The sequence below is a fragment of the Arthrobacter sp. 01N444 genome, assembly GCF_056399305.1.
Genome location: NZ_JBFTRB010000002.1, coordinates 393,062 through 449,709, shown reverse-complemented (window position 1 = coordinate 449,709; position 56,648 = coordinate 393,062). Strand labels below are relative to the sequence as shown.

General features: G+C 66.1%; 52 protein-coding genes (2 of these 52 running past the window's edge). 22 read left to right on the top strand and 30 right to left on the bottom strand.

Translation table 11 applies throughout. The annotated features are described in order from the left end of the window. Nucleotides 1–594 carry the 3' portion of a thiamine phosphate synthase gene (thiE, locus tag AC1DKN_RS04385; RefSeq protein WP_476850362.1) on the top strand. Its footprint begins 105 nt before the window's first position, so 594 of the gene's 699 nt are visible here — the last part of the coding sequence; the start codon falls outside the window, past its left edge; its stop codon occupies nt 592–594. 37 nt (nt 595–631) lie between these two features. Here the strand turns inward: thiE and AC1DKN_RS04380 are convergent, their stop codons facing one another. After that, nucleotides 632–1,306 carry a ferritin-like fold-containing protein gene (locus AC1DKN_RS04380; protein ID WP_476870531.1) on the bottom strand — a complete coding sequence of 225 codons (675 nt, stop codon included), beginning with the start codon at nt 1,304–1,306 and terminating at the stop codon, nt 632–634. 38 nt (nt 1,307–1,344) lie between these two features. Here AC1DKN_RS04380 and AC1DKN_RS04375 point away from each other — a divergent pair, with 38 nt between their 5' ends. The 3 genes from AC1DKN_RS04375 to AC1DKN_RS04365 all read left to right on the top strand — a co-directional run bounded on the left by AC1DKN_RS04375 (nt 1,345) and on the right by AC1DKN_RS04365 (nt 5,865). After that, complete coding sequence (locus AC1DKN_RS04375) at nt 1,345–2,838, top strand: RNB domain-containing ribonuclease (RefSeq protein ID WP_476870530.1); 1,494 nt, start codon at nt 1,345–1,347, stop codon at nt 2,836–2,838. A gap of 382 nt (nt 2,839–3,220) precedes the next feature. Next, complete coding sequence (locus AC1DKN_RS04370) at nt 3,221–4,984, top strand: DEAD/DEAH box helicase (protein WP_476855773.1); 1,764 nt, start codon at nt 3,221–3,223, stop codon at nt 4,982–4,984. Nucleotides 4,985–4,992: 8 nt separating this feature from the next. After that, nucleotides 4,993–5,865, top strand: a complete 873-nt coding sequence (locus AC1DKN_RS04365) for a DNA-methyltransferase (RefSeq protein WP_223913905.1) — start codon at nt 4,993–4,995, stop codon at nt 5,863–5,865. A 135-nt stretch (nt 5,866–6,000) separates the two neighbouring features. On the opposite strand, the gene AC1DKN_RS04360 is transcribed toward AC1DKN_RS04365, so the two are convergent. After that, entirely contained in the window at nt 6,001–6,846 is an 846-nt protein-coding gene (locus AC1DKN_RS04360) for a PHP domain-containing protein (protein ID WP_230008367.1), read from the bottom strand. 123 nt (nt 6,847–6,969) lie between these two features. Between AC1DKN_RS04360 and AC1DKN_RS04355 the strand changes: the two genes are divergently transcribed. Continuing rightward, a complete protein-coding gene (locus AC1DKN_RS04355; protein WP_476870529.1) occupies nt 6,970–8,553 on the top strand; it encodes an aminopeptidase P family protein in 1,584 nt (527 codons plus the stop codon). A 113-nt stretch (nt 8,554–8,666) separates the two neighbouring features. Here the strand turns inward: AC1DKN_RS04355 and AC1DKN_RS04350 are convergent, their stop codons facing one another. Beyond that, nucleotides 8,667–9,557, bottom strand: coding sequence for a YflT domain-containing protein (locus AC1DKN_RS04350; RefSeq protein ID WP_476870528.1), 891 nt, complete (start codon nt 9,555–9,557; stop codon nt 8,667–8,669). A gap of 77 nt (nt 9,558–9,634) precedes the next feature. Between AC1DKN_RS04350 and AC1DKN_RS04345 the strand changes: the two genes are divergently transcribed. The 3 genes from AC1DKN_RS04345 to AC1DKN_RS04335 are packed head-to-tail and all read left to right on the top strand — an operon-like array spanning nt 9,635 to nt 12,868. After that, complete coding sequence (locus AC1DKN_RS04345) at nt 9,635–10,918, top strand: magnesium transporter MgtE N-terminal domain-containing protein (RefSeq protein ID WP_028275668.1); 1,284 nt, start codon at nt 9,635–9,637, stop codon at nt 10,916–10,918. Next, nucleotides 10,899–11,729 carry a DUF1003 domain-containing protein gene (locus AC1DKN_RS04340; protein WP_476850356.1) on the top strand — a complete coding sequence of 277 codons (831 nt, stop codon included), beginning with the start codon at nt 10,899–10,901 and terminating at the stop codon, nt 11,727–11,729. The genes AC1DKN_RS04345 and AC1DKN_RS04340 overlap by 20 nt, the downstream gene beginning before the upstream one ends. A gap of 11 nt (nt 11,730–11,740) precedes the next feature. Further along, a complete protein-coding gene (locus AC1DKN_RS04335) occupies nt 11,741–12,868 on the top strand; it encodes an Mrp/NBP35 family ATP-binding protein (RefSeq protein ID WP_476850355.1) in 1,128 nt (375 codons plus the stop codon). 55 nt (nt 12,869–12,923) lie between these two features. Here the strand turns inward: AC1DKN_RS04335 and AC1DKN_RS04330 are convergent, their stop codons facing one another. The 3 genes from AC1DKN_RS04330 to sigE form a co-directional block, all read right to left on the bottom strand. Then, nucleotides 12,924–13,319, bottom strand: coding sequence for a twin-arginine translocase TatA/TatE family subunit (locus tag AC1DKN_RS04330; RefSeq protein WP_476870527.1), 396 nt, complete (start codon nt 13,317–13,319; stop codon nt 12,924–12,926). A gap of 81 nt (nt 13,320–13,400) precedes the next feature. Beyond that, a complete protein-coding gene (locus tag AC1DKN_RS04325; RefSeq protein ID WP_476870526.1) occupies nt 13,401–14,822 on the bottom strand; it encodes a hypothetical protein in 1,422 nt (473 codons plus the stop codon). A gap of 8 nt (nt 14,823–14,830) precedes the next feature. Next, on the bottom strand, nt 14,831–15,484 hold the full coding sequence (gene sigE, locus AC1DKN_RS04320; protein ID WP_079550334.1) for an RNA polymerase sigma factor SigE: 654 nt from the start codon (nt 15,482–15,484) through the stop codon (nt 14,831–14,833). 272 nt (nt 15,485–15,756) lie between these two features. On the opposite strand from sigE, the gene AC1DKN_RS04315 reads away from it, so the two are divergent. Continuing rightward, nucleotides 15,757–16,389 carry an O-methyltransferase gene (locus AC1DKN_RS04315; protein WP_018773821.1) on the top strand — a complete coding sequence of 211 codons (633 nt, stop codon included), beginning with the start codon at nt 15,757–15,759 and terminating at the stop codon, nt 16,387–16,389. A 109-nt stretch (nt 16,390–16,498) separates the two neighbouring features. Here AC1DKN_RS04315 and AC1DKN_RS04310 read toward each other — a convergent pair whose 3' ends face one another. From AC1DKN_RS04310 to AC1DKN_RS04295, 4 genes are all read right to left on the bottom strand, one after another. Continuing rightward, nucleotides 16,499–16,666 carry a DUF3117 domain-containing protein gene (locus AC1DKN_RS04310; protein WP_079550332.1) on the bottom strand — a complete coding sequence of 56 codons (168 nt, stop codon included), beginning with the start codon at nt 16,664–16,666 and terminating at the stop codon, nt 16,499–16,501. Nucleotides 16,667–16,919: 253 nt separating this feature from the next. Further along, nucleotides 16,920–18,311, bottom strand: coding sequence for a hypothetical protein (locus AC1DKN_RS04305; RefSeq protein WP_476870525.1), 1,392 nt, complete (start codon nt 18,309–18,311; stop codon nt 16,920–16,922). Then, nucleotides 18,308–18,664 carry a DivIVA domain-containing protein gene (locus tag AC1DKN_RS04300; RefSeq protein WP_476870524.1) on the bottom strand — a complete coding sequence of 119 codons (357 nt, stop codon included), beginning with the start codon at nt 18,662–18,664 and terminating at the stop codon, nt 18,308–18,310. The genes AC1DKN_RS04305 and AC1DKN_RS04300 overlap by 4 nt, the downstream gene beginning before the upstream one ends. 48 nt (nt 18,665–18,712) lie before the next feature. After that, nucleotides 18,713–19,606 (bottom strand): LOG family protein, encoded by an 894-nt coding sequence (locus AC1DKN_RS04295; RefSeq protein WP_476870523.1) that lies wholly within the window; start codon nt 19,604–19,606, stop codon nt 18,713–18,715. Between the two features lie 213 nt (nt 19,607–19,819). Here AC1DKN_RS04295 and AC1DKN_RS04290 point away from each other — a divergent pair, with 213 nt between their 5' ends. Genes AC1DKN_RS04290 through AC1DKN_RS04275 form a run of 4 tightly spaced genes read left to right on the top strand, consistent with a single transcriptional unit; the run spans nt 19,820 to nt 23,054 of the window. Next, complete coding sequence (locus AC1DKN_RS04290; RefSeq protein ID WP_028275678.1) at nt 19,820–20,575, top strand: amino acid ABC transporter ATP-binding protein; 756 nt, start codon at nt 19,820–19,822, stop codon at nt 20,573–20,575. A gap of 58 nt (nt 20,576–20,633) precedes the next feature. Then, entirely contained in the window at nt 20,634–21,518 is an 885-nt protein-coding gene (locus AC1DKN_RS04285) for a glutamate ABC transporter substrate-binding protein (RefSeq protein WP_243180934.1), read from the top strand. Between the two features lie 52 nt (nt 21,519–21,570). Next, nucleotides 21,571–22,221 carry an amino acid ABC transporter permease gene (locus AC1DKN_RS04280; RefSeq protein WP_223913898.1) on the top strand — a complete coding sequence of 217 codons (651 nt, stop codon included), beginning with the start codon at nt 21,571–21,573 and terminating at the stop codon, nt 22,219–22,221. Beyond that, complete coding sequence (locus tag AC1DKN_RS04275) at nt 22,218–23,054, top strand: amino acid ABC transporter permease (RefSeq protein ID WP_476870522.1); 837 nt, start codon at nt 22,218–22,220, stop codon at nt 23,052–23,054. Before AC1DKN_RS04280 ends, AC1DKN_RS04275 begins: the two co-directional genes overlap by 4 nt. 120 nt (nt 23,055–23,174) lie before the next feature. Here AC1DKN_RS04275 and dapE read toward each other — a convergent pair whose 3' ends face one another. Further along, nucleotides 23,175–24,272, bottom strand: coding sequence for a succinyl-diaminopimelate desuccinylase (gene dapE / locus AC1DKN_RS04270; protein WP_476859007.1), 1,098 nt, complete (start codon nt 24,270–24,272; stop codon nt 23,175–23,177). Nucleotides 24,273–24,482: 210 nt separating this feature from the next. Here dapE and dapD point away from each other — a divergent pair, with 210 nt between their 5' ends. Together dapD and AC1DKN_RS04260 are read left to right on the top strand one after the other, a co-directional pair. Beyond that, nucleotides 24,483–25,505 (top strand): 2,3,4,5-tetrahydropyridine-2,6-dicarboxylate N-succinyltransferase, encoded by a 1,023-nt coding sequence (gene dapD, locus AC1DKN_RS04265; protein ID WP_476870521.1) that lies wholly within the window; start codon nt 24,483–24,485, stop codon nt 25,503–25,505. 111 nt (nt 25,506–25,616) lie between these two features. Beyond that, nucleotides 25,617–26,468: a hypothetical protein gene (locus AC1DKN_RS04260; RefSeq protein WP_476855764.1), complete on the top strand. Its 852-nt coding sequence runs from the start codon at nt 25,617–25,619 to the stop codon at nt 26,466–26,468. Between the two features lie 94 nt (nt 26,469–26,562). On the opposite strand, the gene AC1DKN_RS04255 is transcribed toward AC1DKN_RS04260, so the two are convergent. The 5 genes from AC1DKN_RS04255 to fdxA form a co-directional block, all read right to left on the bottom strand. Then, nucleotides 26,563–27,174 carry a hypothetical protein gene (locus AC1DKN_RS04255; RefSeq protein WP_028275685.1) on the bottom strand — a complete coding sequence of 204 codons (612 nt, stop codon included), beginning with the start codon at nt 27,172–27,174 and terminating at the stop codon, nt 26,563–26,565. Between the two features lie 47 nt (nt 27,175–27,221). Beyond that, nucleotides 27,222–27,893, bottom strand: coding sequence for a TetR/AcrR family transcriptional regulator (locus AC1DKN_RS04250; RefSeq protein WP_476870520.1), 672 nt, complete (start codon nt 27,891–27,893; stop codon nt 27,222–27,224). A 180-nt stretch (nt 27,894–28,073) separates the two neighbouring features. Beyond that, nucleotides 28,074–29,357: a citrate synthase gene (locus tag AC1DKN_RS04245; RefSeq protein ID WP_028275687.1), complete on the bottom strand. Its 1,284-nt coding sequence runs from the start codon at nt 29,355–29,357 to the stop codon at nt 28,074–28,076. A 228-nt stretch (nt 29,358–29,585) separates the two neighbouring features. After that, entirely contained in the window at nt 29,586–30,734 is a 1,149-nt protein-coding gene (gene dapC, locus AC1DKN_RS04240) for a succinyldiaminopimelate transaminase (RefSeq protein ID WP_476870519.1), read from the bottom strand. 12 nt (nt 30,735–30,746) lie between these two features. Next, complete coding sequence (fdxA, locus tag AC1DKN_RS04235) at nt 30,747–31,073, bottom strand: ferredoxin (protein ID WP_028275689.1); 327 nt, start codon at nt 31,071–31,073, stop codon at nt 30,747–30,749. A gap of 150 nt (nt 31,074–31,223) precedes the next feature. On the opposite strand from fdxA, the gene AC1DKN_RS04230 reads away from it, so the two are divergent. Then, the gene (locus AC1DKN_RS04230) at nt 31,224–31,472 is read left to right on the top strand and encodes a putative acetyltransferase (protein ID WP_476858928.1); all 249 of its coding nucleotides are present in this window, start codon (nt 31,224–31,226) and stop codon (nt 31,470–31,472) included. A gap of 389 nt (nt 31,473–31,861) precedes the next feature. Here the strand turns inward: AC1DKN_RS04230 and AC1DKN_RS04225 are convergent, their stop codons facing one another. From AC1DKN_RS04225 to typA, 3 genes are all read right to left on the bottom strand, one after another. Then, a complete protein-coding gene (locus AC1DKN_RS04225; protein ID WP_476870518.1) occupies nt 31,862–32,671 on the bottom strand; it encodes a type IV toxin-antitoxin system AbiEi family antitoxin domain-containing protein in 810 nt (269 codons plus the stop codon). 229 nt (nt 32,672–32,900) lie between these two features. After that, nucleotides 32,901–33,287 carry a hypothetical protein gene (locus tag AC1DKN_RS04220; protein WP_476870517.1) on the bottom strand — a complete coding sequence of 129 codons (387 nt, stop codon included), beginning with the start codon at nt 33,285–33,287 and terminating at the stop codon, nt 32,901–32,903. 27 nt (nt 33,288–33,314) lie between these two features. Next, nucleotides 33,315–35,243, bottom strand: a complete 1,929-nt coding sequence (typA, locus tag AC1DKN_RS04215) for a translational GTPase TypA (protein WP_079550304.1) — start codon at nt 35,241–35,243, stop codon at nt 33,315–33,317. 282 nt (nt 35,244–35,525) lie between these two features. Here typA and AC1DKN_RS04210 point away from each other — a divergent pair, with 282 nt between their 5' ends. After that, nucleotides 35,526–36,458: an SGNH/GDSL hydrolase family protein gene (locus AC1DKN_RS04210; protein ID WP_476870516.1), complete on the top strand. Its 933-nt coding sequence runs from the start codon at nt 35,526–35,528 to the stop codon at nt 36,456–36,458. A 218-nt stretch (nt 36,459–36,676) separates the two neighbouring features. On the opposite strand, the gene AC1DKN_RS04205 is transcribed toward AC1DKN_RS04210, so the two are convergent. The 5 genes from AC1DKN_RS04205 to AC1DKN_RS04185 all read right to left on the bottom strand — a co-directional run bounded on the left by AC1DKN_RS04205 (nt 36,677) and on the right by AC1DKN_RS04185 (nt 44,323). Further along, the gene (locus AC1DKN_RS04205; RefSeq protein ID WP_476870515.1) at nt 36,677–38,398 is read right to left on the bottom strand and encodes an ABC transporter ATP-binding protein; all 1,722 of its coding nucleotides are present in this window, start codon (nt 38,396–38,398) and stop codon (nt 36,677–36,679) included. Between the two features lie 11 nt (nt 38,399–38,409). Continuing rightward, nucleotides 38,410–39,408: an ABC transporter permease gene (locus tag AC1DKN_RS04200; RefSeq protein ID WP_230007110.1), complete on the bottom strand. Its 999-nt coding sequence runs from the start codon at nt 39,406–39,408 to the stop codon at nt 38,410–38,412. After that, nucleotides 39,398–40,327, bottom strand: a complete 930-nt coding sequence (locus tag AC1DKN_RS04195; protein WP_230007109.1) for an ABC transporter permease — start codon at nt 40,325–40,327, stop codon at nt 39,398–39,400. The genes AC1DKN_RS04200 and AC1DKN_RS04195 overlap by 11 nt, the downstream gene beginning before the upstream one ends. 223 nt (nt 40,328–40,550) lie before the next feature. Further along, nucleotides 40,551–42,191, bottom strand: a complete 1,641-nt coding sequence (locus tag AC1DKN_RS04190; protein WP_476850340.1) for a peptide ABC transporter substrate-binding protein — start codon at nt 42,189–42,191, stop codon at nt 40,551–40,553. A 305-nt stretch (nt 42,192–42,496) separates the two neighbouring features. Beyond that, nucleotides 42,497–44,323, bottom strand: a complete 1,827-nt coding sequence (locus AC1DKN_RS04185) for an ABC transporter ATP-binding protein (protein ID WP_230007107.1) — start codon at nt 44,321–44,323, stop codon at nt 42,497–42,499. A gap of 78 nt (nt 44,324–44,401) precedes the next feature. On the opposite strand from AC1DKN_RS04185, the gene AC1DKN_RS04180 reads away from it, so the two are divergent. Beyond that, nucleotides 44,402–45,031 carry a PH domain-containing protein gene (locus AC1DKN_RS04180; protein WP_476850339.1) on the top strand — a complete coding sequence of 210 codons (630 nt, stop codon included), beginning with the start codon at nt 44,402–44,404 and terminating at the stop codon, nt 45,029–45,031. A 24-nt stretch (nt 45,032–45,055) separates the two neighbouring features. Here AC1DKN_RS04180 and AC1DKN_RS04175 read toward each other — a convergent pair whose 3' ends face one another. From AC1DKN_RS04175 to AC1DKN_RS04160, 4 genes are all read right to left on the bottom strand, one after another. Further along, nucleotides 45,056–46,174 carry an ABC transporter permease gene (locus tag AC1DKN_RS04175; RefSeq protein WP_476850371.1) on the bottom strand — a complete coding sequence of 373 codons (1,119 nt, stop codon included), beginning with the start codon at nt 46,172–46,174 and terminating at the stop codon, nt 45,056–45,058. A gap of 26 nt (nt 46,175–46,200) precedes the next feature. After that, nucleotides 46,201–47,742: an ABC transporter permease gene (locus AC1DKN_RS04170; RefSeq protein WP_476850338.1), complete on the bottom strand. Its 1,542-nt coding sequence runs from the start codon at nt 47,740–47,742 to the stop codon at nt 46,201–46,203. Nucleotides 47,743–47,921: 179 nt separating this feature from the next. Continuing rightward, nucleotides 47,922–49,703 (bottom strand): ABC transporter family substrate-binding protein, encoded by a 1,782-nt coding sequence (locus AC1DKN_RS04165; RefSeq protein ID WP_223913883.1) that lies wholly within the window; start codon nt 49,701–49,703, stop codon nt 47,922–47,924. A gap of 428 nt (nt 49,704–50,131) precedes the next feature. Then, nucleotides 50,132–50,836: a class I SAM-dependent methyltransferase gene (locus AC1DKN_RS04160; RefSeq protein WP_476870514.1), complete on the bottom strand. Its 705-nt coding sequence runs from the start codon at nt 50,834–50,836 to the stop codon at nt 50,132–50,134. A 216-nt stretch (nt 50,837–51,052) separates the two neighbouring features. Here AC1DKN_RS04160 and AC1DKN_RS04155 point away from each other — a divergent pair, with 216 nt between their 5' ends. Beyond that, a complete protein-coding gene (locus AC1DKN_RS04155; RefSeq protein ID WP_476870513.1) occupies nt 51,053–51,748 on the top strand; it encodes an alpha/beta fold hydrolase in 696 nt (231 codons plus the stop codon). Nucleotides 51,749–52,657: 909 nt separating this feature from the next. On the opposite strand, the gene AC1DKN_RS04150 is transcribed toward AC1DKN_RS04155, so the two are convergent. Beyond that, complete coding sequence (locus AC1DKN_RS04150) at nt 52,658–53,227, bottom strand: TetR/AcrR family transcriptional regulator (protein WP_476850334.1); 570 nt, start codon at nt 53,225–53,227, stop codon at nt 52,658–52,660. Between the two features lie 55 nt (nt 53,228–53,282). Between AC1DKN_RS04150 and AC1DKN_RS04145 the strand changes: the two genes are divergently transcribed. Together AC1DKN_RS04145 and AC1DKN_RS04140 are read left to right on the top strand one after the other, a co-directional pair. Continuing rightward, nucleotides 53,283–53,786 (top strand): DUF4188 domain-containing protein, encoded by a 504-nt coding sequence (locus AC1DKN_RS04145; RefSeq protein WP_476870512.1) that lies wholly within the window; start codon nt 53,283–53,285, stop codon nt 53,784–53,786. A gap of 210 nt (nt 53,787–53,996) precedes the next feature. Continuing rightward, nucleotides 53,997–54,674 (top strand): GNAT family N-acetyltransferase, encoded by a 678-nt coding sequence (locus tag AC1DKN_RS04140; protein ID WP_476850332.1) that lies wholly within the window; start codon nt 53,997–53,999, stop codon nt 54,672–54,674. A gap of 207 nt (nt 54,675–54,881) precedes the next feature. Here AC1DKN_RS04140 and ychF read toward each other — a convergent pair whose 3' ends face one another. Continuing rightward, a complete protein-coding gene (ychF, locus tag AC1DKN_RS04135) occupies nt 54,882–55,967 on the bottom strand; it encodes a redox-regulated ATPase YchF (RefSeq protein ID WP_028275710.1) in 1,086 nt (361 codons plus the stop codon). 218 nt (nt 55,968–56,185) lie between these two features. Between ychF and AC1DKN_RS04130 the strand changes: the two genes are divergently transcribed. Further along, nucleotides 56,186–56,648, top strand: the 5' end (the start) of a protein-coding gene (locus AC1DKN_RS04130; protein ID WP_230008652.1) for a DNA recombination protein RmuC. 776 nt of this gene lie beyond the right edge of the window; 463 of the gene's 1,239 nt are visible here — the first part of the coding sequence; the start codon lies at nt 56,186–56,188; the stop codon falls past the right edge of the window.

The following is a 56,648-nucleotide window of genomic DNA, read 5'->3' as shown; positions in this document are numbered from 1 at the left end:
GGCGTGGACATCATCCAGTTGCGCGACAAGTCGCTCGAGGCCTCCGAGGAGCTGGAACTGCTGGAGGTCCTGCACACCGCAGCGCAGCGCCACGGGCGGCTGTGGGCCGTCAATGACCGGGCGGACATCGCCTCCCTGTCCGGGGCTCCGGTGTTCCATGTCGGCCAGAAGGACATTTCGCTCGACGCCGCCCGCGGCTTTCTCGGCAAGGATGCCGTGATCGGCCTGTCCACCCACAGCCCGAAGCAGGTGGACGCCGCCATCGCTGCCGCGCCAGGCCGCAAAGGGCTCGATTATTTCTGTGTGGGCCCCGTGTGGGCGACGCCCACCAAGCCCGGACGCGCCGCCGTCGGCCTCGATCTGGTGCGCTACGCCGCCCAGGCGATCGGCGGGGCGGACGCGGAGGGAACCGGCAAGGTCGACGAAAGCGTGCTGCCGTGGTTCGCGATCGGCGGGATCGACCTCAGTAACGTGGAGCAGGTAGTCGATGCCGGTGCCCGGCGGATCGTCGTGGTCCGGGCGATCACCGACGCCACTGATCCGGCCCACGCCGCCGGAGCCTTGCTGGCGGCGCTGGACGCCGCCGCATCCTAAGCAGGTCCCCAGCCAGTAATGCCGGCCGGCACTGAATCTATCCGGCGAGACCCAGCTCCGTCATCCGGCGCGCGTGATTCGCTGCGAGTTCGGCTGCCAGGCCGTTGACCAGCGCCCGGGCGCCGGCGTCGTCCAGCCCTGACAGTCCGCCGAGGAACGCGTGCTCGGCGCTGACACGCTGGGCGTGGTTCAGTACTTCCCCCAGCAGACGCCTGGCCCACAACGCCAGGCGCGACGCCAGCCGCGGGTCATCGGCCAGGGCCGCCTTGATGCGCGCCTGCAGCACGGCCGTGGACTCACCGGTGGAGCGGACCTGCCCGATCAACTCACGGGTCGCGGCGTCGACGTACCGGCCCACGACGCCGTAAAAGTCCGCGGCGACCGTGTCGATCACGTAGGCCTTCATGAGGGCCTCGTACCAGTCCGACGGGCGCGTGCGTTCGTGGAAGTGGTCCACCGAGGGCTGGAACGGCAGCATGGTGGCCTCCGTATCCAGGCCCATGTGTTCGAGCCGGATTCGGACGAGTTCGTAATGCTGGAACTCGACCACCGCCATCCTGCCCAGCAACGCACGGTCATGCAGCGTGGGCGAATACCGGGCACTCGAGGACAGCCGCTCGAAGGCGGAAAGCTCGCCGTACGCCAAGACTCCCAGCAGGTCGGCAAGGAAGCTGTTGTAGAGGGCAGGATCGTCCGCAGTTGCGCTCATCATCCAAGACTAATAGCGGAAATCGGGCTACCCTGATTTTCGTGTCACATCATCGCCTGACCCCCAGTGTCCACGAGCAGCAGAACCAGCTTGCCGGGGCACTCAAGGCGTTGCGCACCACGCTGGAACTGCCCGGCCCGTTCCCCGAGGATGTGCTGCGCGACGCGGAGGCGGCGGTGGCCGAGCACAAGCTCCCGGACCTTGACCTCACGCACGTCGAGTTCGTGACTATCGATCCGGCATCGTCCACCGACCTGGACCAGGCCCTGTTTATCGAACGGAGCAACGGCGGCTACAAGGTCTTCTACGCCATCGCCGACGTCCCCTCCTTTGTCGCCCCGGGCGGGGCGCTGGACGCCGAGACCCGGCGCCGCGGCCAGACCTTCTACACCCCGGACGGCCGGATTCCGCTGCATCCGGAGATTATCAGCGAGGCCGCCGGCAGTCTGCTCGCCGGGCAGCTGTGCGCGGCGTTCGTCTGGGAGTTCGAGCTCGACGCCGCGGCAGAGGTCGCCTCGGTCCTCGTGCGCCGGGCACAGGTCCGCAGCCGCGCGAAGCTCAACTACAAAGGCGTCCAGGCCGAGCTCGACGCCGGCACCGCGGCGCCCGTGCTGCAGCTGCTGAAAGAAGTAGGCCTCAAACGGGTGGAACTGGAACGACTGCGCGGCGGCGCGAGCCTGAACATGCCGGAACAGGAGATCCAGCAACTGCCCGACGGCGGCTACCGGATCGTAGCGGCCCCGCCGCTGCCGGTGGAGGACTGGAACGCCCAGATTTCACTCATGACCGGGATGGCCGCCGCGGCGCTCATGCTCCAGGGCAAAGTCGGCATCCTCCGCACCATGCCCGCCCCGGACGAGGCATCACTGCGCCACTTCCACCGGCAGACCCACGCCCTCGGCAAGCCCTGGGACGGGGAAATGCGCTACGGCGAGTACCTGCGGACCCTTGACCCGACGGACCCCCGGCAGCTGGCCATTGTGCATTCGGCCGGGATGCTCTTCCGCGGTGCCGGATACACACCCTTCGACGGCACAGTGCCCAACGCCGCCGTCCAGTCCGCCATCGGCGCCGCGTACGCCCATTCCACGGCACCGCTGCGGCGGCTGGTCGACCGCTTCGTGCTGGTAATCTGTGAGGCCCTGAGCAACGGCACCGAAGTTCCTGCCTGGGCCCGGGAGGCGCTGCCGTCCCTCCCCGCCATCATGGGCACCTCGGACCAGTTGGCGGCAAAACTGGAGCGGCTGGCGCTGGACACCGTTGAGGCGGCCCTGCTCGTCAACCACGTCGGCCAGGAATTCGACGCTGTCGTCATCTCCGGTCCCAAGCCGGCCAAGGGCACCAACGGCACCAGCAACGGCAACGGCGGGAAGACCAACGGCAACGGAAACGGCCCGTCCGGGATCGTCCAGATCGCCGAGCCCGCCGTGACCGCACGCTGCCCCGGCGAGCTGGAACCGGGCACCAAAGTCCGGGTCCGGGTGGTGTCCTCGGACATCGTCACGCGGGAAATCCAGTTGGAGCTCGTGGGCTGACGGCCGGCTATCGGTCCGTTGACGGCCCGCTGGCCGTCCTCACGCCGTCCCCACGCCGTCGCCAGCCAGCGCTCCCGGCCGCCCTCCCGGTCACTTCCCGAGGCGCAATCACCAGCCCAGTCGAGGATCCACGCCTTGTACAGCTAGACTGAAGAGGTAGAAATGGATGCCCGGTCGTTGATTTCCATGATTTTCGAATTCAACAAGCCCGCCCCTACGCGATCTTGAGATACACCCGCTGGTCCCCAGTGCCAGCATTTAGATAGCCCGCGATCGGCTTCCACTGGAATTGCTTGCGCGCCTGAGCGTGCTCCGGAACGGCCACCACGGCCGGCCCCGTTGAGCAAGCAGCGCAGCCCAAAATGAATAAGGAAACTCCCCTGTGAGTGAATTGCACACGCACCAGCTTCTGACCGATGAGTCCGGCACGGAGACCATCGAGCCCGAAGAGACCATCATCTCGGACGAAAAGCCGCACGAGATTGCCGAGAAGACCTTTGCCGACTTCAATGTCCGTGCCGACATCGTGGAGTCCCTGGCCGACGCCGGCATCACCCACCCCTTCCCGATCCAGGCCATGACCCTGCCGGTCGCACTGGCAGGGCATGACATCATCGGCCAGGCCAAGACCGGTACTGGCAAGACCCTCGGCTTCGGCATCCCGGCGCTGCAGCGCGTCGTCGGCCGCGACGACGCCGGCTTCGACAAACTGGCCGTTCCCGGCGCCCCGCAGGCCCTGGTGATCGTGCCCACCCGCGAGCTGGCCGTCCAGGTAGCCAAAGACCTCGAAAACGCCGCCAAGAAGCGCAACGCCCGCATCGCCACCATCTACGGTGGCCGCGCTTACGAGCCGCAGGTCGAGGCGCTGCAGAACGGCGTCGAGGTTGTCGTCGGTACCCCCGGCCGCCTGATCGACCTCTTCAAGCAGAAGCACCTGAGCCTGAAGAACGTCAAGATCGTTATCCTCGACGAAGCCGACGAGATGCTGGACCTCGGGTTCCTGCCGGACGTCGAGACCCTGATCGCCGGCACGCCCGCGGTCCGCCAGACGCTCCTGTTCTCCGCCACCATGCCCGGCCCGGTCATCGCCATGGCCCGCCGCTACATGACCCAGCCGACACACATCCGCGCCGCGGACCCGGACGACGAGGGCCTGACCAAGCGCGATATCCGCCAGCTGATCTACCGTGCCCACAGCATGGACAAGGTGGAAGTGGTGGCCCGCATCCTGCAGGCCCGCGGACGCGGCCGGACCATCATCTTCACCAAGACCAAGCGCACCGCCGCGAAGGTGGCCGAGGAACTGGTGGACCGCGGTTTTGCTGCGGCCGCCATCCACGGTGACCTCGGGCAGGGCGCCCGCGAACAGGCGCTGCGCGCCTTCCGCAACAACAAGGTGGACGTCCTCGTTGCCACCGACGTCGCCGCCCGCGGCATCGACGTCGACGACGTCACCCACGTGATCAACTACCAGTGCGTCGAAGACGAGAAGATCTACCTGCACCGCGTGGGCCGCACCGGCCGTGCCGGCAACAAGGGCACCGCCGTGACGTTTGTCGACTGGGACGACATGCCGCGCTGGGGGCTCATCAACAAGGCCCTCGGCCTGAGCTACCCCGAGCCCGTGGAAACCTACTCGTCCTCGCCCCACCTGTTCGAGGAACTCGACATCCCCGCAGGCACCAAGGGCCGGCTGCCGCGCGACAAGCGTGTGCTGGCCGGGGTCGACGCGGAGGTCCTCGAAGACCTCGGCGAGACCGGCAAGAAGAACTCGCGCACCAGCGCAAAGGACGGCGCAAAGGACGGCAGCCGCACGAGCAGCCGTGACGGCGCCCGTGAAGGCAGCCGCACGAGCAGCCGTGACGGTGCCCGCGAGGGCAGCCGGACCGGCGGACGTGACTCGCGCCGCAGCGGCACCGAAGCCGGCGGACGCTCCGGCGACCGCCGTCGCCGTCCCGCCGAGGCCGATGCCGCCACGGCGTCCACTGCGAACGGACAGGGACCGGAAGCTGCTGCCGCCGCGCCGGCGAAGGCCCCCACCGAGGTGGACCGGGCGACCCGTGCCCGGCGCCGGACCCGCACCCGCCGCCGCAACGGCGAGGTAGTGGCCGGCGGCGACGCACAGCCGAGCGGCGCCGAGGCCTAATCCCCTCCATGACTGACACCGTCTGGGCGCCGGACGGCAGCAACCTGGTGGTTCACGCGGACAACGCGGAATACCTCCCCACGCTGCCGGACGGCGCCTTCACACTGATTTACGTGGACCCGCCCTTCAACACCGGCCGGGTCCAGCGGCGCCAGGAAACCAGGATGGTGCTCAACGCCGGCGGCGAGGGTGACCGCGTCGGGTTCAAGGGCCGGTCCTACGACACCATCAAGGGCGCGCTGCACAAGTACGACGACGCGTTCAGCGACTACTGGTCCTTCCTCGAGCCCCGGCTCGTGGAGGCCTGGCGGCTCCTGGCCGACGACGGCACCCTGTACCTGCACCTGGACTACCGCGAGGTGCACTACGCAAAGGTCATGCTGGACGCGATCTTCGGCCGCGAATGCTTCCTGAACGAGATCATCTGGGCGTACGACTACGGTGCACGGGCCAAGTACCGCTGGCCCACCAAGCACGACAACATCCTCGTCTACGTCAAGAACCCGGCGAAGTACCACTTCGACAGCGCCGAGGTGGACCGTGAGCCCTACATGGCGCCCGGACTGGTGACCCCCGCCAAGCGCGAGCTCGGCAAGCTGCCCACGGACGTGTGGTGGCACACGATCGTTTCGCCGACCGGCAAGGAGAAAACCGGCTACCCGACGCAGAAGCCGGAGGGGCTGATCCGCCGCGTGGTTGCGGCCTCGAGCCGGCCGGGCGACTGGTGCCTGGACTTCTTCGCAGGTTCCGGCACGCTCGGGTCCGTGGCCGCGAAACTCGACCGCAGGTTCGTGTGCGTGGACCAGAACCAGCCGGCCATCGACGTGATGGCCAAACGCCTGGCCGCGCAGGCGCAGTTCACGTCTTTCCCGACCCTCTGACCCGCCGCCCTCACCACGCCCCGCCGTTCCCGCCCGTTGCGCTAACACTTGTGGCGGCTATTCGGGTCCTGGGGGGCCTCATAGGGACGCTAAGTGATAGCTCAACACGGGTCCAGGGTCTCAGCGGACTGGGTCTCAGCGCACCACGGACGAGCCCGTGCCCAGTTCCTCGATCCGGGCAAAGACTTCTGCGGAGGTCAGATTCTCGCCCAGCAGGTTCGGCTTTCCCGCGCCGTGGTAATCGGAGGACCCTGTGATCAGCAGGCCATAGCGTTCGGCGATGCGGCGCAGGAACGTCCGGCCCTCCTCGGGGTTGTCCCGGTGGTAGATTTCCAGGCCGGCCAGGCCGGCGTCGATCATCTCCCGGTAGGTCCCCTCCCCCACGATCCGGCCGCGGGCGGATGCCACTGGGTGGGCGAACACCGGGACGCCCCCGGCTGCACGGACCAGTTCGACGGCGAGCGCCGGCTCCGGCGCATAGTGCTGGACCCAGTAGCGCGAGCGTGCTGTGAGGATGGAACCAAAAGCCTCGGCCCGGTCTTCCACCACACCGGCCGCGACGAGCGCGTCGGCGATGTGGGGGCGGCCCAGGGTGGCACCCGGCGCGACGTGATGAATCACGTCGTCCCATGTCAGCGGGTAGTCCTCCGACAAAAGGGTGACCATCTTCTGCGCCCTCGTGTGCCGGGCGTCCTTGGACTTGGTGATTTCCTCAAGCAGCCCGGGATGCGCGGGGTCGTGGAGGTAGCTGAGCAGGTGAACGCTGATGCCTTCCGCGGTGCGGCAGGAGATCTCCATCCCCGGGACCAGCGCGACCCCGGCTTTCCGGGCTGCGACGGCGGCCTCCGCCCACCCGGCAGTGGAATCGTGATCGGTCAGGGCGACGACGTCGAGGCCCGCGGCGGCGGCGGACTCCATGACGCCGGCCGGCGCCTGGGTGCCGTCGGAAACGTTGGAGTGCGCATGCAGGTCGATCCTCACCTCACCAGCCTAGTAGATGGCAGGATCCAAAGCCTCGGCCCCTTCGTGCCGGGGCCCTGCAGCGGCCCTGCACCGCGAGCGCGCCGTTGGCCTAAGCCGCGGCGCTGGTGAGACTATGGGACGGTGAACGATGCAGATAACACCCTAGTCTCCGCTTCCCAGCCCCTCGAAGAGCGCGTCAACAACCGCTCGCAGCGGCCCAGCTCCGACGCCTTCAAGGCCTTCATGGCCAGCAACTGGGCGCCGGCCTCGCAACAGCTCCCCGAGCGGGATGCCGTCGCGGGCCACGCCGCAGGCCGGCGCCGCTCCATCTCAGGCCAGTTCAAAGGTGAACGCCTGGTCATCCCCGCCGGCCCGCTGAAGGTCCGCTCGAACGACTGCGACTACCGCTTCCGGCCGCACTCCGCCTTCGCGCACCTCACCGGCCTCGGCCTGGACCACGAACCTGATGCGGTCCTGATCCTGGAACCGGTAGCGGAGGGCACCGGCGACGACGGCGGAAACCACCACGCCACGCTGTACTTCCGCCCGTTGGCCGGCCGCGACACCGAGCAGTTCTACGCCGATTCCCGCTCCGGGGAGTTCTGGATCGGCGCACGCCCGACCCTGGCCGAGTTCAAGGCCAAGCTGGGACTGGACACGGCCGACATCGCCGAACTTGAACTCGCCATCACCAAGAATGTCGGTGCGCCGGAGATCGGCGGAATATCCATCAGGCTGGTCCGCAAGGTTGACGAGAACATTGATGCCCTCGTCGACACTGCCCGCTACAACACGGCCAAGGACCCCGACAACCTCGACCTGAGTGTGCTCGACGCCCTGGACGAGAAACTCACAGAGGCCCTCTCGGAACTGCGCCTGCTCAAGGACGAGTGGGAAATCGAACAGATGAAGATCGCCGTCGCCGCCACCGTGGCCGGCTTCACCGAGGTGGTCAAGGCGATCCCGCGGGCGCTGACCCACCACCGCGGCGAGCGCGTCGTGGAAGGGGCGTTCTTCGCCCGGGCCCGCGAAGAAGGCAACGAGCTCGGCTACGACACCATCGCCGCCTCCGGCAACAACGCCACCGTGCTGCACTGGACCCGGAACACCGGCAAGATCAACGCCGGCGAACTGCTGCTCCTGGACGCCGGAGTCGAGGCCGACTCCCTCTACACCGCGGACATCACCCGCACCCTGCCGGCCAACGGCAAGTTCTCTGAGGTCCAGCGCAAGGTCTACGAGGCAGTGCTCGACGCCGCCGACGCCGGCTTTGCCGCTGCCCAGCCGGGCACGAAGTTCCGGGACATCCACACCGCAGCCACCACGGTGCTGGCCGAGCGGCTCGCCGAATGGGGCCTCCTGCCCGTCTCCGTCGAGGAAGCCGTGAGCACCGAGGGCCAGCAGCACCGCCGGTGGATGCCGCACGGCACCAGCCACCACCTCGGCCTCGACGTCCACGACTGCGCCCAGGCGAAGCGGGAACTCTACCTCGACGGCGTGCTCAGGCCCGGCATGGTGTTCACGATCGAACCCGGCCTGTACTTCAAGAACGAGGACATCGGCATCCCCGAGGAATACCGCGGCATCGGCGTCCGGATCGAGGACGACATTCTCATGACGGCCGACGGGCCGGTCAACCTCAGCGCCGCACTGCCGCGCAAGGCCGACGACGTCGAGTCCTGGATGGCGGGCATCTACCTGGAAGTGGACGGCCAGACGCCGTAGGTCAGCCAGGCAGTATATAGCAGCAAGAAAGGGAGCGTCCCCGCACCGGGGCGCTCCCTTCTTGCTGCTATTTGCTGCTATTTGCTGCTATTTGCTGCTGTTTCCTGCCTGAATCAGTGCTGCTGGCCGTCCTGGCCTGCCGCGGGCTTCTCGCTGTCCGTGACCCTGACCCCGTACTGCGGGCGGCCGTCCGGGAGATCCGGATAGCTCACCCCAGAAACCCGGCCGGCCGGGCGGGCCGCCGCCTCCTCAGCTGGGGCCGGTGCCGTCGGAGCGGGGCCTGCGGGGCCCTCCTGCTGGGGTGCACCGCCCTGGTACTGTCCGGCGGGGTCTGCGCCGGTCTCCGGCGTTCTCTGGCCGTACGGGTCGTTCCAGCCCGCGGGGCGCTGCGGCGCATGGCTCTGCTGTCCCGGCTGCTGCGGGCCCGGCTGCTGCGGTGCCTGATGGCGGTAGTCCTGCTGCGCGAAACCGCCGGCTGCGGCACCGGACGCGTCATGCGCCGTCATGGGCAGCTGGTGGAGCAGGCGCCGCGCTTCGCCGGCGGCCTCGAAGGAGACCACGACGTCGTAATTGGTCGCCACCACCTGGCTGGTTGAGGTGAAGTCACGCTTGCCGCGCTGCATGGCGTACGTGACGATGCCAAACAGCATGAAGAACGCTGCACCCATCAGCACTGACGTCACAATCGAGAAATAACCGGGGGTTGTGGAGAAGAACGACAGCATGACGCCGACGAACAGGCCGAACCACATGCCGCTGAGGGCGCCGGAGAGGGCGACGCGGGGGTAGGTAAGCCGGCCGGTCACCCGCTCGACCATCTTCAGGTCATTGCCCACGATCGACACCATCTGCACGGGGAACTGCTGGTCAGCCAGGTAGTCCACCGCCTTCTGGGCATCCAGGTAGGAGTTGTAGGAACCGACAACGTCGCCTCTCGGGACGGTGCGTGCCTCGTCCGAGCCGTTGGGGGCACCGGCCCTGGGAGCACCAAAAATGTTTGACATATGCCCATTCTCACCCATCGGGCTGGTGTGCGGCTGGAAATTCAGCTAAAAGAGAGCAGACTCGGTAGCCTGTAGGGGTGAGCACGAATCTTTCGCGAGTGTTTGTCGCGCGCCTCCTCGGACTGGACGTCTTCGACCCATTGGGTGACCGTCTGGGTCGGCTGCGCGACGTCGTGGTGCTCTCCCGCGGAACCAGGGGCGCCCCGCACGTGGTGGGCATCGTCGTCGAGGTCCCCGGCAAGAAGCGCGTCTTCGTGCCGATGACCCGGATTACGTCCATAGACCAGACCCAGGTCATCTGCACCGGGCTGGTCAATCTTCGCCGTTTCGAACAGCGCGGCGCGGAAACCCTCGTGGTGGCCGAAATGTTCGACCGCCGGGTGACCCTTGCGGACGGCAGCGGCGACGCAACCATCGAGGACATCGCCATGGACCGGCACCGCTCCGGCGACTGGTTCGTCAGCAAGCTCTTCGTCCGCCGCGGCCACTCCCTCTCGCCCCTGAGCCGGCTGCGCCGCAATGAAACCCTCATCATCGACTGGGCCGATGCCCGGCAAGGCGCCAAGACCGAGCCCCAGGCCGCCACCCAGTTCGTGGCCACGCACGAGGACCTCAAGCCCGCCGACTTCGCCGAAGCCCTGCAGGAAATGAGCGACAAGCGCCGCTTCGAGGTTGCGAGCGAACTCCAGGACGAACGGCTCGCGGACGTCCTGCAGGAGATGCGCGAAGGTGATCAGGTGGAAATCCTCTCCGCCCTGGACGTCAACCGCGCCGCCGACGTCCTCGAGGAGATGGATCCGGACGACGCCGCCGACCTCTTGGCCGAACTCCCCAGCGCCCAGGCTGAAGAACTCCTGCAGTTGATGGAACCCGAAGGCGCCGAAGACGTCCGCCGCCTGCTCGAATACGACGAGGACACCGCCGGCGGGCTCATGACGCCCGTGCCGGTGATCCTGCCCCCGGAAGCAACCGTCGCCGAGGCCCTCGCGCACGTACGCCGGGAGGAACTCTCCCCCGCCCTGGCGTCGTCGATCTTCGTCGCCCGGCCCCCGTTGGAGACGCCGACGGGACGATTCCTCGGCGTCGTCCATATCCAGCAGCTCCTGCGCTTTCCGCCGCCGGAGCCGCTGGGCAATCTGGTGGACAAAAGCCTGGAGCCGGTCTCCGACCAGGCCCACATCAGCGAGGTCGCCCGCGCGCTGGCAACGTACAACCTCAACTCGCTTCCAGTTGTCAACGATGACGGACGGCTTGTGGGGGCGGTGACTGTTGACGACGTGCTTGATCATCTGTTGCCGGACGACTGGCGCGCCCACGAGGACGATGCCCCGATAAGAAAGCTTGGAGGCCGCATTGGCTGATCCCACAGCACCACGGACCTCCAATGTCCGCCCTGGCGGCAGGACCACCGGCGGCCTTGACACGCCACTAAGCGGCCGGCAGCGTATCCTGCCCAACTTCCGTCCCGACCCGGACGCCTTCGGCCATGCCACAGAAGGCTTCGCCCGTTTCATGGGCACCCCCGCGTTCCTGATGTACATGACGGTGTTCTGCTTGTTCTGGCTGGGCTGGAACACGTGGGCGCCGGAGGAATGGCAGTTCGATTCACGGGCGCTGGGCTTCACGCTGCTGACCCTCATGCTGTCCCTGCAGGCCTCCTACGCCGCGCCCCTGCTGCTGCTGGCCCAGAACCGCCAGGACGACCGCGACAAGGTCTCGCTGCAGCAGGACCGCCAGCGGGCCGAGCGCAATCTCTCCGACACTGAATACCTGACCCGGGAACTTGCGTCCCTGCGCATCGCGCTGCGCGAGGTCGCCACCCGCGATTACGTCCGCGCCGAGCTCCGCAGCCTGCTGGAGGACATGCTGGAGGCCCAGGAGGAACTGCGCACCCACGATCCTTCCGCCGGCGCCCACGAGACCCCGCGGGAAAAGGTCAAGGAAAAGATGAAGGAGCGGCGCGACAAGCAGCGCAGCCCCCGGACCCAGCAAATCCCCCGGGTAAAAGCCGGCGGCAAGCGCGATGACCCGGCGAGGGACCGTGCCCAGGGCTCTTCGCAGGACCCGACAGGGAACCCTTCGGGGAAACTGCCGAACCCGTCGGCGAACCACTCCGGGGCCGCGGCCGATCCCACCCGCCAGCCCGCACACCGCACAATCCCCGAAAGCTGAGCATCGCCCGCATGAGCACCCCGCTGGAACAGGCAGTGCACGGCGCACTTGCCACCGTGATCGACCCTGAGCTCCGCCGCCCCATCACCGAGCTCGGCATGGTGGAGTCCGTTGAGATCGGCGACGGCGGCCGCGTGCGGATCGCGGTGCTGCTGACCATCGCGGGCTGCCCGCTGCGCGGAACCATCACGGCGGACACCGAGGCTGCCCTGTCCGCCGTCCCGGGCGTCACCGGCGTGGACGTGGACCTCAAAGTCATGACGCAGGTCCAGCGCGACGCCCTCAAGGAGCAGTTGCGGGGCGCCGGCGCCCAGCGCGGCATCCCGTTCAACGCGCCGGGCTCGCTGACCAAGGTGTACGCCGTCGCCAGCGGGAAGGGCGGCGTGGGCAAGTCCTCGGTCACTGTCAACCTGGCGTGCGCCCTGGCGGCCCAGGGGCTCCGTGTGGGGATCGTGGACGCGGATGTGTACGGTTTCTCCGTTCCGGCGCTGATGGGCATCACACAGGCCCCCACGCGGGTGGACGACATGATCCTGCCGCCCGTGGCCTACGGGGTCAAGGTCATCTCCATCGGCATGTTCGTCACCGGGAACCAGCCCGTGGCGTGGCGGGGCCCGATGCTGCACCGGGCGCTGGAGCAGTTCCTCACCGACGTCTACTTCGGCGACCTCGACGCCCTCTTCCTGGACCTGCCCCCCGGCACCGGCGACATCGCGATCTCCGTCGCCCAACTGCTGCCCAAGGCGCAGATCCTCGTCGTGACCACCCCGCAGGCGGCCGCCGCGGATGTTGCCGAGCGGGCGGGTGCGATCGCCACCCAGACGGGCCAGACCGTGGCCGGCGTCGTGGAAAACATGTCCTACCTTGAAATGCCCGACGGCGGCAGGATGGAACTGTTCGGCAGCGGCGGCGGCGCCGTGCTCGCCGGGCGCCTCTCGGCCACCGTGGGTGAGGACGTGCCGCTGTTGGGCCAGATTCCACTCGAAGTCCTGCTGCGTGAGGGTGGGGATTCCGGAGTGCCGCTGGTGCTGGGCCGTCCGGAGACGCCTGCGGCCGTGGCCTTGGCGGGGATCGCCGGCAGGCTGGCGTCGGTTCCCCGCGGCCTCAAGGGCATGCCGCTGGGTCTGCAGCCCCGCTGACAGCGCCCGGCCGCATCCCTGCGCAGGCACTGCGGCAGGCCCGCCGCGGGAAGTCCTAGGTCGCCTCTGAGTCGAAGGGGGCCGGTTCACCCTCGGGCAGCCGCTCGAGCACCCGCTCGGGGCGGTGCGAGGCGACAGCAGTCGCGGCAGCGGCCGTGGAGACCGTTGCGGGTGCCCCGGTGCTCATCGGCTTGGTGTCATCGTCAAGGAGCGCTTCCTTGATGATGCGGCGGGGATCGTACTGGCGCGGATCGTACTTCTTCCAGTCGACCTCATCGATGTCGATGCCGACTTCTTCCTTGATCTGTTCCCGCGCACCGGACGCCATCCGGCGCACTTCCTTGACAATATTGGCAAGTTTTTGGGTGTATTCGGGCAGCCTGCTGGGACCAATCACCAGAAGGCCGATGATCAGCAGAAGTAAGAACTCCGGTCCATTGATTCCAAGCACTTTAGGAAGGTTACCCTCTCGCTCGGGCTGGCGACGATTCCGCGAAGTCCGTATGCCGGCCATGTCCGGCCCGTCCCTGCCTCACGGTGCCAGGTGCTCCAGGATTCGGCTCAATCCACGTTCGATCCGTTCCGGAATTCCATTGTGCGAGGCCGGCACGGGAGTGCCACTGCTGACCCGGGTCAGCGCGGCAACGCCGTCGTCCGCCTGCTCGGCCGGCAGGTCCGAAATGTACGTGTATGTCGCCGCCGACGTCTGGTAGATGGCCCGGTAGGGCGGGGCGGGGTTGACCCAAAGAAAGCCATACCCGGGTTCGGGGGCGGCCGACGGCGTGCCGGCCTTGGCCGGGATAAAGCCGTCAGCCACGGCGGCGTGTCCGGTCAGCACGTTGATGGGCGAATCTTCGGCCCGTGCGGGTGCGGGGGGCGCCGCGGGCGCCCGCATCGAAGCGTGCTGCTCAAGGACCGTGGCGAAGTGCCGGCCATCCGTGAGGCGAAGTTCCAGGACCTCGTCCCCGGAGATGACGCCGGCACGGGCCCAGATGAGGTGGAATCCGAGCTCGCGCAGCTCCGGACATGTCCACCCCTGCGAGCGGAACGCAGCAAGCTCACCGGTGTTCAGCGTCCCGGCAGGGGTGAAGTCGGGCTCGCCGCCGAGGCCGAACGCAACACGGGGCCCGGTTCCCTCAGCGCCGGGGACGCCGGATCCGCTGGCGTCGAACAGCTCCGTTGCACCGAGCGGCTCACCGCTGCCGGGCAGCCCGGGGGCATCCGGGTGGGCGAGGGTGGCAGTCCCTGCGCCCTCGGCGGGGACCGCGTCGTCGCCTCCCATGACGTACGCGGTGCCGGTCATGAGGGCCAAAGCGGCGACGGCTCCGCCGACAGCAAGCACCGGCAGGCGCGGGCCGCGGCGACGGGCGCCGTGTGGACCCGCGGCGGCGGCGCGACCGGCGACCGGTCCCGCCGTCCCTGGCCGACCCGGCACGGGGTGTCCTGCCGGGAACCGGTCCGAGGGCCACGGACGATGGCCGGCCCCGGCGGCGTCCGCCGCGCCCGGCCGTTCCGCTGCATCCAATACGTCCGCTGTGTCCGCCGGGTCGGGGCGTTCCGCCATGGCCCGTTCCGGAGCTGAAGGTGCCGAAGGTGTAGGAGCCGTAGGTGCCGGAGCTGTAGCTGTAGCTGTAGCTGTAGCTGTAGCTGCAGGCACCGTAGCTTCCGGGGCTGTTTGTTCCCGCTCCGCTTCGGCTGTCCGTTCAGCCGCCGCCCGTTCCGCGGCCAGCTGACCGGTCCGTGCCAGGAGCCGTGCAGTCAGGTCCTCACTGGCCTCGGGCACGGCGGCGCCGCGGAGCTTCTCGAGGTACTGGCGTTCGCGCTGTTGCCGGGCGCGGCATTCGGCACACGATTCCACGTGGTCGTGGCGGCCGGCGGCCCATTTCCGGGTAGCCCCGGGCCCGCCCCAGAACCTGCAGCCTGGTGCTCCCAGCAGCCGTCTCAGCAGACCCATTGACCGGTTCAGAGGAGGCCGGCGATGCGCGGCATCTTGAGCCGCGGCTTGAGGGACTGCTTGGCCGGCTGCGCCGGGCGCGGGTCGCGGTGCGCGAGCTTTTCACGGAGCATTGTCCGGCCGCGGTGAATCCGGGACCGGACGGTCCCGAGTTTGATGTCCAGCGCGGCGGCGACTTCGTCGTAGGAGAGCCCTTCGAGGTCGCACAGCACGACGGCGGCGCGGAAGTCGGGCGGAAGTTCCTCGAGCGCTGCCTGGACATCGACGTCGAGGTTGTTGAATTCGAAGCTTTGCTCCGGCCCGGGCTCCCGGCCCGGCAGCCGCGACTCGGCGTCGTCGGCCAACGCATCAAAGCGGATCCGGCTCTTGCGCCGGGCCTGGTCCAGGAACAGGTTGGTGGTGATCCGGTGCAGCCAGCCATCAAGCGTGCCGGGCTTGAAGTTCTCGAGCGAACGGAAGACCCGCACGAACACCTCCTGGGTGAGGTCCTCGGCGTCGTACTTGTTTCCGGTCAGACGGTACGCAAGGCGGTAGACCTTGGCGGAGTGGTTCGTCACCACTTCCTCCCAGGTCGGCCGGACCCATTCGGCTTCCGCCGCGGTCCGGGACTGGCCGGTTGAATCTGTTGCCTCTGTTGCCGGGACAGGTGCCAGAATCGACATCGTCCACTCCCCTCGTGGATGGTACCTACGCCTGAATTGTGCCTGCTTGCACAGGTTCCTGCACCCTTCATTCGACGCCGATCACCACGCGGATGAGCGGATACCCATCATTTCAAAATAAGCTGGGAATTTCCTGATCCACCGCGGTCTTCCGCCGAAGGCAGAACGACCCCCTCCGGCCGGGGCCACGGTGCTGCCGCTTCCGCGTCCCGTCCCGCCGGACACAGTACGCTGTAGGGAACACTCCCCTGCCGCCCAGAAAGCGATATCCCATGAGCGCCGATAAGTCCACGAGCTGGTCCTATGCAGAAGATCTGCCTGCCGAGGATGAGGTCCTGTTGCACGCGCGCGAACGGTCCTTCGAGCTTGGCGTGACCCCGATCGGCCCCGGCGTGGGCGCCGTGCTGACGGTGCTGGCGGCGGCGTCCAAGGCACAGACCGCCGTGGAGATCGGCACCGGCGCAGGCGTGTCCGGCGTGTGCATCCTGCGCGGGCTGGGTCCGCAGGCTGTCCTGACCACTATCGACGTCGACGTCGAACACCTCAAGGCAGCGCGCGAAGCGTTCCAGGAGGCCGGCAGCCCCGCCAACCGCACCCGCACCATTTCGGGCCGGGCCGGGGATGTCCTGCCCCGGCTTACGGACGGCGCCTATGATCTCGTCTTCATTGACGCGGACAAACCGAACTACCCCAGTTACGTCGAACAGGCCGTGCGGCTGCTCAAATCCGGCGGGCTGCTGATCGTCAACGATGCCCTCGACAAGGACCGGGTCGCGAACCCGGCCGCCCGGGAGGCCACCACCGTGGTGTTGCGCCAGATCGGCAAGTCCATCCGCGACGACGACCGTCTCGCTTCCGCCATGCTGCCCACCGGAGACGGCCTGCTGATCGCGGTGAAGAAGTAGCAGTCAGGATTCACTAGCCCGGGTGCAGGGGCGGGCGCTGACAGCAAAGGGCGGGGTCCGCAGCCTGGTGGCCGGGACCCCGCCCTGTTGCAAAGCTCTTGGCGTGACGCTATTCGGTGACGCCGACGAGGCATTCCTTGAGGTTCGTCGCCTCAGCGGCATTGAGTTCGACTACAAGCCGCCCCCCGCCTTCGAGCGGAACACGCATGATCAGGCTTCGTCCCTCTTTCGTCACTTCCATAGGGCCGTCGCCGGTGCGTGGTTTCATTGCCGCCATAAGGAATATCCCCTCCATTAGTCCCTGACATACCAGCCCGGCCGGGCTGCGTCCGCTTGGCCAATCAAGCCGTCCGGCAGCGCTCCAGGAGGCTGCCGTGACCGGCAAACTCACAAATAAACCGCTTACAAACTGTGTGCTTCTTGTCCTTGCTTATCCTCTATTATCGCGTAACAATGCGCCCGTAGCTAATCGTTGGACTTTCCAGCGCGTCCCGCCAGGCCGGGCCGGCACCGCGAAATGGTGCTGTGCGTCACGGCGGGTAGTCCCCTCCGCCCGGCAGTTGCGCCCACGCCCACAGCCACACAATCCAGACGATCTGCAGCAGCACGAACATGACCACCACGGTGCCGCGGTAGGCGCGGGAACGCGAGAGAAGGGCGGCGCTGAGGGCGAGCGGGAACAGCGGCAGCAGCATCCTGAACGTGCTGGTCTGGGGGTGCAGGAAGACCAGCAGGTAGCCCATATAGCAGCAGCACCAGAGCCTCAGCTCGGTGCCCAGGGCGACGACCGGCCGGGACATCATCAGCAGCGTGAACGCGGCAACGAACACGAAGGGAGCCAGGACGCCGAGGGTCGGCCCGAACAGCATGATGCCGGCGTCGAACCATGGCTTGAACGGCACCAGGTCATCGCCGCGCCATGCGGTTTCGGTCTTGGTGTACGCGCCCGGATCGCCGGTCGCGGTCCAGGCGATGGCCGGCCACAGCAGGGCACCGATGCCGCTGACGGCGGTGAGCCCGCCCAGTGACCACAGCTCGGCTTTGCCGGGGAGGGCGAGGCCGTCCCGGCGCTGCACTGTGACGCCCTGTGTCGCGGGGCTCTGGTTCGCGGGGTGTTGTGCCGTGGCTTGTTGTGCCGTGGGGTGCTGCACAGTGCGGGTCTGCGCAGTACGGGTTTGCGCAGTGAGGCGCTGCCAGAGACGGTAGAGCAGCAACAGGCCCATCATCGCGGCAAACGGAACCCCGGTAGGCCGGGAAAGGCACATCAGGACCACAACGGGCATGGCCCACAGGTACCGGCGCTCCATGACAAGCAGCAGCGCGGCGCCGAGGAGCAGCAGGTTGAGGGATTCGGCGTAGGGCACCTGCAGCACCGGCGCCACCGGGAAAGCCGCCAGGAACACCGTCCCCCAGAGCGCCGTGCGGTGCGTGGCCCGGTGCCGGAAAATTCTGTACGCCACGAGGGCTGCACCCACACCGGAGACCAGGGCGATGGCCGTCAGGGACCACGCCGGGCCCGTGCCTGTCAGCCCGGACACCACCCGGCCCAGCACGGGAAACAGGGGGTAGAAGGCCCACGTGTTCTCCTGGACGGTGCCGGCGTCGTCGGTCGGCAGAAGCGCCGGATACCCCGCCTGCAGCGCTTGGGCGTACCAGCGGGCATCCCAGATGTTGATGAAGTTCCAATAGTCGGGCTTGGCGGGAAACCACGGATTCACGCCCTGGTGCAGGGCGGCGGCCATGAAGATGCAGGTGCTGACCAGCCTCGCGGCGATGTAAAGTCCGGCCACCTGCGCCCACCAGGGCCACCGCGCCATCCTGGCGCCCGCGGCGGCGATGCGGCTCCACAGGGCCGCGTTCAACCCCTGGGGCTTCCAGGCCTCAGGCGCCGCGACGGTCTTCGGGTCTTCCACGCGGCTCACGGACGCTGTTCGGTCGGCGGACGGAGGCGCTCCAGTTCCTCCCCGAGTGCCTCGATCTCCTGGTCCTTGGCGGTGATCTGCTCCCGCAGGTCATCCAGAACCTGATCCACCTGGTCCATCCGGTAGCCGCGGAGTCCGACGGCGAAGCGCAGACGGTCAATGTCCGCCGCGGCCGCGCGCTCAGGCAACAGGACGGGCGGCAGGGCTGCGACCGGCTCGTCGAAACCGTCGTCAAAGGAACCGCCCGCACCGCCGTCCCGGCGGCGACGGAAGATTTTCGGTGCCAGGCCGGTGCCCAGGAGGATGGCGACGCCGATCAGCACAATGGCCAGGAAAACCAGGAAGAGACTCACTAGACCATCGTGCCAGAAGCCGGACGCCGGAGCGCTCAGGCGGACGGATCAGCCCCGCGTTCCCTTGATGTTTGCCGTGCCGGTCCCGTTGGTGGAGCCGCCGTTCGGGTTCCGGTGGCGGGCGGCGCCTTCCACGACCAGCTCGACGGCCCGCGCGGGGTCGTCCACCACCTGCACGAGGTCCAGGTCCTCGGCCGAGACCATTCCCTCCGCGACGAGCGTGTCCCGGACCCACTCGAGCATGGGGCTCCAGAAAGCGGTTCCCACCAGGACGATCGGGAAGGAAGTGACCTTGCGGGTTTGGACCAGGACCATGGCTTCGAAGAGCTCATCCAGGGTGCCGAGGCCGCCGGGGAGCACGATGAAGCCCTGGGCGTACTTGACGAACATGGTCTTGCGGGCGAAGAAGTACCGGAAGTTGATGCCCAGGTCCACCCACTGGTTCATGCCCTGTTCGAAGGGCAGTTCGATTCCGAGCCCCACGGAGACGCCGTTACCCTGCACGGCGCCCATGTTGGCGGCCTCCATCGAGCCGGGGCCGCCGCCCGTGATCACGGCCAGGCCGGCCTCGGCCAGCCGGCGTCCGACCTCGACGCCGAGCTCGTAGTTCGGGCTCCCCGGCACAGTGCGGGCGGAACCGAAGACGCTGACTGCCGGACCGAGATCGGCCAGCGCGCCGAATCCTTCCACGAACTCGCTCTGGATCCGCAGCACGCGCCAGGGGTCGGTGTGGACGAACTGTCCCGGCCCTTTGGTGTCCAGCAAGGTCTGGTCGGACATCGTGACCTTGGCGGCCTTGCGGCGCAGCTCAAGCGGACCCTTGTGGCGGATCCCGTTGGGCGCCGGTGTGCTCCGGGCCTCCCTTGCCGGCTTTCCGCCGGGATTCTGTTCCGGGTTCTGTTCGGGGTTTTGCTTGGGGCCGTGCTGCGGATCGGTACTCATGCCCATAGGCTAGCGCGGAACTCGGCCGCCGCCGCGTCGGCGCGTCGGCGCCGCACGGCCGCAGCCGCCTGCCGAGGCCGTATGCCGAGGTCCACGGCGAATGCCCGACGCAGTCCAGCAAGGGGCCTGACGTGCAGGTATCTCTTGAATCACGATCTGCACCAAAATGAGTGATTGCCGTCATATCTGGTCAATCTTCGCTAGATTCGTACTATGACTACTCAAGTGCCCGGCGATGCCCTCGTCTCCCTGAAGGCCGTGAACAAGCATTACGGTCAGCTGCACGTCTTGAAGGACATCAACCTGAACGTCCGCAAGGGTGAAGTTGTTGTTGTCATCGGCCCCTCGGGTTCCGGCAAGTCGACGCTCTGCCGCGCCATCAACCGCCTCGAGACCATCGACGACGGCGACATCAAGATCGATGGCAAGGAACTGCCCGAGGAGGGCAAGGAGCTGGCCAAGCTGCGCGCCGACGTCGGCATGGTCTTCCAGTCGTTCAATCTGTTCGCCCACAAGACCATTCTGGAAAACGTCACTCTCGGCCCCATCAAGGTCAAGGGCGTTGCCAAGTCCGAAGCCGACAAGGACGCCATGGCCCTCCTGGAGCGGGTCGGCGTCGGGCATCAGGCCCCCAAACTTCCGGCCCAGCTCTCCGGCGGCCAACAGCAGCGCGTTGCCATCGCCCGTGCCCTGGCCATGAAGCCCAAGGTGATGCTCTTCGATGAGCCCACCTCTGCCCTCGACCCGGAAATGATCAACGAGGTCCTGGACGTCATGGTCCAGCTCGCCAAGGAAGGCATGACCATGATCGTGGTCACCCACGAGATGGGCTTCGCCCGCAAGGCGGCCGACCGCGTCGTGTTCATGGCCGACGGCCAGATCGTTGAGGACGCGACCCCCGAGGAATTCTTCAACAACCCCAAGAGCAGCCGGGCCAAGGATTTCCTGTCCAAGCTGCTGACACACTGACCGACTACGTTTTCGCACCCTGGCTGCCGGACGGCGGCCGCCCAATGAAAGGAATGTCATGATGGCATTTTTGACCCGAAGGAAATCCCTTCTGGTTGCCGCTTCCGCAGCACTGGCACTCAGCCTGAGCGCCTGTGGCGGCAGCTCCTCCACGACCACCAACCCGCCCGTAGCCGAGAAGCCGAGCTTTCCCGCCGATTCCACCATGGCCAAGCTTTCCTCCGCGGGCAAGATCACCATCGGCACCAAGTTCGACCAGCCGCTCTTCGGCCAGAAGGGCCTCGACGGCAAGCCCGTCGGCTTCGACGTCGAAATCGGCAAGCTGATGGCTGCCAAGCTGGGCATTCCCGCCGACAAGATCGAGTGGGTCGAAACTGTCTCCGCCAACCGCGAGCAGTTCCTCAAGCAGGGCAAGGTGGACATGATCGTCGCCACCTACACCATCAATGACAAGCGCAAGGCCGAAGTCGACTTCGCCGGACCGTACTACGAGGCCGGACAGGCGCTCATGGTGAACAAGGACAACAACTCCATCACCAAGCCCGAAGACGTCAAGGGCAAGAACGTCTGCTCCGTGACCGGCTCCACGCCAGCCTCGACGATCGTGGAGAAGTACGGAGCCGTCCTGGTTCCGGCCGCGACCTACTCAGCCTGCCTGGAACCGCTGCGGAACCACCAGGTTGAAGCCGTCACCACCGACAACGTCATCCTGGCCGGTTTCGTGTCCAAGGAACCGGACGCCTTCAAGCTGGCATCGGATCAGACCTTCACCAAGGAGCCCTACGGCATCGGCCTGAAGAAGGACGACACCGCCTTCCGCACGTGGGTCAATGACCAGCTTGAGGCCTCCGACAAGGACGGGTCCTACAAGAAGGCCTGGGAAGACACTGCCGGCACCGTCATCAAGACCACGCCAGCGCTTCCCACGATCGACCGCTACTAGCCGCCACTCCCGTCTTTCGCCTGGAATCCCCTCAACGCAGCTGAAGGAACTTATGGACGTCATTATTGAAAACCTCCCCCAGTATTGGGACGGTTTTCTCCGAACCCTTTTCCTGTCCCTGGTCTCGGGGATTATCGCCTTGGTCTTCGGCACCATCCTGGCTGCCGCCCGTGTCTCGCCCGTCGCCGCGCTGCGTGGCTTCAGCATGACGTACGTCGAGATCGTCCGGAACACCCCGCTGACCATCGCGTTCTTCTTCGCCGCAGTGGTTCTGCCCCGCCTCGGCGTTACGTTCCAGCAGTTCGAGGTCGCCGCCATCATCGCCCTGAGCGCCTACACCTCGGCCTTCATTGCCGAGGCCGTGCGCTCCGGCGTCAACAGCGTCCCGGTGGGCCAGGCGGAGGCCGCCCGCAGCATCGGCATGCAGTTCACCCAGGTGCTCTCGCTGATCATCCTGCCGCAGGCCCTGCGCACCGTGATCCCGCCGTTGATCAACATTCTGATTGCCCTGGTCAAGAACTCTTCTGTGGCCGGCGCGTTCTATGTGCTGGAACTCTTCGGCCAGGGCAAGCAACTGGCCAATGCCAACGGCGACGCCGTCATGTGGGTCCTGGTCGGCATCGCATTCTTCTACCTGCTGATAACCATCCCGCTTGGCTTCCTCGCCAGCGTCGTTGAACGAAAGGTGGCGATCGCACGATGAGCTCTGTTCTCTATGACGTCCCCGGCCCCAAAGCCCGACGGGTCTCGCTGATCGGCTCCATCATCGGCGTGATCGTGATCGGCGGCCTCCTCGTCCTGGCAGTCGTGACCCTCGCCCAGCAGGGAATCTTCGACCCCAAACGCTGGGCGGTCTTCCAGCTTCCCGACGTCTGGGCCCTGATCGCCGCCGGCATCGGCGCCACGCTGGCCGCCGCGGCCGTGTCGGCCGTGATTGCCTTCCCGCTGGGCCTGCTCCTGTGCCTGATGCGCATCTCGGACAACGCCTGGATCAGGGTGCCCACCCGGATCGTGCTGGAATTCCTGCGCGGCATGCCCGTCGTGCTCATGATGCTGTTCGTGCTGCTCGTCTTTGCCACCAGCTCGTTCATCGCCGTCGTGGCCGGCCTTGTCCTTTACAACTCGGCGATTTTCGCCGAGATCATCCGCGCCGGCGTCCAGTCGCTGCCCAAGGGCCAGCGTGAGGCTGGCCTGGCGATCGGCCTTACGAGCTTCCAGTGCCGGCTGACCATCGAGCTGCCGCAGGCCATCCGGCGCATGCTGCCGTCCCTGGTCGCGCAGCTCGTGGTGCTGCTGAAGGACACGTCGCTCGGCTACATCGTCGCCTACGGCGAGCTGCTCCGGGCCGTGCAGGTCATGGCGGACTTCCTGGGTCCGCAGTACCTGTTCCCGGTGTTCTTCGTGGCCGCGGCCATCTACATCGCGATCGACCTGGCAGTCTCCCGCCTGGCCATCTGGCTCGAACGCCGCGGTTCCAAGCGCGCCGCCGGCGGCGTGGCGCACGTGCCGGTCGCCGGTATTCCGGCCGCCAAGTAAGCCGTCCCACCCACAAAGGGCCCGGAACCTCACGGAGGTTCCGGACCCTTTGTGCGTTGCGCCTTGTTTCCTGCCTTGTTTCCTGGTCGTGGTGTCCTGGGCGTTGGTTCCTGGGCTTTGCTAGGCGCTCAGCCAGGTCCGCAGCGCCCGCAGGCATTCGCGGATGGCGTCCGCCTCGACGTGTTCGTTGTCCTTGTGCGCCAGCAGAGCATCGCCGGGCCCAAAGTTCACCGCGGGGATGCCCAGTTCACTGAAGCGTGCGACGTCGGTCCAGCCGTACTTGGGCTTCGGCTCCGCGCCGACGGCGGCAACGAATGACGCCGCCGCGGGGTGGTGCAGGCCCGGCCGCGCGCCGGCCGCGCTGTCGGTGCGCACGACGTCGAATCCGTCCAGCAGTTCGCGCACGACGGCCTCGGCTCCGTCCGGGGTCTTGTCCGGCGCGAAGCGGTAGTTGATTTCCACGACGCACTTGTCCGGAATGACGTTCCCGGCCGTGCCGCCGTGGATCTTCACGGCGTTGAGGCTTTCGCGGTAGTCCAGGCCGTCAACCGTCACGGTCTGCGGCTCATACGCCGCCAGCCGGGCCAGGATCGGGGCCGCGGCGTGGATGGCATTGCTGCCCATCCAGGCCCGGGCCGAGTGGGCAGCCTCGCCGTTCGTGGTCACTTCGAAGCGGCTGGTCCCGTTGCAGCCGCCCTCCACCGTCCCGTCCGTCGGCTCGAGCAGGATCGCGAAGTCCCCGCCGAGCAGGGAGCCGTGATTGCGCACCAGACGGCCCAGGCCGCTCTTCACGGCCTCGACCTCCTCGTGGTCGTAGAAGACGAACGTGACGTCCTTGCCTGGTTCCGCCCCGCCGTCGAACATGGTGGCCGCCAGCGCCAGCTGCACGGCGACGCCGCCCTTCATGTCAGTGGCGCCGCGGCCGTAGAGGATCCCCTCTCCAGGGGCCCCGGAGGGCCAGTACGCCGGCACGGTCCCCAGCGAGCCCTCTGTGGTGGGCAACGGCACGGTGTCCAGGTGGCCGGCCAGGATGACGCGCTCGGCCCGGCCCAGGTTGGTGCGGGCGATGATCGAATCGCCGTCGCGGACCAGCTCCAGCTGCGGCAGCTGGCGGAGGGCATGTTCCACGGCGTCGGCCAGGACCCCCTCGTTGCCGGAGACGCTGTTGATGTCGATCAGGGCGGCCGTGAGCAGGGCGACGTCCTGGCGGAGGTCCAGATGGACCGGTGTGCGGACAGGGACGCTGGCGGTGGCACTGGCAGGGGTGCGCGGGTTCGTGGGGGTCACCGTTCCACCTTATCTGGTTGCCTCCCCGTCCCACCTGAGTCGCTGCAGGGGCCGTTTCCATGCGTCAAGAGGCCCCTGCAGCGTGTCAATCGGGTTGTCATGAGTTTCAGCGCCCGACGGGCCTCTCGTTAGACTTGGGCCATGACTGAAACTGCTGCTTCCGCTGTGCCCGCCGACGCCCGCTCCGACGCTCGCTCTGCCTATGGCTACGGGGTGGCCACTGTGTCCACCCGCAACGGTGACGCCACCGTGCTGGACGTGTGGTTTCCGGCGCCGGCGCTCGGAGTCGCCGCGGAGCACCAGCGTGACGTGAAGAACGCGGACCAGTCGCTGATCGACATCGCCGCCAGCGGCATTGACCCGGACCGGGGCACAGAGCAGATCATTGTCTTCGCCCAGATCAACCTGGATGCGGCACCCGCGGACACGGCGGACGCCTACCTTCGCCTGCACCTGCTCTCCCACCGGCTCGTCCAGCCCAACACCATCAACCTTGACGGCATCTTCGGCAAGCTTCCCAACGTGGTGTGGACCAACTTCGGCCCCGCAGCCGTGGAGGACTTCGAGCTGACCCGGGCGCGCCTGCGCAAGCGCGGCGCCGTCACGGTGTTCGGCGTGGACAAGTTCCCGCGCATGGTGGACTACGTCGTTCCCTCCGGCGTCCGGATCGCCGACGCCGACCGGGTCCGGCTCGGTGCGCACCTGGCCGAAGGCACCACGGTCATGCACGAGGGCTTCGTGAACTTCAATGCCGGAACCCTGGGTACCTCCATGGTCGAGGGCCGGATCTCGGCCGGCGTCATCACCGGCGACGGGTCCGACGTTGGCGGCGGGGCCTCGATCATGGGAACCCTCTCCGGCGGCGGCAAGGAAAAGATCTCCCTCGGCGAGCGGGTCCTCCTCGGCGCCAATTCCGGCGTGGGCATCAGCATCGGCGACGACTCGGTGGTGGAGGCAGGCCTCTACGTCACCGCCGGCACCCGTGTGCGCGTGATCGGCCCCAAGGACGCCGACGGCGAAGACACCAGCCGGATCGTCAAGGCCGTGGACCTTTCCGGCGTTCCGAACCTGCTCTTCCGCCGCAATTCCACCACTGGTGAGGTTGAGGTCCTCCCCCGCAAGGGCCAGACGGTGGAGCTCAACGAGGCCCTGCACGCCAACTGACCGCACCGGCTGGTACGGTATGGCGGGCGGCGAAGACCGCGCGGGCGGGGCCGACCCGCCCCGACGAAAAAGCCGATGACGCAGCCCGCAGGGGCCTGAGGGAGTATTTTCGTGGCACGACGAGGGAGCTGGCGGCGCCGGATTGTCCTTCTGCTGACCCTGGCGATGGTCGCGGGCGGCATCTACACCGCGGTGACGTTCCTGCAACGGTCGGAGACCTTGATCACCGAACGCTGCACGGCCACGGGAAGCGGCGGCGATGACCTCTCCACCGACCAGGCGGCCAACGCCTCCCTCATCACCGCCGTCGCGGTCCGGCGGGGACTTCCGGCCCGGGCCGCCAGCATCGCGCTGGCCACCTCGATGCAGGAATCAAAACTGCGCAACATCGGCCATGGCGACCAGGCCGGTCCCGACTCCCGAGGACTGTTCCAGCAGCGGCCGTCCCAGGGTTGGGGCACCACGGCGCAGGTGATGGACCCGTACCACGCCAGCAATGCGTTCTACGATGCCCTCGTCGAGGTTTCCGGGTACGAGTCGCTCGATATCACCGTTGCCGCCCAGCGCGTCCAGCGCTCGGCGTACCCGGAGGCCTACGCCCAGCATGAGGTGATGGCCCGCGCGTTCGCCTCCGCCCTGAGCGGGCAGACGCCCGCAGGCCTGGACTGCTCGCTGCGCTCCCCCGACGCCGCCGGGAATCCTGCCGCCGTCACCGCAGGGCTGACCGCTGCACTCGGGGACGTGACGGCGTCCACCGACGGCCGGACCCTGCTCGTGGAGGCCGAAGGAACCCAGGCCTGGGCTGTGGGCCAGTGGGCCGTGGCCAACGCCAAGGAGCTTGAAATCACCAGCGTGGAGGTCGAGGGCCGCGCCTGGAACCGGCAGTCCCGCGACGGCTGGCAGCCGGCCCAAGTCCCGGCCGGCCAAGTCAGGGTTACCGTCGCAGACGCCCCCGGCACCTGACCGCTACCGGGGGTCAGTTGGCAGCGGCTCAGTTGCCACCGGGTCAGTTGCCAGCGGGTCAGTTGCCAGCGGGGGCAGCCGTCACCGGGCGGGCTCAGACGAGGAGATCGACCACCGGCTGCACGTAGCTGCGGAACAGCTCCGGCTGGGACAACAGCTCGTGGCTCATGATGATCTTGTCGGGCTCGAGATACCAGGCCCGCGGCTCCGCAAGCGGGAGCTCGATGATCGTCAGGCCGAAATCCTTTGAAGCCCGTCCCACGTCAAGCAGGCGGTCCTCCACCATGTCGGCCAGCAGCTCGTTGTTGCCGTTGGCTTCGCGCTCCGCCTCGAGGGTTCCGTATTCGGCGAGGCGTTCCCGGGCCCACGTCAAAGCGGCCCCGAAGTGGGCCTGCAGCACGCGCCGGAGGGCCGGCGAATTGCTGAACGCACGGAAGCCCGGAGGGGAGAGCTCGGGGGACATTTCCGGGTGGTCTTTCAGCAGCTGTTCCCACCAGGCCTCCCATTCGGTCTTGAGCGCAGCCGGGCCGCCAACCTCGGCGATCAGGTGGGAGTGGTCCGAGGCGCGGATCTTCGGTGCCGCATGGCAGAGCGCCGGGTGTCCCGCGGTGTCCAAGCCGGCGGCGTCACGAACGTAGAGGGCAATGAGCATGGGACCAGAAGTATCCATCGTGATCCGCCAGCCTGGTCCGCCGGTGTGGTGCATCCAATTGCCTCCTTGGCAAGACGTACGATCTCAGTCTATTCCTGTTGTTATGAGGCGTTAACGGCTGGCTGCCCGGCCGCCAGCCGTCGGTTCAGGCCCGCCAGGTGGGCTTCGAGCACATCCCTGCACATCACGGCCGTCATCCACTCGGGCTGCAGGAGGGCGTGCATCGTCAGACCGTCCAGGACTGCCAGCAGCAGTTCCGCTTCGGTGACGAGCACCTGCTGGTCGAGGCCGGCCGCGTGGTCGGCGTCAACGCCTTCAGCCTCGGCCAGGCCCAGGATGAGCCCGCCCACGACGGCGGCCACCGCCCGGTGGCTGCGGTCGGCCTCGGCGGCCAGGAACGGCCTTGTCCGGGCGGCATTCTTGAAGGCCATCCAGACGCAGGCATCAACCGCCCGTTCCTCGTCCAGCGGAAGAAACTCACCCAGCAGTGCCAGGACGGCCGCATGCTGCTCCCCCGACGCCGGCGGCGCATCGCCCAGCCGGGAGTCCGCGTCGGTGAGGCGGCCGACGATTCGGTCCACCACCACGGCGAACGCGTGGGTCAACAGCTCGTCGCTGCTGGCGAAATAGTGCCGCACCGAGCCGACGGCCAGCTGCGCTTCATCAGCAACTTCCCGCAGCGAGGCCCGCTCGAGGCCATCCGTTGCGATGATCCTGAAGACTGCGTCAACTATTTCCTGGCGCCGGATGACGGCGTCGACAAATTTAGGCACTGGTCTTTTTTAGCACGTACGTGCTGCGGCCGCCCCGGGCCACACCGGTCCCGGCGGGGACGTGGCGCGGGTCACAGCGGCACAGTGCCCCCATAAGGACGACGCCGGCCGCGCACCTCAGCAAAAGGTGCGCGGCCGGCGTCGTACTGTCTATCACGCGCGCCGTGGCCGGCGGGCGGGCTACAGCGACGGGTAGTTGCGTTCCGGTTCGCCGACGTAGAGCTGGCGCGGGCGGCCGATCTTCGTATTGGGGTCGCTGATCATCTCGCGCCACTGGGCGATCCAGCCCGGCAGGCGCCCGATGGCGAACAGCACGGTGAACATCTTCTCCGGGAAACCCATGGCCTTGTAGATCAGGCCGGTGTAGAAGTCCACGTTGGGGTAGAGCTTGCGCTGGATGAAGTAGTCATCGCCCAGGGCTTTCTCTTCAAGGCGCATGGCGATGTCGAGGAGCTCGTCGTTTCCGCCGAGCTTGCTCAGGACCTCGTGGGCCGTGGCCTTGATGATCTTGGCACGCGGGTCGTAGTTCTTGTAGACGCGGTGCCCGAAGCCCATGAGGCGGACGCCGTCTTCCTTGTTCTTGACCTTCTCCATGTAGTCCTCGGGCTTGATGCCGTCGGCCTGGATCTGGCGCAGCATCTTCAGGACGGCCTCGTTGGCACCGCCGTGGGCGGGGCCGAAGAGGGCGTTGATGCCCGCGGAGACGGAGGCGAACAGGTTCGCGTTCGAGGAACCTACCAGGCGGACGGTCGACGTCGAACAGTTCTGCTCGTGGTCGGCGTGCAGGATCAGGAGCAGATCCAGGGCCTTGGCGATGACCGGGTCCACCTCGTACTGCTCGGCCGGCAGGCCAAAGCTCAGGCGCAGGAAGTTCTCCACCAGGTTCATCGAGTTGTCCGGGTACAGCATGGGCTGCCCGATCGACTTCTTGTGGGCGTAGGCGGCGATGACCGGCATCTTGGCCATGAGGCGGATGGTGGACACCTCCACCTGCTCGGCGTTGAACGGATCCAGCGAGTCCTGGTAGAACGTCGACAGCGCCGACACGGCCGAGGACAGCACCGGCATCGGGTGGGCGTCACGGGGGAAGCCGCTGAAGAAGCCCTTGAGCTCTTCGTGCAGCAGGGTGTGGTGGCGGATCCGCTGGTCGAAGGACTCCAGCTCGGTGGGGGTCGGCAGGTTGCCGTAGATCAGCAGGTAGGAGACTTCCAGGAAGCTCGAGTGCTGGGCCAGCTGCTCGATCGGGTAGCCGCGGTAGCGCAGGATGCCGGCGTCACCATCGATGTAGGTGATGGCCGAGGTGGTGGCCGCGGTGTTCATGAAACCGGGGTCGAAGGCGACGGCGCCGGTCTGCTTCAGCAGCTTGGAAACGTCGTAGCCTTCGTTCCCTTCTACAACCTTGATGCGCGGGAGTTCGAGTTCGCCGCCGGCATGGCGCAGGGTTGCGCTGGTGGTTTCAGTCATGGAGTCTCCTCATGAGGCATCGGGGCCTCTGTCGAAAGCTGGTCCAACATCTGGTGAAGCTGCCCGCGGATCCTGTGCGGACAGGATTTCCAAAGGCTGCGCTGCCTTCTTGTGGAAAGCCACCATTGATCGTCAGTTAAAAAGTACCTTCACTTCGCGGGTGGCACTAATCCGGGGGGCCCGCAAAACGCCAAAAACACGCCACATGTGGCACGCGTCACAGCATTGTTACGCTTCCGGGTCCAGCCGCGAGACGGCGGCGTCGATCCTTTCGTCGCTGGCGGTCAGCGCCACCCGGATGAACCCGTTGCCGGCGTCGCCGTAGAAGACCCCGGGGCCAACGACGATTCCGCGGTCCGCGAGCCGGCCCACGGTGTCCCACGTCGCCTCGCCGGCGGTGGCCCACAGATAAAGGCCTGCCCTCGATTCATGGATTGTCAGGCCGAAACCTTTGAGCGCGGGCACGATCCGTTCCCGACGGCCCCGGTACAGGTCCTTCTGGGCCTGGACGTGGGTGTCGTCGCCGAGGGCCACGCGCATGGCTTCCTGGACCGGATAGGGCACAATCATCCCGGCGTGCTTGCGGCTGTTGACCAGGTTCGCCATGATCACCGGATCGCCGGCGACAAATGCCGCGCGGTAACCGGCCACGTTGGACTGTTTGCTCAGCGAATAGACGGCGAGCAGGCCATCGTGGGAGCCTTCTGCGACCTGCGGATCCAGGACGCTCGGGACCGGGGCGCCGCCACGCTGGAGGTCCCACTCCCCCCAGCCGAGTTCGGCGTAGCACTCATCGGACGCGACGACGGCGCCGAGCTCGCGGGCCTGCCGGACGATCCGCCGCAGCGACGCGATGTCCCGGACGCTGCCGGTGGGGTTGGCCGGCGAATTGACCCAGACCAGGCGCACGCGGGCCCGGGTGCCGGCGTCGAGCTCGTCAAGGTCGTCCGCGGCGACCTGCTCCGCACCGGCGAAGGTGGCCCCGATGTCATAGGTGGGGTACGCAACCGTGGGCCGGACGACGACGTCGCCCGGCTTCAGGCCGAGCAGGAACGGCAGCCACGCGACGAGTTCCTTGGAACCCACCGTTGGCATCACATTCTGCGGGTCGAGCCCGGGGACGCCGCGCCGGCGCGCAAACCAGCCGGCGATGGCTTCCCGCAGGGCCGGCGTCCCGTGCACCGTGGGATAGCCGGGGGCGTCCGCGGCGGCGCGCAGTGCGTCCTGGATGAGGGCCGGCGTCGCGTCCACCGGGGTTCCGATGGAAAGGTTGACGGCTCCTGCCGGGTGCCGGGCTGCCGTGGCGAGATACGGCGTCATGGCCTCCCACGGGTAATCGGGCAGGCTCAGGCCGAAGGTGCGCACCGCGGATGTCACCGTAGCGCCGTCCTAGTTCTCTTGGTTCTGCGGCGGCAGGGCGGCGATCATGGGGTGGTCGGTGTGGGTGTTCCCAACCTTCGCGGCGCCGCCCGGGGACCCGAGTTCGTCGAAGAACTCGACGTTGGCCTTGTAGTAGTCGGCCCATTCTTCGGGGGTGTCATCCTCGTAGTAGATCGCCTCCACGGGGCAGACCGGCTCACAGGCACCGCAGTCCACGCACTCGTCGGGGTGGATGTACAGGGAACGCTCACCCTCGTAAATGCAATCGACGGGGCACTCCTCAATACATGCCTTGTCTTTGACATCTACACACGGCTGCGCGATTACGTACGTCACGTCCCTGGCCTCTCCACGTTGGTTCCGGCGACCGGCCGGATGATTTCCAGGCCCTGAGCCGGGCTGCTGACTTCTGAGCCTATTATCTCCCAGCCTGTTCCCGCGAACCTAGCCGGACGTCACACATGCTCCGCGTCTTACGATGATCTGATGAGCTCGCCTTTGCCCTTGCCCCAGCAGTTTCTCTCCGCCGCCCCGCTCGGCACCCGCGTTGTGGTCCGGTACAGGATCGACGGCGGCCTGACGGATGCCCTCGGCGAGCTCGTGGATCGCGCCGACGGCGTATGCACCGTCCGCACCCGCCGCTCCGACGTCGTCATTGCCCTCCCCCTTGTCGTGGCAGCCAAGGAAGTCCCGCCGCCCCCGCCGCGCCGCGCCCCGCGGATGCAGGAGCCCTGACGGGCGGTTCCGGGGTGGGCGCGTCGGTGGTGGTTGCGCCGAGGGGACATGCCCTCCGCACCACCCGACCACTGGACATGCCCTCCCCTGCTGGCCAACCACGCACATGCCCAACCCCGCCCCCGGCCACCAATGGACATGCCCTCCCCTTGCTGCTGGAGATGGACATTTCGGCGCCGTGCTCATCGCCGCCAGCCACCGCGGGACATGTCCAGTGGTGAATCGACGGAGCCAGGGACATGTCCAGCGGTAAACCAACAGAACAAGGGCCATGTCCAGTGGTGCATCGAAAGAGCGCGGGACAATTTCAGCGGTGGCTGGGCGCGGTGCAGGATCAGAGCGCCGAACCGCATCGCAAGGGCACACGAAGCCGGACGTGGAGTCTGACTCTAGGCGGCGGCAGATAGCCTGTTCAGGGCTTCGCGGACCATGGCGATGAAATCCTCGGGGTGGTCCCTCAGCAGCGGGTACGTCACAACAAGAGTCGGGATTCCGCGGCGCGTGGTGACGTTCCAACGCCGCCGGTCTTCCTCGAAGCTTGCCCTGTCCATGTGGAATCCCGCCCCGTCAGTCTCGATGCCGAGACGGCCGTCGACCATCAGGTCCAGGTGTCCCATCCCTGGAACGTTGACCTGCGATTCAACATGGAAGCCGGCCCGCCGCAGCAGGAACCGGGCCAGGCACTCAATGAGCGACTGCGACTGCGGGACAATCGCCGACACGATCCGGCGCTCCCGGGTGTCGTTCCGGCCATCGAGCCGCTGACGCAATGAACCCAGCGGGAGTCCCTTCAGCACGACGGCGGATTCGGCGATGATCAGCCCGTGAGGTTCGGGTAGGCAGCGCAGGCATTGGATGACCGTGTCCAGGAGTGTCGGCGGCGCGGGCGCCCGGTGGCAGACGAAGCCCTGGTAGCTCCTGCTGTGTGTGAGGGCAACGTGCGGCTGGGCCGGGGCTTCAAGGACCCACAGCCCGCTGAAGTGTGCCGCGGTGATGCACGCCGGTTCCGCCGGAAGCGAGCGTATGGCGATCAGCTGCGCGTCTGCACCGGGCAACGCATAGACGCCGCGGGCCACCCGGGACACGGCTCCCGAGTCCATCGCGGACTTGAGCTGAAAATCGGAGACCCCCGCGGCGGCAATGTATTTGGCGCGGGCGACGCCGTCGTAATTCGAGAGCACCTCGATGACGTTGGCCATTCACCCATGGTGGGGCCGCACTCTGCGCCCTGGAAGTCGGATCCCGCACTATGTGGAAAACTGCACCGGCCGGATGGGGGCGGTGCCGGACAGGTCCGACCATGAGGGCGGGGCATGTCCCGCGCACCAACCCGGGGCCGGACATAATGCCATTGTGCCCACTCGAGCGCCCGAAAAATGGGCATGTCCCGTGGGGAGCCGGGCAGGGCGGTCCGGTCCTGGCCCGTCGTCACCGGTCCTGGCCGGTCGGCCTCCTGTAGCGCCGGCACCAGGCGAGCATGGCCACGGTGATGCCTGCGATGCCGAAGACCCAGATATTGCCCGCGGTGTCGCCGATGACCAGGCGCTTGCCCGTTTCCAGGGTGGACCACCAGCCAATCAGCGCGTAGCAGAGGACTCCGCAAGCCGCCGTCGGGACGATAGAACGGAATGCCGCCCCCAGCCACAGCTGGACCGAGCCCAGCAGCACGAGCGCAGCGACGGCGCCCCACGGGACGTCCACTCCGCCCAGGACCAGATCGTGGCGGTGCAGGGCGGTGCCGGCCAGGGCAACAAAAAGAGCTGCCGGCACGGCGGCGGCAATGCCGCCTGCCGTACCGGCAGCTCTCTTAATCACGTTGTGGCTGAAGCCCGGAGACCGGGATCAGACCTTGGCGCGGGCGCGGTTGGCCTTGGCACGCTCGTTGGTGTCCAGGATGACCTTGCGGATACGGATTGAATCCGGGGTAACCTCAACGCACTCGTCTTCGCGGGCGAATTCGAGGGACTCTTCGAGGGTCAGGTCGCGCGGGGGCGTCAGGTTCTCGAAGGTGTCCGAGGAAGCTGCACGCATGTTGGTGAGCTTCTTTTCCTTCGTGATGTTCACGTCCATGTCGTCGGCGCGGGAGTTCTCGCCCACGATCATGCCCTCGTACACCTCGGAGGTGGGCTTGACGAAGAAGGATCCGCGTTCCTGCAGGTTGATCATGGCGAACGGGGTCACAACACCGGCGCGGTCGGCGATCATCGAACCGTTGGTGCGGTACTCGATGGGGCCGGCCCACGGCTCGTAGCCTTCGGAGATGGAGGCGGCGATGCCGGCGCCGCGGGTGTCCGTGAGGAACTTGGTACGGAACCCGATCAGGCCGCGGGCCGGAACGATGAACTCCATGCGGCACCAGCCGGTGCCGTGGTTGGCCATGTTGGTCATGCGGCCCTTGCGGGCGGCCATCAGCTGCGTGACGGCGCCGAGGTACTCTTCGGGCACGTCGATGGTCATGTGTTCCATCGGCTCGTGGACCTTGCCGTCGACGGTCTTGGTAACCACCTGCGGCTTGCCGACGGTCAGCTCAAAGCCTTCGCGGCGCATCTGCTCGACCAGGATGGCCAGTGCAAGCTCGCCACGGCCCTGGACTTCCCAGGCGTCGGGACGCTCGGTGGGGAGAACCTTGATGGAGACGTTACCGATCAGTTCCTTGTCGAGGCGGTCCTTGACCTGGCGGGCCGTGACCTTGGCGCCCTTGACCTTGCCGGCCAGCGGGGAGGTGTTGATACCGATGGTCATGGAGATGGCCGGGTCGTCAACAGTGATCAGCGGCAGCGGCTGCGGGTTCTCGGCGTCGGTCAGGGTCTCCCCGATGGTGATCTCCTCGATGCCGGCGACGGCGACGATCTCGCCCGGGCCAGCGGACTCAGCCGGGACGCGGTCCAGTGCCTTGGTCGCGAGAAGTTCGGTGATCTTGACGTTCTTGAGCTCGCCATTGGCGCGTGCCCAGGCCACGGTCTGGCCCTTGCGCAGGGTGCCGTTGTAGATGCGCAGCAGCGCCAGGCGGCCCAGGAACGGTGAGGCGTCCAGGTTGGTGACGTGTGCCTGCAGGACACCGTTCGGGTTGTAGGTCGGGGCCGGGATGTGCTCGATGATGGCCCGGAAGAGCGGCTCGAGGTCTTCGTTTTCCGGCGCGCTGCCGTCGGCGGGCTGCTCGAGGGAGGCGCGGCCGACCTTGGCGGCGGCGTAAACAACCGGCACGTTCAGGATCTTGTCCAGGTCGAGGTCCGGAACTTCGTCGGCGAGGTCGGAGGCCAGGCCCAGGAGCAGGTCCATGGATTCGTGGACAACTTCTTCGATCCGCGCGTCGGGGCGGTCGGTCTTGTTGACCAGGAGGATCACCGGCAGGTGCGCGGCGAGGGCCTTACGCAGCACGAAGCGGGTCTGGGGCAGCGGGCCCTCAGAGGCATCGACGAGGAGGACGACGCCGTCGACCATGGACAGGCCGCGCTCCACCTCGCCACCGAAGTCGGCGTGACCGGGGGTGTCGATGACGTTGATGGTGATGGTTTCGCCGTTGGAGGACGGTCCGTTGTAGGCCACCGTGGTGTTCTTGGCCAGGATGGTGATGCCCTTTTCGCGTTCCAGGTCACCGGAGTCCATGACGCGGTCTTCGAGGTGGTTGTGCTCGGCAAAGGAGTTGGTCTGCTTGAGCATGGCGTCGACCAGCGTGGTCTTGCCGTGGTCAACGTGGGCCACGATCGCGACGTTGCGCAGGTCACTGCGCGATGCAGTGGCTACCGCGGTGTTGGTGGTGGTTTCAGACATGCGTTATTGCTCGATTCAGTGGTGAAGTCAGCTGTGGTATCGCGACATTTCCAACCGGAACGCACGACAGATAAGTCCCTTTGGCACAGGGCACCTACTACCATTCTAAACGCTAGGTCATTTATTGGCCTAAAATGCGGATCGGTGACCAGCGTCCGCGCTGTCGCCAGAGCAGGACGGGCGCACGGAAGTGGTCTATTACGTGTGAGTAAAGTCACTGGATTTTCCAGCGCCCATGCACCATCATTGCTCTGATAGCAGCAAGCAAGCCCGGAGACATTCATGCGAAACGCCTCGGCCCTGTCCCGCTTCGTCGCAATGATGATCGCCACCGGCGTGGTTCTTGGCGGCTGCGGACAGACCTCTTATTCACCTGCGCCCGACGCGGGCTCTTCCGAAGTGGGCTCTTCCGACGCTGGATCATCAGAGTCGGAAGCTGTGGGCACGCCACTGACCGGCAGCGGGGCCGGAGCGGCCGTTGGCGCCGGAGTCCCGGTCGCGGCCGGGTCCGCGGCCAAGACGCGCATCGGGTCCACCATCGACCCCGCCGCACTGCCGAGCGGCTCGACCTACCGCAATCCTGCCAACGGCCGCAACGAGATCATCGTCAAGGACACCAGCAATGTCGCCGTGCTGATTGGCGACTCGCAATCGGAACCTTCCTACGGCTGGCCCAGGCAGGGTCTGGCCGCTGCTGGGTACAAAGTCTTCTTCTGTGGCCGGGGCGGCACCGGTTTCGTGGCGTCCAACGGCAAGACCGGCAACTACATCGACGCGCTTCAGCGCGGCGACTGGAAACTCCCGTACGGCGCTCCTCCCCTCGTGGTGATCGAAGGCGGCGGGAACGATGCCGCACGCGGCGCCTCCGACGCGCAGATCGTCTCCAACGCGGAACGGCTGATCGCCAGCATCCAGCAGCGTTACCCCGCTGCCCGGATACTCATGGTCGGCACACTCGGGCGCGGCGCCCACTACGGCGGAGGGCGCCGGAGCGAGGTGGACGCGCTTTTGGGGCGGGTGGCGGACCATCACGGGCTGTCGTTCGTCAGCGCAGGCGACTGGCTCACCCGGTACAACCTGACGGGCTCGATGGCGGACCGGGTCCACCTGAACCGGCAGGGCCACGCGGCCCTGGGCGCCGTTTTCGGCCAGCGGCTGCAGTCCCTGGGGTTTGACTACGCCGACCCCGGCATGCTCGCCGGCTTATCCCACTAACGCAGGCTTGTCCCACCGGCGCAGGCACCGCCAGCGGACGCGCCACCGGCGCAGGCACCGCCAGCGGACGCGCCACCGGCGCAGGCACCGCCGGCGCACGGGCCACAGCACAACAAAGGAGCCGGTGTCCGCCCCGAAGGGAGGACACCGGCTCCTGTACTGCCAGCCGCTAAGCGCTGCTGGCGGCGGACTTCTTCAAGCCCTCAGGAAGCGGCCGCTCAGGCCACGTCCATTTCCGGCGGCAGCATGAGGCCGGCGCCGGGGATGGCGTTGAGCAGCGCCCGGGTGTAGTCCTGCTGCGGCGACTCGAAGACGTCGTCCGTCGAGCCTGTTTCCACCAGCTTGCCCTTCTCCATGACGCACACGCGGTCGGCGATCTGCCGGACCACCGCGAGGTCGTGGGTGATGAACAGGTAGGTCAGGCCGAGCCGGGACTGCAGTTCGGCGAGCAGGTTCAGCACCTGCGCCTGCACCAGCACATCCAGTGCCGAGACGGCCTCGTCGCAGATGATCACTTCGGGGTCCAGGGCCAGGGCGCGGGCGATCGCGACCCGCTGGCGCTGGCCGCCGGAGAGCTCGTTGGGGTACCGCTGCATGGTGGACTGCGGCAGCGCCACCTGGTCCAGCAATTCCCGGACCTTCTTCTCGCGGCTGGTCTTGTCCCCGATCTTGTGGGTCCGCAGCGGTTCCTCGATGGTCCGGAAGATGTTGTACATCGGGTCCAGGGACCCGTACGGGTCCTGGAAGATCGGCTGTACCCGGCGCCTGAAGGCGAAGAGCTCTTTGCTCTTCAGCGTGGAGGTGTCCACGCCGTCGAAGATGATCTTGCCGGAGGTCGGCGTCAGGAGGTTCAGGACCATCTGCGCCACCGTGGACTTGCCGGAACCCGACTCCCCCACGATCGCCGTCGTGGTTCCCCGCTTGACGTTGAAGGAGATATCGTCGACGGCGGTGAAGTCCGTGGACTTGCCCAGGCCCGAACGCAGCTTGAAGACCTTCCTGAGGTTCTGGATCTGCAGGACGTCGTCGGACTTGGCCGGCTCAACCACGCCGGTCTCGCTCGGGGCGAGCATGTCGTCGGTTTCCACGCCGAGTTCCTTGGCCGCCTGGATGCGCCGGGACGCCAGCGACGGCGCCGAGGCGACCAGCCGCTGGGTGTACGGGTGCTGCGGGTTTTGCAGCAGCTCCAGCGAGGGTCCGGATTCGACAACCTGGCCGCGGTACATGACCACCACCTGATCGGCACGCTCGGCGGCGAGGCCGAGGTCGTGCGTGATCAGCAGCACCGCGGTGCCCAGTTCCGTGGTCATCTTGTCCAGGTGATCGAGGATCTGGCGCTGCACGGTCACGTCGAGCGCCGAGGTCGGCTCGTCCGCGATGAGCAGGCGCGGCTGGCAGGCGAGCCCGATCGCGATCAGCGCGCGCTGGCGCATGCCGCCGGAGAACTCGTGGGGGTACTGCTTGGCGCGGCTTCCGGCGTCGGGCAGCCCGGCCTGGGAAAGGACCTTGGCGACGTCGTCGGGGCCGCTCGGGAGTCCGTTGGCCTTCAGCGTCTCGCGGACCTGGTCGCCGATCTTCCACACCGGGTTCAGGTTGGACATCGGGTCCTGCGGGACCATTCCGATGCTGTTGCCGCGCAGTTCGATCATCCGCTTTTCGCTGGCGTTGGAGATGTCCTCGCCATCGAACAGGATCTGGCCTGCCGCGACCCGCCCGTTGCCCGGGAGCAGGCCGATAGCAGCCAGCGCGGTGGTGGACTTGCCGGAGCCCGACTCGCCCACAATCGCGACGGTTTCGCCCGGCATGACGGTGAGGTGGGCGTTGCGGACGGCGTTGACCTCGCCGTTGCTGGTGGTGAACCCGATGGCCAGGTCCTTGATTTCAAGCAGCGGGCGCTCAGTGGCGTACTCAGCTTCCTGGAAGTCAACAGAGGCGCTCATAGTGTCCCCTTTCATCGCTTGCGGGCTTTGGGATCGAGGGCATCACGCAGGGCATCGCCCAGCATGATGAAGCTCAGGACGGTGATGGACAGCGCGATGGCCGGGTAGATCAGTGGCATCGGGTTGGACCGGAGGGAAGCCTTCGCCGCGTCGATGTCATTGCCCCAGGACATGACGCTGGCCGGCAGCCCGATGCCGAGGAAGGACAGGGTGGACTCGGCCACGATGAACGTTCCCAGGGAGATGGTGGCCACGACGATGATCGGGGCCAGCGAGTTCGGCAGGACGTGGCGCATGAGGGCGCCGAACTTCGAGACGCCCAGCGAGCGGGCGGCCGTGACGAAGTCGGCGTTCCGGACCTCAACGACGGCGCCGCGGGTGATGCGGGCAATCTGCGGCCAGCCGAAGATGATCAGGATGAGCACCAGCGTCCACACGGTCTTGTTAGCCCGGAACATCGGCAGCTGCATCAGCACGATCGCGCCCAGGATCAGGGGAAGGGCGAAGAAGATGTCATTGATGCGGGCCAGGACCGAGTCGATCCAGCCGCCGTAATAGCCGGCGACGGCACCCATGATGCCACCGATCAGCAGCACGCCGATGGTGGTCAACAGGCCCACGGTCACCGAGGACCGCGTACCGAAGATGACACGGGCGTAGACGTCGCAGCCCAACTGGGTGAAGCCCAGCGGGTGGCCCGCGGCGGGGCCGGCGTCGGAGTTGGCCAGCTGGCAGGCCTCCGAGGTCGGGTCGATCGGCGAGAAGAGTCCCGGGAAGAGCGACACCGCCACTACGACGAGGATCAGGAACACGGAGATGATGAAGAGCGGCTGCTTGCGCAGGTTCTTCCAGGCCTCACCCCACAGGCTTAGCGGTGCGGCTTCGTCCTTGACCCGGTCCGTTACCTGGAGCGGAGTCTCGGAGACATCGGCCACGAAGTGCACGGTCCGGCGGGCCGGGCGGCGCGAATCGGCGTGCCGTGCGGTGGTGGTGGTGTTATCAGGAGTCATAACGGATCCTCGGGTCAAGCCAGCCGTAAAGCAGGTCAACGAGCAGGTTGGAGAGGCAGTAGATCAGCACCAGGACGGTGACGATCGAGACCACCGTGGGCCCTTCGCCGGACAGCACGGCCCGGTAGAGCCGGTTGCCTACGCCCGGAACGTTGAAGATTCCTTCCGTGACGATCGCCCCGCCCATCAAGGCACCGAGGTCGGCACCCAGGAAGGTAATGACGGGAATCAGGGAGTTGCGCAGGATGTGGACGCGGACCACCTGGAACCGGGAGAGGCCCTTGGCGGTGGCGGTGCGCACATAGTCGGCGTTCATGTTTTCGATGACGGACGTGCGGGTCAGGCGCAGGACATAGGCAAACGATCCCAGTCCCAGCACGATCGCCGGCAGGATGAGGTCCGGGATGGTCGCCGCGGAGCTGACGGTCGGTTTGGCCCAGCCGAGCTGGACTCCGATGGTGAACTGCAGCAGGAAGCCGAGGACGAAGATCGGGATGCCGATTACGATCAGCGAAAAGATCAGGACCGTGGCGTCAAAGAGCTTGCCCTTGCGCAGGCCGGCGATGAGGCCGAAGATGATGCCGAAAAAGGCCTCGAAGATCAGCGCCATGATGGCCAGCCGCGCCGTGACGGGGAAGACCTCGCCGAGCACGGCGGCGATGGGGCGTCCGGAGAAGTCCTGGCCGAGGTCGAACGTGAAGATGCTCTTGAGGTAAAGCAGGTATTGCATCCAGAACGGCTGGTCCAGGTGGTACTGCATGCGCAGCTTGGCTGCGACCGCCTCGTTCACCGGCTTGTCGCCGAACAGGGCCACGATGGGGTCACCGGGCAGGCTGAAGACCAGGAAATAGACCAGCAGTGTTGCGCCCAGGAAGACGGGAATCAGTTGCAGGAAACGCTTGAGGATGTATGTCGACATCAGCGAGTCACACCCTCGTTGGCAGGCATCCTGTCCAGGGATGCGGCGGAGTTGTTCATCAAAGAACCTTTTCACTATGGATGCAGGCCGGCGCCGGTTTGCTCACGGCGGCAGGGCTGCGAAAAGTTCGCCCGAAAGAGCCGGGCATCAAGAAAATAAATGGAGGGGAAACACGACGACGGCGGAGGCCCCAGTATGGGCGGCCCCCGCCGTCGTTTTGTTGTTACTTACCGGTTACGTTGTAGTACAGCGGGACGCCGTCCCAGCCGTAGTCGACGTTGGTGACCTTGTCGCTCCAGCCGCCCTGGGCAACCTGGTACCACAGGGGGATGGCCGGCAGGTCCGTCAGGAGGATCTCCTGGGCCTTGTTCATGGCCTTGTTGCCGTCGCTGACCGACGCGGCGTTCAGGCCGTCAGAGATGGCCTTGTCGAACGTCGGGTTGGCGTAGTTGGCGTCGTTGGAGCCGGCACCGGTCTTGTAGATCGGGCCGAGGAAGTTGTACAGCGACGGGTAGTCTGCCTGCCAGCCGGCACGGATGGAGCCGGTGAGGGTCTTGGCGGTGGCGTCGTTGCGGGCTTCCTTGAAGGTGGCGTACGGCTTGCCTTCAACCTTGATGCCGAGCGTGTTCTTGAGCTGGTTGACTACTGCCTCAACCCAGGCCTTGTGTCCGCCCTTGTCGGCGTTGTAGGCAATGGTGAACGTCTTGTTCGCGTCCCACTTCTGGATGGCGTCAGCCTTGGCCCAGGCTTCCTTGGCCTTGTCGGCGTTGAAAGTCAGGTTCTCGGCTCCGGCGATCGAGTCGCTGTAGCCGTCAAGCACGGGTGCCGTGAAGTCCTTGGCGGGCTGGCGTGCGCCGTTGAAGATCACCTTGGTGATCTCTTCGCGGTTGATCGCCATGGAGATCGCCTGGCGGCGCAGCTTGCCGGCCTCGCCGCTCCATTCCGGCAGGTATTCCGGGATGGCGATGGTCTGGTTGCCGGCGTACGGCTTGTTGATGGTGCGGTCGCCGAGGTCAGACTTGAAGTTCTTCAGCGCGCTGGTCGGGATGGTCTGCAGGATGTCCAGGTTGTTGGACATCAGGTCCTGGTACGCCGAGTCGTCGTTCTGGTAGATCTTGAACGTCACGCCGGCGTTCTTGGCCTTGCGCGGGCCGTTGTAGTCCGGGTTCGGAACGAGCTGGATCTGCACGTTGTGCTGCCAGCCGCCGTCCGCGAGCTTGTACGGGCCGTTGCCGACCGGCTTCTCGCCGAAGCCCTTCGGGTCCTTCAGGGCACCGGAGGGAACCGGAACAAACGCGGTGTAGCCAAGGCGAAGCGGCCAGTCAGATTCCGGCTGCTTCAGTTCGACGGTGAACGTCTGGTCGTCAACGACCTTCAGGCCGGACATGGTCTCAACCGTGGAGCCCTCTGCGCTGGCTTCGTCGTAGCCCTTGATGCTTTCGAAGAAGCCACCGCTGAGCTGGGCGTTCTTGGCTGCGGCGCCGAAGTTCCAGGAATCGACGAAGGACTTGGCCGTGATGGCCTCGCCGTTCGTGAACTTCTGGTCCTTCTTGACCTTGATGGTGAAGTGCTGGCCGTCCTTGCCCTCGATGGACTCGGCGAGTTCGTTGACCGGCTTGCCGCTGGGGTCGTAGCTGACCAGACCCGCGAAGATCATGTCGATGACCTTGCCACCGCCGACTTCGTTGGTGTCGGCGGGCATGAGGGGACGCTGGGGTTCGGAGCCGTCGGCGAGGATCACTTTGCTGGTGTCGCCGCCGGTACTGCCGCTACCGGTTGCGGAGCCGCTGGCACCGCATCCGGTCAGGGCGAGGGCGGCGATAGCCACCATGCCCAGTGCTTTGGAAGTGCGCGAAAAACGCATTCCGCCTCCTATGAGTTGTGGGAGTTCGTGAGGGAAAAACTTATGCTTCCCCGTAAGCAGGCACAGGGGTATCCCCTGTGACGTGGCCTACATATGGAAGTAGCCTAGCCCTAAACCGTCCAAATGTTGGAACTCTGTTGCCAAACCGTGATCCGACAATCTCATGACGAGTAACGTCAAGCGGAGTGTATTTCAAGTCACACGCTACCGGCTGGTAGTATTCGCCCGCGGTGTGACCTGGGTTACTCGCCCTTAACTGGAATCTGCCGGTTTTCGCCCCTGTTCCGACCCCCTCCAGGCAAGCCTCAGCTGGCCCCTGACAGCAGCTGCGCGCGCAGTTCGCGGCGCTCGCGCTGCTTGTCCGGATCCGGCAGCGGAACCGCCGCCAAAAGCCGCTGGGTGTAGGGCTCCTGGGGATTGCGGAGGATCTGGTCGCGGGTCCCCTGCTCCACGATCCTGCCGCGCTGCATGACACAGATCCGGTCCGCGAGCACGTCCACCACCGCGAGGTCATGGGTGACGAAGAGGCAGGCGAACCCCAGTTCCTTCTGCAGGTTCTGGAACAGATCGAGCACCTTGGCCTGGACTGAGACGTCGAGGGCGGAGGTGGGCTCGTCGGCGACCATCAGCTTGGGCTTGAGCGAGAGGGCCCGCGCGATCCCCACGCGCTGCTTCTGCCCGCCGGAGAGCTCGTGCGGGTAGCGGTTGCGGTAGTCGCGCGGCAGCTCGACCTGGTCCAGCAGCGCCTCAATCCGCCGCTGCAGGTCGGCGCCCTTCGCGGCCCGTGCCAGGAACATCGGCTCCCCGATGCTTTCCCCGATGGGCAGCCGGGGGTTCAGGGACGACGACGGATCCTGGAACACCATGCCGACGTGCCGGCGCATCTCGTGGAGCTGCCGGCCGTTCCTCTTGGCGGCGGAAATGTCCTGCCCGACTACCCGCATGGTGCCTGCCGCCACCGGCAGCAGGCCGACGGCGGCCCGGCCGATGGTGGTCTTTCCGGAGCCGGACTCGCCGACGAGACCGACCACCTGTCCGGGATAGATGACCAGGTTGGCCCCTTCCACGGCACGGAACGCCGGCACCCGGCCCTGCTTCGGGTACTCGATGGCGACATCGGTGAGCTCCAGGACCGGCTCGCCCTTCGGCTTGGCCGCTTCGGCCGCGGCCAGGGCGGCGGCGTTTTCGCGCTCGCGCCGGATCAGCTCGTCTTCAGGAATGGAGAGGATCTCGACGTGGGTCGCGGCGGCGAGGGCAGCGGTGACGTCCACGTCCGCCGTGGAATCCGCGCCGCCCTGGCCCAGGTGTGGGACCGCAGCCAGCAGCGCCTTGGTGTACTCGTGCTGCGGGTTGTGGAAGATCTGCGCTGCCGTGCCCGTCTCCACGATCAGGCCCTTGCGCATGACGGCGATCCGGTCGGCGAGGTCGGCCACCACTCCCATGTCGTGGGTGATGAGCACAATGGCGCTGTCCAGTTTGTTCCGCAGGTTGCGCATGAGGTCAAGGATTTCGGCCTGGACGGTCACGTCGAGGGCCGTGGTCGGCTCATCGGCAATGAGCAGCTTCGGGTCGCAGGAGAGCGACTGCGCGATCATGGCGCGCTGGCGCTGGCCGCCGGAAAGCTGGTGCGGGTAAGACCGGAAGGCCTTCTCCGGATCGGGCAGTTCGACAAGTTCCAGCATGCGCAGGGCCCGGAGCCGGGCTTCTTCCGGGGAAACTTCATTGTGCAGACGCACAGTTTCGACGATCTGCGACCCCACGGTGTACACCGGGTTCAGGGCCGTCATCGGCTCCTGGAAGATCACCGCGACGTCCTTGCCGCGCACCGCGCGGATATTGGCCTCATTGCTCCCCAGCAGCTCACGGCCGGCAAGCTTGACACTTCCTGTCACACGGCTGTTACTCGGCAGCAGGCCCAGCAGCGCCATCGAACTGGCGCTCTTTCCGGAGCCGGACTCCCCCACGATGGCGAGCACTTCGCCGGCCCGGACCTCGTAGTTCAGGCCGATCGCTGCCGGGACCCATTTCTTGTCCACGCCGAAATCCACGCTGAGATCCCGGACCTCCAGGACAGGTTCGCCTTTGCCAGGCACAGGTGACGCCGGCGGATCGAGGGTGATGAAGTCAGTCATGATGGGCTATCCTTCCGCCCGGGCCGCCGGTGCACCGGGGATTAGTGCTGCGGCTCGGAATACTGAATTATTGGGGGCATGAGCTCTACGCCGCACGCCGGAAATGTTGAAGTCTTCAAAGCACGAACCAACAAATGGTTCGCGTTGCTGTCCTGGGCGGTGGCCGCGTTCGGTGTCGTGGTCACGGTCGTCATGGCGGGTCCGGGGGCGCTGGGCGGCATCGCCCCGCTGGCCTTCATTGCCTTCATGGGCTGGCAACTGTTCTGGATGCCGTCCGTTGTAGTCCACGATGCCGGCGTCACCCTGGAGAATCCGTTCCGCTCGATTGAGGTGCCGTGGGCAGCGCTGGTGCACGTCGATACCCGTTTTGCGCTGACGCTGGTCACCGCCCGGAAGAGCTACACCTCCTGGGCCGCGCCGGCCCCCGGTATCTGGGGCGGCCGCCATGCCCGCCCGGAGGACCTCCACGGCCTGCCGGCAACCACCTACGGTCCCGGCAAGTCGGTCCGTCCGGGAGATCTGAAGACCACGGACTCCGGCCAGGCTGCCATGCTGGTGCGGGCCCGGTGGCATGACCTCGTGGAAGGCGGGCAGCTTGCCGCCGGCGACGCCGCCAGCACCGCGGCAACGGTGACCGTCCGCTGGGTGGCGATTGGCGCCGTCGTACTGCTCCTGGCGGCAAGCTACCTGGCGATTACCGCCGGTTAGAGCGGTCCTGCAGGGGGCCGGCATCTACTGGCCCCGTGTTCCGTCGGCCGGACCGTCGTTGCGGGGATCCTCAGGCGCCGAGGCGCCAAGTCCGGTGACGGTACCTGCCTGCACCGCGGCACCCCCATGATCGGCCGCCTTCTTGGCATTGAACTTCTTCTGCCGTGGGTCAAAGGCGTCCCTCAGGCCGTCGCCGATGAAGTTGATGCTGAGGCAGATGAGCACGATGAACATGCCCGGGAACCAGAAGAGCCAGGGCCGTGTGGCGAAGGCCTGCTGGTTCTGGGAGATGAGCAGGCCCAGCGACGTGTCCGGGGCCTTGACGCCGACGCCGAGGTAGCTCAGCGCCGTTTCGGTGAGGATCGCGGCGGACATGGTCAGGGTCACGTTCACGATCAGCACGCCGACGGCGTTGGGCAGGATGTGCTTGAAGATGATCCTGGCGTTGCTGGCGCCGGAAATCCGGGCCGCATCCACGAACTCGCGTTCGCGCAGGGACAGGAATTCGCCGCGCATCAGTCGGGCCAGGGCGACCCAGCTGATCAGGCCCAGGAAGATTCCGAGGGCCAGGACGCCGTTGGTGCTGGCGAAGGAGGCGAACCAGCTCCCCTGGTCCCGGCGGCCGGCGAGGGCGGCCATGACGGCGGCCAGCAACAGGGCCGGAATGATGATGATGACGTCGGTCAGGCGCATCAGGATGGCCTCGGACCAGCCGCGGAAGTACCCGGAGATGGCACCGACCACGACGCCGATCAGGCCGGCGATGAGGCCGATCACGATCATGATGGTGATGGACTGCTGCGCGCCGCGCATGGTCATGGCGAAGAGGTCGCGGCCGATCCGGTCCTGGCCGAACGGATGTTCGCCCCAGGCCAGCGGCCACAGCGAGGAGGTCGGTGCGCCGCCGTTGACCAGTGGCGAGACTTGCGTGTGGGAGTACTTCCACCAGCCGGGGATTCCCAGGTAACCCACCGAGGTGAAGGCCAGGATGAAAATGAAGGCGAACACCACGAGGCCGATAATGGCGCCGGAGTGTCCGAGGAAACGCTTCCGGACGATCTGGCCCTGGCTGAGACCCTTGGCCTCAAGGACCGGCTCAACGCCGGCCGCGGCTGATATCCGCGAGGCTTCGTCTTCGGCCATGATTACTTCCTGCTGACTTGGCTGGCTCATGCTTTTACCCTTACGCGCGGATCCAGTGCGGAGTAGGCGAGGTCCGCGATGAGGTTGAAGACCATGGCCGTGATGGCCACGCAGATGAAGACGCCCATGACCGGGTTGGGATCGGTGTGCGCGATCCCGTCCAGGAACAGGAAGCCCATGCCGCGGACCGAGAAGACGGTTTCGGTGATGACGGCACCGCCGATCAGCGCCCCAATGTCGAAGGCCACGATCGTGGCGATCGGGATCAGGGCGTTGCGGAAGGCGTGGCGCATGATGACGGTCCGCTCGCTCAGGCCTTTGGCCCGGGCCGTGCGGATGTAGTCCATGTTCATGATCTCGAGCATCGAGGCCCGGGTGAAGCGGGTGTAGCTGGCCAGTGAAATGAGGATCAGGGCCAGGGTGGGCAGGATCAGGTGGGTGAAGGAGTCAAGGCTCAGGACCCAGAAGTCGCCCTGGATGTTCGGCGTGCTGGCACCGATGGTGGCGATCGGCCGGCCGCGCACACGGCTGTTGTTGAAGTAGCTGGGCCACGCCTGCATGTACCGGTCCAGCAGGATCAGGAAGCCGACCAGGAACGAGGTGATGGCTGCCGCCCGCATGGACTGCCCGCGGTCGTAGCCGCCCACCAGATAGCCGATGCCCATGCCGATCAGGACGAAGGCGACCGCCAGGAGCACGATCATCAGGAACGTAGCCTCGTTGAGCAGCGGCTGAAGGAGGAAGTAGAGCACGACTCCGACGCCGACGGCGATGAGGGCCGATTGCAGGGCCTTGCGGTTTTTCAGCCCGGCGGAGAGCAGGGTCACGGCGAACGCGATGCCGACACCGGCGATGGCGATGACCACGGGGCCCATGCCCGGGGTCTTGAACCATTCGGTGGCGGAGAAGTAAATGAGCACCGCGGTGACGAAGGCGAAGGCGACGGCGCCGGCCAGCAGCCGGCGCCGCATGGTCCCGCCCGCCGCGACGGCTGTCACTGCGCCGACGACGACGCCGATCCCGAGGGCCGCGGGCAGCGGCACGTCGGGGTTCCGCAGGAAGTCGTTGAAGCCGATGGCGCCGAATTCCTTGAGCAGGACGGCGACCCAGAAGATCGGCAGTGAGAAGAACAGGAAGGCCATGAACGTCACGCCGTAATCCAGGGTGCTGTACTGCCGCAGGGCGGTGACGATGCCCAGGGTGATGCCGATCAGGATGGCGAGCACCGTTGCCGCGGTGACGAGGGTCAGGGTCTGGACGAGCGCGAAGCCGAGGGCCTCGGTGATGGGCTGACCGGCGATGTTTTTCCCGAGGTCACAGGAGTTGGCGAACGGAACGAGGCACTGGACAGCGCCGCCGAACCATTTGAAGTACCGCAGCGGGGCCGGGGTGTCCAGCTGCAAGAGCTCGGTCCTCGCGTCCATGAGCTGCTGCTTCTGGGGCGTGGGGTTGGCGCGGAATTCCTCGAGGGGATCGCCGGACGCCGCTGTCAGGAGATATACGAGGTAAGACGCACCGAGAAGGATGAGGGCGGCAGTCACGAGCCGCCGGAAGATGTAGGTCACCATTGGAATAGAACCTCGGAATTCGGGCCCAGGGATTGCCCGGACCGGTCGCGGAGTTTGGCCGGTTCCCGCCGATGTGGCGGCGGGACCACGGCATCGTCAGGGATGTCGCCAGAAAGGCGCCGGGACCGAAGAAGCTGTGGTCCCGACGCCTTTCCAGCAGTGTTACTTGGGGTCGCGGGCTACTTCTGCGCCCATTCCCAGAAGTTCCACCAAACGCCGGTCTGGTTCGGCATGTACTTCACACCGGTGATGCGGTCGCTGTACGCGTCCACGCCAACCGACTGGAACAGCGGCAGGCCGTAGGCCGAATCCCAGATCATCTTGTCGATCTGCGCAACGAGGCCGTCCTGCTTGCTCTTGTCGGTGGTGACAATCAGTTCGTCCATCAGCTTGTCGGCTGCGGGGTCGCTGAACTGGTTGAAGTTGGAGTCGTTGCCGGACTTGAAGATCTGCGGAACGCCGGACACGCCGACACCCGAGTTGCTCCAGCCAAAGATGGTGGCATCGTAGCTGCCGTCACCGAGGGCCTTGCCCCAGTCAGACTTGCCGAGGCCGCCGTCGACGATCTTGAAGCCGGCCTTGGTGGCGGACTCGCTGATCAGGGAGAAAGCGTCAACACGGTTGGGGTTGTCCTTGTTGTACATGATGCGAACTTCGGGGGTGGCGCCGTTGAGGAGCTTCTTGGCACCCTCGATGTCCACACCCTGGTAGGCGGAGGAACCATTGTTCTTGGCCGAGTCGGCGTACGGGGCCTGGTCCGGAACGAACAGCTGGGAGTCAAGCGGTGCAGCCTTCGGGTCCAGCTTCTTGACGATCTTGTCGACGATGTCCGTACGCGGGACGGCCTTCATGAACGCCTCGCGGACGTTCTTGTCGGCAAACGGGCCCGAGTAGTTCAGGTCGATGTGGTCGTACGCGAGCTGGTTGCCGACGTCGACCGTCACGCCCTGGCTTTCGAGTGCCTTGAGCTGCTCCACGGTGTCCGCGGATGCCTGCGGGGCGATGATGTCGGCCTCGCCGTTCTTGAGAGCCTGGACCTGGGCGGGTGCCTCACCGATGTAGCGGACGGTGATTTCGTCCAGATTGGCTTCCGGTCCCCACTTGTAGTCCTTGTTCTTGACCATGGTCAGGGACTGGTCCTGGTTGACGCTCTTGACGATGAACGGACCGTTGGAGAGGTAAAGGCTCGGATCGGCCGGCAGGGTCTTGGTGTCAAAGCCGGTGTTCCACAGGTCCGCCATAGCCTTGAGCTGGGCGTTCGCCGGCTTGGGGGCCTTGGAATCGCCGCGGGGCATGCCCTTCAGCAGGTCAATGAACGCCTTGGTGTCCGCCAGGCCTGCCTTCTTGGCCAGGACGTGGGCGGGGATGTCGACGCCGGGGCCGCCGATGGCGATTTCCCAGTCCGCGAAGGGCTTGGAGTACTTCAGCGTCATGCTGCGGCCGTCGTCACCGAGTTCCGGGAAGTCGGTGAGGGCGATACCGGTGGGGTCACCGGCGTAGGAGAAGTAGGACGTTCCGGTCTTACCTTCCGCGTCGGCGTCGTTGTAGTAACCGGAGAAGGCGGCCCACTGCAGCACAAGGTCGGCTGCGGTAACAGGAGTGCCGTCGGACCACTTCACGCCGTCGTTGATGGTGTACTTCACCGTCAGCGGATCGTCAGAGACCTTTTCCATCTTGCCGAACTTCTCATTGCGGACAACGTTGAGCTTGTTGTCGATGTAGAAGAAGCCCGAGTGCGTGGCGTAGCTGACCTTTGAATTGATGTCAGTGTTTCCATCGGCCGTGTTCGGGTTGAACGTATTAAACGCGTTGACCTCTACTACAGTTGCCGATCCGCCTTGCTTGCTTGCTGCCGCCGCAGTGGTCGGGGTTGTCCCGCCACTGTTGCCCGCGCAGGCGCTGAGGGCGATGGCAGCTGCTGCCGCCACGCCCACTGCTTTGGAAATACGACCCAAGCGCATTCCGCCTCCTTGTTTCTGTGGTGTGGGTGAGCCCGGCGCCGAAGGCGCCAGACAGACGTCCACACTCCCCCAGCGGCAGTGTGGCCCGTCTCACATGGCATGAAGCGTAACCCCAAAGACCGTCCGGAGCCACCAAAGTTGACTCACCGTAAAGTTCGTTATGGAGCTGCAACATTGGGCAGGTTCCACAGGGCCAGCTTTCCCACAAAACGTTGACGGCGGCGTAACAAAAGGATAAAAGCGCCGCACACAGGAAAAGCCCCAATCCGAGAATCGGGGCCCCTCCAGTTAATCCTTAATTACTTGGCAGAATTACCGCGCTGCCGGGCGGCGGAGAGCCTCCTTCTCATCACGGCTGACCATCGCGACAGGTCGTTGGCGTGAACTGGGACGGCGGCGGCTCGTATCCTCACGTTCCTCAGCTGCCATCAGCCGGCTTCGAGGACGAAGAAGATGAAGGACAGGAACGCTGTCTTCTCGCCGGTGAGGATGCGTGGCGGAAGGAGTTCGTGCGGTGTGTTTGGAGATGGCCCTGGTTCGCTCACGGTGGCGACGCGGTATCCCGCCGATGTGAAGGCGTTGATCATCGCGTGAAGTGGTCGGTGCCAGAAGGTCAGAACCGCAGGCTCGCCATCGAACTCGTAATCCTCCGAGTACTGCCGGATGGCGAAGTAGTCCTCGGCTGGTTGGGTGATCACGCTGACCGTGGGGTGGTTGACCGACAGGATCAGGCGACCGCCCGGCTTCAGCACGCGCCGCAGTTCGGCAAGTGGTGCCGACCAGTCCTCCAGGTAGTGCAGGACCAGGGACGAGACAACGTCGTCGAAGGAGCCATCGGCGAAAGGGAGCGGCTTGCTGAGGTCGGCCAAGTATAGATCCGCGGTTCCGCCAAGTCGCTGTCTTGCCAGTTCGAGCATCGCAGGACTGGAATCGAATCCGGTCATGATCGCGCCCTTCGCGCTCAGTGCCGCGGACAGGGGCCCGGAGCCGCACCCTGCATCCAGGACCCGGTGGCCGTCGACGTCGCCGGCGAGGCCAATCATCGCCGGCCGCTCGTAGTAGGCGTTGAGGAGGCTGGACTCGTTTTCCGCCGAGTAGCTCTCGGCAAAACTGTCATAATGGTCGGCTTTCACGGATCCTCGCTCTCGCGTAAACGCTCATGGTCAGTACGGTCGGCCCGATCCTAACAACCTGGCCGGAAAGCCCGTAAGCATCGCCCGTTGATAGCAGATTCGGTTTCGTGTGTTGGATCAACGCGGTTGGCCTGCTCTGGTGGTCGAAATGATTACCGTGAGCCAGAACGCCTGCGTCGATAGTTTATTGTCGGCAGATGCAGCAAGACTGAGAACGTGAATATTGTCCTGATACCGCCTCTGCTCTGCTCTCCGCTCGCTTACGCCCCGGTGATCGATACCGTCTGGATGCGCGGGCAAGTCACTTTGGCCGACACCCGGCACGACGACACCATTGCGGCCATGGCCGAACGGATCCTCCGCGAGAACGTCGGCGACATTGCTGTTCTCGGAACAAGCATGGGAGGGTACGTCGCCCTCGAAGTCATCCGCCAGGCGCCCGATCGCGTCACCGCTCTCGCACTCGTAAGCACGTCCGCCCGAGCCGACACCGCGGAGCAGCTCCAAGCGCGGGCGCGCCAGTCCGCGCTCGTTGAAGGCGGGCATTTCGACGCTCTTGTCGACGCCGCCTTCCCTGGCGTCGTCGCGGCAGACAACGAATCCGACGATGCACTCCTAGCCACTTGGCGCTCCATGACCAGCCCAGTCGGTGCAGAAGCCTTCCTCCGACAGCAGCAGGCAGTCGTGCAGCGCGCCGATCTTCGCTCGATTCTGCCGTCCATCGCCTGCCCGACAGCGATCATCCACGGAGCCCAGGACCGCCTCATCCCTCTGAACGCTGCCGAAGAAATGGCAGAAGCGCTGCCCACGGCCCGGTTCACCGTCGTCGAAGGTGCCGGCCACTTCCTGTTCCACGAGCAGCCCGCCGCCGCACGCGACGCCGTAAGCTCCTGGCTTGAGTCCGCCACATAGCCAACTGTCCGTGAAGCCCTTACCCGCTCGCAAAAGCGATAGCCGCCAAGAACACGTGTTCTTAGCGGCTATCGCTTTTGGCCTCAGGGAGATCAGAAACTAGACGTTGAAGCGGAACTCCACTACGTTCGGCAGTCGAACAACGTCACGGGTGGCCGTTCGTGCTTCTCAGGAGGTCGAGGATGGCGGCTTCCTTGGACGGGGCCTGGATGGGTCGGGCCACCACCAGCGATGTCGCGATCGGCGCTCAGCCCTGCGTTGGGCCGCGTCCAGATAGTCCTCGCGCGCCGCATCAAAGACCTCGTGAGGAAGACTCAGCGTTGCACGGCTCAACTGGCGTCCTACCAGCAGATCGCTGATTGCCTCCGGGATCTCCCGCATCCCCCGAGCACCTTTCACGGACCGCCTGAGCTGCACGCCCTGCTCCGTGAGCCGCATCCCCCAGGATGAGTCGACCTCAGCAAGGCTGGAACCGACCAGGACCGCTATTGCCGTCTCTACCCGTTCCCGGGAAGGGACGTCGGCCTGCAGCATGTCCCACCCCGGCAGCAGCGCACGGAGCGACGAGGAGCGCCTCCCATCATGCAGCAGGGTCACGAGCGTTGCAGCGTCATCCATGTCTATGCGGTCCACGCCGTTCAGGCTAGCGCACTCCGAGCCGCCACCGCCTCGGGAACAATCACCGTCTCGGAAGAACGTTAAGTTCCCCAACACTTCGGCCGAGGATTCCCGGGAGGTACCGGAGCTGACTCAGACGTTAAAGCGGAACTCCACCACGTTCCGTCACCAAACAACCCGTTGTAGAACAGGGGGTACGCTGACGAACATACTGGTCGACCATCACGAGATCCGGATTTCGACGGCTACTGCGACCCCATGGTCCGCCGGCTGCTTGAGGACTAATGTTCCCTAGCGTCGCAGCGAGCGGCCAATCTGGCTGATAGCGGCATCATAGGCCACATCCCAGATCCAGCCAGCAGCCGGTGCACCGGCCAGCTCCAGTGACACCAGCCCGTGGACTTGGCCCCACACGACGGCGACCATCGAGGCGATCTCGTCATCCGCTGCTCCGGGCAGCGCTGCGGCAACCGCGGCGAACAGCGGCGCGATCGACGGCTCAGTGGCACCCGGCGTCGGCCGACACGGCACCTGGCCGGCCAGTGAGCCGCCGAACATCAGGCCGTAGAGGATCGGATGCTCCAGTGCCCAAGTTCGGTAAGCCCGGCCCAATGCTTCGAGGCCGGCAGCGGCGACCTCTTGTTGGGAGGCAGCAAAGGAAGCGAAGCCATCGTCGAGCACGGCAGTCAACAGCTCCGCCTTGCCCCCGAAGAGCGAATACACCGCCGTCGTCGACGTCCCAGCGGTAGCGGCAATACTGCGCAGCGATAAGGAGGCGGCGCCGTCGCGGGCGATGAGGGAGGCTGCGGTGTCGAGCAGCCTGCGACGCAGGGTCTCATCGTGGACTATGGGTCTTGCCATAGGACAAGTATTGCATAACACTGTTCTGTAACAGCGTTATGAATAGGAGAAGCCCATGTCGGAGCAAGTGCACGCAGGACGTTTCACTGCCGATCCCGGAGGCGGCCCGGTGACAATCTTCCTGATTGGGATGCGCGCCAACCGGTGGTGGAAATTCGGGAAAGTGGCAAGGGTGGGGGCGGCCATGCCCAGGATGCTTGCCCACCTGGCCAAGACGCCGGAGGCTGGATTGTTGGGCTACCAGCAATGGTTCGGGCGGACGACCATCCTGGTCAGCTACTGGAGGAGCCCGGAGCATCTGCAGCGGTTCGCGGCCGACCGGTCGGCGCCGCACCTTGAGCCCTGGCGCCGATTCATGCGCGAATCCGCCGGTACTGGCGACATCGGCGTATGGCACGAAACCTACGAGACGATGCCCGGTGGCAGGGAAAGCGTGTATAGCGATATGCCGGTCTTCGGGCTGGCAGCCGCTACCGGTCACGTACCAGTGGGAGCGGGACTGAACACCGCACGCCAGCGCTTGGAGGCAGACGAGGTAAGTTGGCGTCTGTCCGAATGAGCCGTCTAGATTGCAGTTTCTCACTGTGCAAGGTCCCCGGCCAATAGTGAAGGCAGAGCCTGTTGATTGGAGTCATCGCCGCGATTCTCCGCCACGGACGGCGACCCGGCACGCTTCCGGTGAACCCGGCGCAGCAAGCCTCACCACCGTGCGAACGGGCCGCAGCACTCCCGAAACAAATCCAAAGTTCCTACGAGGAGAAGAAACTAAATGCCGACTTTCAACGGCCCCGAAACAGGACCCGCTGTCGCCCATTTCGAAACACCGCGCCTTCATGCCCGCCCATTCCATCCGGCAGATGCAGAAGCCTTTGCCGCCTATCGCGCCCAGCCCCAGGTCGAGCGGTACCAAAGCTGGAGCAATTACACCCTTGAACAAGGTCGCACCCTCATCAACTCGATGCAAAACATCCAGCCCGGCATACCGGGAGAGTGGTACCAGTTCGCCCTCGAAAGACGTGCCGACGGCATTCTCATCGGCGATGTTGCATTAAAGGTGAACGACACTGAAAAGAGCGAGGCGGAATTGGGATTTACGCTAGCGCCCGAGCACCAGGGGCACGGGTATGGCCGTGAGGCGGTTCTGGGGCTCCTCGGCTACGCCTTCGAGCAGTTGCATCTCCACCGCATACTAGCTGTCACCGACGCGCTCAACGATTCTGCGGCCCGGCTTCTTGAGAGGGTGGGAATGCGGAGGGAAGCCCACTTCCACGAAAACGTCTTTTTCAAAGGTACGTGGGGAAGCGAGTTCGTCTTCGGAATACTGGACCGGGAGTGGACTGCAGGTCCACGGAGCGTACCGGATCTGCCTCCGACGGAATCGGGCCATAAGGAAACGACCGGGATGGCCCCCTCCCCGGTCGGCATCAAGGGGTTAGCTGTGAAATGACTCGTGAGCGCTGGTAAGGGAAAGACCCGCATCGCCTCGCGTTGGAGTCGCAGGTCATTGGGTATCCGGGGAAAAACCCCGAAATTTCCTATGCACCCGGACTCCGTCCGAAGGTCCTCGACGCTACGACTATCAATTCTGTTACAAGAAATGCCGCCCTCGTACGTTTCACGGAGGGCGGCATTTCTACTGATTCAGGCGAAGAATCTACACATTAAATCTAAATTCCACGACGTCGCCGTCGGCCATGATGTATTCCTTGCCTTCGATCCGGACCTTGCCACGGGCCTTCGCCTCGGCCATGGAACCGGCCTCGATCAGGTCATCGAAGGAGACGACCTCGGCCTTGATGAAACCGCGCTGGAAATCGGAGTGGATCACGCCAGCCGCCTGCGGGGCAGTGTCGCCCTGGCGGATGGTCCACGCGCGGGTTTCCTTGGGGCCGGCCGTCAGGTAGGTCTGCAGTCCGAGGGTGTGGAAGCCGACGCGGGCCAGCTGGTCCAGCCCGGATTCATCCTGGCCGTTCATTTCCAGCATCTCGCGGGCTTCTGCCTCGTCGAGCTCCACCAGGTCGGACTCGAGCTTGGCGTCCAGGAAGATGGCGTCGGCGGGGGCCACGAGGGCCCGCAGTTCCGCCTGCTTCTCCGGACTGCCGAGGATTCCCTCGTCGGAGTTGAAGACATAGATGAAGGGTTTGGCCGTGAGCAGGCCGAGTTCCTTGAGGTGCTCCATCTCCAGCTTGTCGCTCTTGATGGACGAGAAGATGGTGTCGCCGCGTTCCAGCACTGCCTGCGCCGCCAGGATGGCCGCCAGTTCGGCGGCCTCCCGCTTCTTGATCTTGACTTCTTTTTCGATCCGCGGGATGGCCTTTTCGATGGTCTGCAGATCGGCCAGGATCAGCTCGGTGTTGATCGTCTCCATGTCGGAGCTGGGATCGACCTTGCCGTCGACGTGGATGACGTCCGGGTCATCGAACACGCGGACAACCTGCGCGATGGCCTCGGCCTCACGGATGTTGGCGAGGAACTGGTTGCCGAGGCCCTCGCCCTCGGAGGCGCCCTTGACGATGCCGGCGATATCCACGAAGGACACGGCGGCGGGCAGCAGGCGCGCGGAGCCGAAGATGCCGGCCAGCTTTTCAAGCCGGGCATCCGGCAGGTTCACGACGCCGATGTTGGGCTCGATCGTGGCGAACGGATAGTTCGCCGCGAGGACCTGGTTGCGGGTCAGTGCGTTGAAAAGGGTTGATTTGCCGACGTTGGGCAGTCCGACGATGCCAATAGTAAGAGCCACGAGCATATATTCTACCCGCACCAGCCGCCGGCCGTTGCTGCGGCCTGCGGCTGCGCCTGTGGCGCGGCAGGGTGCCGGCGCGGGCGCGGGGCGGTGTGGGGTGTTCCCGGGGCGTTGTCGGGTGGTGCGGCGGGTACATCCCGGAGTGTTCCAGGGTGTTCCAGGGTGTTCCGGGCGTCGAAGCCAAAACTGTCACAGGGGCATGTCACAGTGAAGACATGGAAGCTTTTTCTCTGATTCTCGCCCTGCTCATGCTGCTCACGGGCGCCGTCACCGGCGCCGCCGTCGTCTATGTCCTGCTGCGCCGGCGCTATCTGGCCGTGGAACAGGACTTCGACGGCGTGTCAGCCCGGCTGTCCGAGGTCAGCGCCCAGTTCGCCGCCGCCGACGCCGAGAGGCGCCTGCTCGCGGCCCAGAACCGGGAACTCGGCGAGTCCCGGAACCACGACGGCAGTGTGCTCCGTGCGCTGGCGCCGGTGGCAGAAAAGCTCACTGCCGTGCAGCAGCAGGTATCCCTGCTCGAACGCGACCGGCTGGAGCAGTACGGCCAGCTGGCCCAGCAGCTGCAGGAGGCCCGCCTGTCCGATGAGCAGCTGCTGCGGTCCACGCATGCGCTGGAGTCCGCTCTGCGCTCCAACAGCGCCCGCGGCCAGTGGGGCGAGGTCCAGCTGCGCCGGGTGG

Bases quoted from the DNA above. Each gene is read 5' to 3' on its own strand.
- AC1DKN_RS04380 (WP_476870531.1), bottom strand. From the start codon at position 1,306: ATGATGAGCGCAACTGCGGACGATCCTGCCCTCTACAACAGCTTCCTT.
- AC1DKN_RS04365 (WP_223913905.1), top strand. From the start codon at position 4,993: ATGACTGACACCGTCTGGGCGCCGGACGGCAGCAACCTGGTGGTTCAC.
- AC1DKN_RS04350 (WP_476870528.1), bottom strand. From the start codon at position 9,557: ATGTCAAACATTTTTGGTGCTCCCAGGGCCGGTGCCCCCAACGGCTCG.
- AC1DKN_RS04335 (WP_476850355.1), top strand. From the start codon at position 11,741: ATGAGCACCCCGCTGGAACAGGCAGTGCACGGCGCACTTGCCACCGTG.
- AC1DKN_RS04325 (WP_476870526.1), bottom strand. From the start codon at position 14,822: ATGGGTCTGCTGAGACGGCTGCTGGGAGCACCAGGCTGCAGGTTCTGG.
- sigE (WP_079550334.1), bottom strand. From the start codon at position 15,484: ATGTCGATTCTGGCACCTGTCCCGGCAACAGAGGCAACAGATTCAACC.
- AC1DKN_RS04315 (WP_018773821.1), top strand. From the start codon at position 15,757: ATGAGCGCCGATAAGTCCACGAGCTGGTCCTATGCAGAAGATCTGCCT.
- AC1DKN_RS04310 (WP_079550332.1), bottom strand. From the start codon at position 16,666: ATGGCGGCAATGAAACCACGCACCGGCGACGGCCCTATGGAAGTGACG.
- AC1DKN_RS04295 (WP_476870523.1), bottom strand. From the start codon at position 19,606: ATGAGTACCGATCCGCAGCACGGCCCCAAGCAAAACCCCGAACAGAAC.
- AC1DKN_RS04290 (WP_028275678.1), top strand. From the start codon at position 19,820: ATGACTACTCAAGTGCCCGGCGATGCCCTCGTCTCCCTGAAGGCCGTG.
- AC1DKN_RS04285 (WP_243180934.1), top strand. From the start codon at position 20,634: ATGATGGCATTTTTGACCCGAAGGAAATCCCTTCTGGTTGCCGCTTCC.
- AC1DKN_RS04280 (WP_223913898.1), top strand. From the start codon at position 21,571: ATGGACGTCATTATTGAAAACCTCCCCCAGTATTGGGACGGTTTTCTC.
- AC1DKN_RS04275 (WP_476870522.1), top strand. From the start codon at position 22,218: ATGAGCTCTGTTCTCTATGACGTCCCCGGCCCCAAAGCCCGACGGGTC.
- dapD (WP_476870521.1), top strand. From the start codon at position 24,483: ATGACTGAAACTGCTGCTTCCGCTGTGCCCGCCGACGCCCGCTCCGAC.
- AC1DKN_RS04255 (WP_028275685.1), bottom strand. From the start codon at position 27,174: ATGCACCACACCGGCGGACCAGGCTGGCGGATCACGATGGATACTTCT.
- AC1DKN_RS04245 (WP_028275687.1), bottom strand. From the start codon at position 29,357: ATGACTGAAACCACCAGCGCAACCCTGCGCCATGCCGGCGGCGAACTC.
- AC1DKN_RS04230 (WP_476858928.1), top strand. From the start codon at position 31,224: ATGAGCTCGCCTTTGCCCTTGCCCCAGCAGTTTCTCTCCGCCGCCCCG.
- AC1DKN_RS04225 (WP_476870518.1), bottom strand. From the start codon at position 32,671: ATGGCCAACGTCATCGAGGTGCTCTCGAATTACGACGGCGTCGCCCGC.
- typA (WP_079550304.1), bottom strand. From the start codon at position 35,243: ATGTCTGAAACCACCACCAACACCGCGGTAGCCACTGCATCGCGCAGT.
- AC1DKN_RS04210 (WP_476870516.1), top strand. From the start codon at position 35,526: ATGCGAAACGCCTCGGCCCTGTCCCGCTTCGTCGCAATGATGATCGCC.
- AC1DKN_RS04205 (WP_476870515.1), bottom strand. From the start codon at position 38,398: ATGAGCGCCTCTGTTGACTTCCAGGAAGCTGAGTACGCCACTGAGCGC.
- AC1DKN_RS04200 (WP_230007110.1), bottom strand. From the start codon at position 39,408: ATGACTCCTGATAACACCACCACCACCGCACGGCACGCCGATTCGCGC.
- AC1DKN_RS04195 (WP_230007109.1), bottom strand. From the start codon at position 40,327: ATGTCGACATACATCCTCAAGCGTTTCCTGCAACTGATTCCCGTCTTC.
- AC1DKN_RS04190 (WP_476850340.1), bottom strand. From the start codon at position 42,191: ATGCGTTTTTCGCGCACTTCCAAAGCACTGGGCATGGTGGCTATCGCC.
- AC1DKN_RS04185 (WP_230007107.1), bottom strand. From the start codon at position 44,323: ATGACTGACTTCATCACCCTCGATCCGCCGGCGTCACCTGTGCCTGGC.
- AC1DKN_RS04180 (WP_476850339.1), top strand. From the start codon at position 44,402: ATGAGCTCTACGCCGCACGCCGGAAATGTTGAAGTCTTCAAAGCACGA.
- AC1DKN_RS04175 (WP_476850371.1), bottom strand. From the start codon at position 46,174: ATGGCCGAAGACGAAGCCTCGCGGATATCAGCCGCGGCCGGCGTTGAG.
- AC1DKN_RS04170 (WP_476850338.1), bottom strand. From the start codon at position 47,742: ATGGTGACCTACATCTTCCGGCGGCTCGTGACTGCCGCCCTCATCCTT.
- AC1DKN_RS04165 (WP_223913883.1), bottom strand. From the start codon at position 49,703: ATGCGCTTGGGTCGTATTTCCAAAGCAGTGGGCGTGGCGGCAGCAGCT.
- AC1DKN_RS04150 (WP_476850334.1), bottom strand. From the start codon at position 53,227: ATGGCAAGACCCATAGTCCACGATGAGACCCTGCGTCGCAGGCTGCTC.
- AC1DKN_RS04145 (WP_476870512.1), top strand. From the start codon at position 53,283: ATGTCGGAGCAAGTGCACGCAGGACGTTTCACTGCCGATCCCGGAGGC.
- AC1DKN_RS04140 (WP_476850332.1), top strand. From the start codon at position 53,997: ATGCCGACTTTCAACGGCCCCGAAACAGGACCCGCTGTCGCCCATTTC.